Origin of the sequence: Corynebacterium sp. AOP40-4SA-5, assembly GCF_052377355.1 — a bacterium.
GTDB lineage: Bacteria > Actinomycetota > Actinomycetes > Mycobacteriales > Mycobacteriaceae > Corynebacterium.
On sequence record NZ_JBQSWS010000011.1, the window covers coordinates 1 to 57,349 of the forward strand.

Consider the following 57,349-nt stretch of genomic DNA (forward strand, 5'->3'; position numbering starts at 1 on the left):
CCCTTTAGCAACACGACCTAGTTGGGCGTTGGGGCGAACGGTCGCATCAGGAGGTCGGGCGGGGAGGTTGCCGGGACGCTGTGCGACGGAGGCCGGGTCCACTTCTTCCCCCGGCCCCGTGCAACTGGTGGTCCGCGGGGAACCACCACCAACAGCGAGGGGCACGGGGGTGACGGTGGGCAGGGGAGGGTAGTCGTCCTGGCGACATCCCCCGGTCATACTGTGGCTGAAGAGGCGGCTTCCCGCGTCCGAAGTACACAGGAACTCCAGGTACGCTCCGGTCCATGAATTTTTCCGTGAGAGGCGTTGTCGGAATCATCCTGTTTGTCGCGGTCAGCGGCTGGGTGATTGGGCTTCAATACGGTCTTACCGGAACACTTTCCGGAGCGGCAGTAGGACTCGTCCTGGGTGCGGTGTTCGCGTACATGGAGTCACCTCACAATGACTGGCGTCCACGTAACCCACTGTGGGTCATCGCCCCCCTGGTCGGCGGGATTTCCCTGGTGGCGGCAGTGTGGGGGTTACCACTGTCGCTGGGAGCCTTCGCTTTCCTGGCTGCTCTGTTCGCTTCTCCGCGTATGTGGGGGCGCTGGGTGTGGCTCACGCTAGCGAGTATCTGGATGGTGTTCATGGTGGGGTTTGTCGGCCTTGCACTATTGATAGCTTGGTGAACGAGAGGTGGAGCATTGGGCCTGGCTCTCGCCTCTTTCTCTTAACCCCGTGCAAATGTTGGTCTGGCGTGGGAAGACCAACAACTCAGCGGGGTACTGGGAGGGCGGACGCCTACCCGACGCGTGGGGTCACTCGCTCCGAGGCGTCTGCCGTCGGCGCAGTACCCCGGACAGGGCGATGACGGTGACCCCGGCAAGGGGGATCACCAGGAGACCCACGCGCAGGCCCGCGGCGTCCGCCACCACACCGACGAGCGGAGGCGAGGCCACGAAACCGAGCCTCATCAGCCAGGACACGACGGTGAGCCCGGTGCCGGGACGCAGTCCGGGCAGCTCGTCGGCGGTCTGCATCGCCGCCGGGATCAACGTGGCTACGCCGAAACCGGCGGCAGCGAAGCCCAGGATCGTGCCCGGGACCGTGGGGAACGCCAGTGCGAGTCCCATTCCCACCGCCGCCACCGCGCCGCCGAGACGCGCCACGGTGCGATGCCCTAGACGGTCGACCATGCCGTCGCCGAGGATGCGTCCCACGAACTGTGCGGCGACCAACGCCACGAATCCCGCCGCGGCGACCGAACCGGGCGCGCCGAGGGAGGTGATGTACAGCGACGCCCAGGACATGCCAGCGTCCTCGACGAGTGAACCGGCGATGGCGATGATGACCAGCGCGCCCAGCATCACGACAAGGTGGCCGGTCAGCGGACCACGGCGCGCAGCGTCCGGCCCCACGGACTCGTGGGTGGCGTCAGGGGAAGCAGTGTCCGGAGCAGCGTCCGGGCCGGATTCGGTAGCAGGAAGACAGAAGCGCAGCGCGACGACCGCCACCAGGGAGAAGACCACGGCGGACAGGCCGAGATGGATCTGACGGGGCAGGTCCACGGCGATGGCGGCCGCCGCCATCGCCCCGCCGAGTACCGCCCCGAGCGACCAGACCGCGTGGAACGAGTTGATGATCGTGCGGCCGTAGCGGCGCTGGACCTGCAGGCCGTGGTCGTTCTGGGCGACGTCGGTGATGGCGTCCATCGCCCCGCCGACGAGCAGCCCGGTCACGAACATCCAGAGCGTGGGGGACGCCCCGGCGCCGAGCACGCCCAGGGCGGTGCCGATCGTGCCGGCGACCGCGACGCGGGCGGACCCGAACCGTCGGATCAGCGGGGCCGCGGCCAGCCCGGCGAGGATCGCGCCGACGGGGAAGGCGATGACGGCGAGACCGTAGACGGCGTTGCTCATCCCCAGGTCGGCCTTGATCTCCGGGTACCGGGGGATGAGGTTGGCGAACACCGCGCCGTTGGTCAGGAAGAGCGCGGCGACGGCCCGGCGGGCGCGCCGGTCGGTGGGGGTGGGGGACATTGCGGCGAACTCTACAGCGACCTACCCCAGCGAGGACAGGTCCAGGGTTGCCGCGGTGTCGTTGAGCTCGGTGGGGATGGAGTTGTCGCTGACCTGCACCTCGGAGCCGTCCCAGTGGAACGTCGCGGAGGCGGACACCGTCTCGTTGGCGGCGGCAGGCTGGTCGCCCAGGAACTCGTAATTGACCTGCACGGTGCTGTCGTCGATGCGGTCCACCGACTCGATATACCTCGCCAGGATCGGTGCGGGCTCGGTCACCAGCTCACCGTCGGCGAACAGGGCGACGGTCTGGTTGCTGCTGCCGGCCGTACCGTTCGGGTTGTCCTGCGTTCCGTTGCCGCCATTGAGCACTACCCAGGACAGCGGCAGGCACGGGTCCATCTCGTCCTCGGAGACGGTGTAGTGGAAGAACACGTCTGAGTCGCCTGAGCCGTCAGAGTCCTCGCCGGCGAAACGCACCGGCAGCGGGTCGTCGCCGGTGAGAGGGTTGTCACCCGACTTGCCCGAGTCCTCCTCACAGTCCGGTGCGGCGGAGCTCGACGAGGTGGTCTCGGTCTCGGTCTCGGTCGGCGTCTCCGTCGGCGACCCGGTCACCGTCGACGTCGCGGTGTGCACCGCCGTCTCGGTCACGGTCGCCGGGTCGTCCTGCTGTGAGCAGCCCGCCAGGAGCACGGCCGCGGCCGCGGGGACGGCGACGGCGGCCACGAGGGAACGGGCACGGGTACGACCGCGTGAATCCATGGCCGCCAGGGTATCGCGGCCGTCATACCGCGGGCTGAGTCGCCCGCGCGGCCGTGCACCGATGATCAGACCCGGGGCCGATGTGGTCACCGCGGCGTCCGGCATAGTCTCCATAGGGTCAGCAATCATCACCCCTTCAGGAGAAACCCCCGGTGACCACCCCGAACGCACCCACCCGCTACGCCTTCCTGGACGTGCTGCGCGGCGTGGCGCTGTGCGGCATCCTCTTCGTCAACCTGCGTGACCTGCTCTACCGCTGGACGGAGCACGCCGACCTGCACCACCCCGTCCTGCGCTTCTACGACGTGGCGATCCAGGGACGGTTCGTGCCGATCTTCGCCTTCCTCTTCGGCGTCAGCGCCTGGCTGCTGTACAGCTCCTCGGCGCGGCGCACCACCGTACGTTCGGCACGCTGGCTGATGGTGCGGCGCTTCGTCACGCTGCTGCCCCTCGGGCTGCTGAACCTGTTCCTGCTGTACAGCGGCGACATCCTCACCATGTACGCGATCATCGCACTGGTGCTGGTGGTGCCGGCGATGTTCCTGCCCCGCGGCCCGGTGCTCGCCGCCGGGGTGGTCGGCACGCTGGTGGCCTACTGGATGTGGGGCAACAGTCCGCTGATCGCGGCCACGTTGATGGTCGCCGGTTTCGGTGCCGCCCAGTACGGGCTGCCGGGGTGGCTGGAGTCGACGCGACGCCGCGACCGGACGCTCGCCGCGGTCGTGTTCGTGCTCGCCGCCGCCGCGGGCGTCGCGCTCAGTGTCGTGCAGAAGGGCATGCTGGACGCCGCGACGCTGCCGGATCCGGACGTCCTCGACCGGGTGGCGGGTTTCGGTGGGTTGTTCACCGCCGTCGCCATCGTCACCGGGCTGTCGCTGGTCTGGCGCGCGCTCACTGCCCCTTCACTGCGTGCCGCGCTCACCGCCCCCTTCGCCGTGCTGGGACGCACCGCGCTGACGAACTACCTCGGTGCGTCCGCCCTGGCGCAGGTGCTGCTGCACGTGGCGCCGGACGTGGAGCTGACCAACCTGTGGCTGCTGCCGGTGGCCACCGTCGCGATCCTCGTGGTCCAGGTCCTGGCCAGCGCCCTGTGGCTGCGGTACTTCCGTTACGGCCCGGTGGAGTGGTTGTGGCGGTGCGCGACGAGGTGGGAGCCGGTCGCACTGCGCCGAAGTGCAGAACCAGCCACCGACCCGGCCCCGGAACCAATCCCTGCCACCGACGGTCAGGAGCGGGAGGTGCGCTCCTTAAGGTCGCGGGCGTAGAGGTCGGCGGCCCTGATCGCCTGGACGACGTCGGTGGGGGAGTACTCGCCGGGCATCTGCTTGAGCGTCTCGCCGTCGGAGCAGGCCAGCTCGGCGATGCGCAGCAGGTCGGCGTCGTCGGCGTCGCCGAGGTGGATCTCCTCCAGGGTGGTCGGCAGACCCACGGACTGCAGGAAACCGATGTAGCGGTCGGCGTCCGGCTCGGGGGCACCCTCCAGCATCAGCTGCACGCCGATGCCGAAGGCGACCTTCTCACCGTGGGTCATGTGGTGGATGTCGCCGTCCAACGCGGTGAAACCGTTGTGGATGGCGTGGACCGCGGCGAGGCCGCCGTTCTCGAACCCCAGCCCGGAGAGCAGGGTGTTGGCCTCGCAGATGTTCTCCAGCGCGCGGCTGACCACGTGCGCCTCGTTGTCGCGCAGCGCCTGGTGGGCGTAGTCGAAGAGGGTCTCCTCGCACTTCTCCGCCAGGGCCAGGCCGGCCAGGGTGGGCCGGGCGGTGTCGTCCATGCGCCGGGAGTTCGCCCGGTCCACCGCGCGGGCCTCGATGGAGGTGGCCAGGGCGTCGCCGATGCCGGAGCGCAGGGTGCGCACCGGGGCGTTGGCGATGACCCGGGTGTCGACGGCGATGAGGTCGGGGTTGCGGTCGTAGAAGAGGTAGGAGTCGAAGACACCGTCCTCGGTGTAGATCACCGACACCCGGGCGGTCGGGGCGTCGGCGGACACGGCGGTGGGGAACACCGCGACCGGCAGGGAGGCGTGGTCGGCGACCGCGCGGGCGGTGTCGATGGTCTTGCCGCCGCCAAGCCCGATGATCACGTCGTTGCCCCCGGAGCGGGCCTTGTCGGTGATCCGGTCGATCTCCTTGAGGGAGGCCTCGCCGCCGAAGATCTCGTGGGCGGCGTCCAGCCCGTCCCCGGAGAGGGACTCCTGCAGCTTCTCCCCGGCGATGCCCCAGACGACCTCGTCGGCGATGATCAGCGGGGAGGTGCCCAGGGGCCGCAGGTAGCCGGCGGCCCGGTCGATCAGGTCGATGCCCTGGACGTAGCGCGACGGGCTGGTGAACAGTTTGTCTGTCATGGGGACGTTCCTCCTGTGAGGGGTTCGGTTTTCGCCACCACCCTAGGCCCGCTTCCGGTCGCGTGTGGCGGCCGTGACCTTTGGCTACAGTGGCGTGCATGTCCGACTCTCACCCGCAGCAGGTTCCCCTCCGCTCCTTCCGCAACGACCCCGCGGACTTCCTCCCCGAGGCCCTCGGCGGTTTCATCGCCTCCCACCCGGACGCCGAGTGGCACGACAGCGGTTTCGTCGCCCGTTCGTCGGCGGTGGTCACCGACTCCGGCGAGCCGGCCGTGGCCGTGGTCTCCGGTGGCGGCTCCGGCCACGAGCCCATGCACGCCGGTTTCCTCGGCTCCGGCATGCTCGCCGCGGTGTGCCCGGGGCTGCTGTTCACCTCCCCGAACGCCGTGCAGATCGCCGAGGCCACCCGGTGGGCCGACCAGGGTGCGGGCGTGGTGCACGTGGTGAAGAACTACACCGGCGACGTCATGAACTTCACCGTCGCCCGCCAGGCGCTGGACGACGTCGACACCCGCGTCGTCCTCGTCGACGACGACGTCGCCACCGATCTCGCGTCCGGTGCGTCCGACTCGTCGGACGGCCCGGGACGCCGCGGCACCGGCGCGACGATCATCGTGGAGAAGGCCGTCGGTGCCGCCGCGCAGCGCGGCGACGACCTCGACCGTGTCGCCGACATCGGCCAGTGGGTGGCGGACAGCTCCCGCAGCATGGCCGTGGCGCTCGCACCCGGGCACCTGCCGACCAGCGGGCGTGACACCTTCGACCTGCCCGAGGGGAAGATGGAGGTCGGCGTCGGCATCCACGGCGAACGTGGCGTGGACCGCGTGGACGTGGAGACCGCTGACGAAGTCGTCGCCCGGCTGATCGACGGCATCGGCGGCTCGCTCTCGCTGGAGGACGGCTCCGAGGTCGTGTGCCTGGTCAACGGGCTGGGAGGGACCGCCCCGCTGGAGCTGAACCTGGTCTTCGGTGAGGTGCTGCGTCAGCTCGCCGACAAGGGCGTCGTGGTGCGCCGGGCCATGGTCGGCACCTACGTGACCTCGGTGAACATGGCCGGGGTGTCGCTCACGCTGACCTCGGTCGGTGACGCCACCGACCAGCTCGTGGAGCTGCTCGACGCCGCCACGGACGCGCCGGGCTGGCCGCGGGTGCTCGGCGGGCAGGACGCACCGGCGACCTACCGTCCCGCCGTGACCAGTTTCGACGACGACCTGCCGGAGTCCGGGGAGGAGAACCGCTGGCTCAGCGACTTCGTCGCCCGTGTACAGGGATCGGTCGACGACCTCACCGAGCTCGACCGGCTGGCCGGCGACGGCGACTTCGGACAGAACATGGACGCCGCCTTCGGCGGGATCGACCTGCCGCTCCTCGGCCCGGACGCCCGGGTGCTCGAGGCGCTGGGCCACCGCCTGCTCATCCGTGCCGGCGGCACGTCCGGCGCCGTGCTGGGCACCCTGTTCCGCGAGCTCGGCCAGGCGATGGAGGACGCCGACGACCCGGTCGCCGGACTGGCCGCCGGGCTGGACGCCGCCCACCGGGCCATCACCGACCTCGGCGGGGCACGGCAGGGCGACAACACGTTGATCGACGCGCTGGTCCCCGCCGCAGAGGCGGCGGCGTCGGCGGCGTCTGGGAAGGACGGTTCCTCCGACTTCGCCGCCGTGCTGGAGACGTGCCACACGGCAGCGGCCGAGGGCGCGGAGAGCACCCGGGAGATGGTCGCGAAGAAGGGCCGCGCCAGCTACGTCGGCGAAGCCTCCCAGGGGGTCGTGGACCCCGGGGCGATCCTGGTCTCCTGGATCTTCGGGGGCTCCGGGAACGTCAGCGACTACACCTGAGCGGTCAGGAACCGAGGGTCGGCAGGTTCGGGAGCTGCAGGCCCGAGGACCCCAGGTTCTGGTCACCGTTGCTGGAGCCGAAGCTGGACCCGAAGTCACTCGAACCGAAGTCCGTGGACCCCAGGTTCGCATCCCCGAAGGTGGAACCCAGGCCCGAGGACCCCAGGTCCACGGAGATGTCCCCGAACGAGGAACCCAACGGCGGGATGTTGATGACCGGCAGTCCGGCGGTGAACTCCACGTAGAGGTCGCGGATCGGGCCCGACACGATTTCCTGGATCTGGACGATGAACGACATGGGTTCCTCCGTGATGGTCAAGGGTCAAGGTGGTTGGGCAGGGCGTCTGAGCCGCTGCTTGCTCCGAAGATAGCCTGTTCTGGGGTCCGACTCAGGGGTGAATCCGCGAAAACCCACGGAAAGATGTCGTAGATCACCTTTCCGGGGGTAGGGGGCGCTGCGGTGCGGGCGCGACGGTGGCGGAGTAGAGTCGTCGTCGAAGAAGTTGTCAGATCAACTACATGGTTGACCTGCGCGCACACCAAGAAGAAGTAAGGACCTACCCCATGAGCCTCTCCACCACCATCCTGCGCGGCGTCAGCGGCGCGTACTTCCTGCAGTCCGGCATCGGCAAGCTCGGCATGCCCGCCGAAGCCGCCAGCGGTCTGCAGCAGTTCGCCGCCACCGGCGTCCCGCAGGTCTCCAGCCTCGAGCCGGGCGTCTTCGGCAAGGTCGTCTCCTGGTCCGAGATCGGCGTCGCGGCGTCCCTGCTGACCCCCGTGGTCTCCAACCGCGTGGCCGGTCTGGCCCTCGGCGCGATCAACGCCGGCTTCCTGTCGATCTACTTCCGCAACGACCAGATGACCCAGAAGGACGGCATCCGCCCGTCCGAGGCCGGCACCGGCCTGTCGAAGGACCTCTTCATCGCCGCCATCGCCGGCGCCCTGATCGCCGCGCCGAAGAAGACCAAGTAGTCTCGTCGGCGTGACTGAGCCCAACACCCGGATCAAGATCCGCCCGGCCGTCGAGTCGGACATCCCCACGATCACCGCCATCTACAACGACGCCGTGCGCACCACCGTCGCGGTGTGGAACGACGAGGTCGTCGACGAGGACAACCGCCTGGCCTGGTTGCGCAGCTACCAGCAGCCCGGCACCCGGGCCATCGTCGCCGAACAGGACGGCGAGGTGCTGGGCTACGCGACCTACGGGGAGTTCCGCCACTACGACGGATTCCGCCACACCGTGGAGAACTCCATCTACGTCGACGGCACGCGCCGTGCCGGAGGAGTGGGCACCGCCCTGCTGCAGGCGCTGGTGGCCGACGCCCGGGAGGCCGGCAAGCACGTGATGGTGGCCGCGATCGAGGGCGGCAACACCGCCTCGCTGAAACTGCACGCCAAGATCGGCTTCCAGGAGTGCGGCACCGTGCGTCAGGTCGGCACCAAGTTCGACCGGTGGCTCGACATGACGCTGATGCAGATCATCCTCTAGCCGCCTTTTCCTGGCCGCCTTTTTCTTAGCCCCGCACCCGCCAGGACGCCGAGGCGTCCCACTCGGCCACGAGCCGGGCGTACGCGCCGTCGGCGGCGGCGAGTTCGGACGGGGTCCCCTGCTCCACGATGCGCCCGTCGTCGAGGACCACCACCCGGTCGGCGACGGCGAGCGTCGCCGGGCGGTGGGTGACGACCACGGTGGTGTAGTCCGGACGTACCGTGCGGATCGACGAGACCACCGCGGCCTCGTTGTGCGCGTCCAGCGCCGAGGTCGCCTCGTCGACGAGCAGGACGTGGGAGGGTTTCGCCAGTGCGCGGGCGATGCCGACGCGCTGGCGTTCACCGCCGGAGAGCCGGTTGCCCAGCTCGCCGACGGGGGTGTCCCACCCGGTGGGGATCTCCTGCAGCACGCCGCGCAACCCGGCGGCGTCGGCCACCCGGTCCAGTGCGGCGTCGCCGAGGTCCGGGTTCACCGCCAGCAGGTTGTCCCTCACCGTGCCCGCACCCAGCGCGGTCTGCTGGAAGACGACGGAGGCGTTGCCGCGCAGGACGGAGGCGTCGGCATCCCGCCCGTCGAGGGTGACGGTGCCCGCGGCCGGCTCCACCAGCCCGGCGAGGGTGCGCAGCAGGGTGGTCTTGCCCGAGCCGGAGCGTCCGACGACCACGGTGACCGTGCCCGGGGTGAGCTCCAGAGACGCCCCGGACAACCCAGTGGTGCCGTCGGGGAAGCGGACGTCGACGTCCGCCACCCCGATGTGCGGCGCGACCGGGGCGGGGTGTGCCGGCACCACGTCCGGGGCGGTGACGACCTCGACGGCCTCGGTGAGGGTGCGGTCCAGGGAGCGCAGGCCGACTGCCAGCCGCGACACCCCGGTGACCTGCTCGACGACACGCAGCATCACGATCACGGTCACGGCGGCGGACACGGCACCCAACGTGCCGGCGTCGAAGGCCAGCCACACGGTGAGCCCGTAGCCGATGAGCACGGCCTGCAGCACCAGGCTGAACAGGATCTCGCCGGGGACCTGCCAGAACAGCAGGCGCAGGCTCCGGCCGCGCGCGTCGACCAGGGCGTCGTCCACCAGGCGGGCACCGGCGGAGACCTGCCGTGCGGTGCGTAGCGACGGCTGGGCACGGGCGTAGTCGGTGAGCCGGTCGTCGAGGTTCTCGTTCGCGGCGGTGAACTCCTCGTCGGCGCGGGTGACCATGCGGCTGGACGCCAGCAGCGCGAGCATCATCAGCACGCCCCCGGCCACGGTGACCAGGGCCGCCGGGACGGTGAAGAACGCCAGGCCCACGCCGAGGGCGAAGGTGAAGACCACCGCGGTGACCAGCGGGCCGACCAGCAGCACCGGCGCGGACGTGACCTCGTTCGCCCCGGTGGCCAGCAGGCTGCGCAGCCGGGCCGCCTTCGCGGTGGTGATCACCGGCGTCGGCCAGGACAGCACCGCGCCGGGGGCATGCCGTTGGATCGAGTGCATCAACGACAGGCCCACGGCCAGTCCCTTGTGGGCGGCGAGGATGTCGATCCCCCACGCGCCGGCGATGAGCGCGACCATGAGCAGCACCCACGGCCAGGCGTCGGCCGGGGCGCCGCCGAAGAGGTCGTCGAGCAGGGGGTAGAGCACGATCACCGCTCCGGCCTGGATGACCGAGGAGGCGACCGTGAACAGGATGAACAGGCGGAGGTCACGGCCGCCGCCGCTGATGGTGCGGATCTTGGTGAGCATCAGTGGGACTCCTCCCCGGTCATGTTGCCGGTCAGGCCGGCGTTCTCGTGGGCGTCCCACAGTCCGGCGTAGGCGCCGCCGTCGGCGATGAGCTGTTCGTGGCGTCCTGCCTCGACCACACGCCCGTGGTCCATGACCACGATCCGGTCGGCGTCGGCGACGGTGTGCAGCCGGTGGGCGATCATCAGCACCGTCTTCCCGGCGAGCAGGCGGTCGAGCGCGGTGAGGATGGCCCACTCGCTGTCCGGGTCGGCCGAGGCGGTGGCCTCGTCGAGCACGATGACGGGGGTGTCGGCGAGCAGGGCGCGGGCGATGCCGATGCGCTGGCGTTCGCCGCCGGAGAGCCGGTCGGAGTCGACCACGGTGTCGTAGCCGTCGGGCAGGGCGGTGACCGTGTCGTGGATGTTCGCCGCACGGGCGGCGGCGACGACCTGCTCGTCGGTGGCGTCCGGGGCGGTGAGGGCGATGTTGTCGCGGATGCTGGTGTGGATCAGCTGCACGTCCTGCAGCAGGATGGTGACCTTGGCGTAGAGCTCGTCCTGCGTCAGGTCGCGTATGTCGGTGCCGTCGATGCTGACCGAGCCGTCCAACGGGTCCCACAGGCGGGCGAGCAGCGCGCCGACCGTGGACTTTCCGGCGCCGGACGGCCCGACGACGGCGGTGACCGTGCCGGGGTCCAGCGCGAGGGAGAAGTCCGTGAGCACGTCGCGGTCAGGGGTGTAGCCGAACCGGACGCGGTCGAGGACCACGTGGCCGGCCGGTGCGCGGCGGTCGGCCGGGCCGGGCAGTTCCGGGGTGGTCAGCGCCAGGTCGAGGCCGGCGCGGCCGTCGAGGGAGACCAGCAGACCGCCGATGCCGCCGGTGATCGCCACGAGCTGGGCGCCGAAGGACGGGCCGAGCACCAGGAACGGGATGGCGTCGGCCACGCTGACCCAGCCGGGCAGCATCAGCAGCCAGGTGGCCACGACCAGCAGGCCGAGCACGGTGGTGGGACGGTTGATCATCACCGCCATGATCTTGGCCGCACCGGTGTCCTTCTGGAGTTTGTCGACGAAGGCGCCGACGCCGCGCAGGGTGCCGGGCAGGTCGACCACGCTGCTGTCCCCGAAGACCTGGGAGACCTCCCGCTGGGCGATGAAGCTCTGCGCCTGGCCGGTGACCGTGGAGATGTTGCGCTGGGCGATCACCACCCGGTCGCGCTCCTTGCGCTGGATGTTGACCATCACCGTGATGAACGCGGCGATCGGCAGCAGCAGCACCAGACCCAGCCGCCAGTCGACGGTGAAGAGGTAGACCAGTGCGGCCAGGGGTGTGACCACCGCGCCGACGAGGTCGGGTACGGCGTGGGTGACGATGTAGTGCATGCCGGCGACGTCGTCGGCCACGAGCTTGCGGACCTCCGAGGACTGCCGGTGGGTGAACCACCCCAGCGGCAGGCGGGCGAGCTTGTCCATGAGTCGTCGACGCAGCGCGGCGGAGTAGGTGGCGTCGTAGAAGTGCATGGCCAGCATCAGCAGCGTGGTGCCGACCGCGGAGACACCCATCACCACCAGGGCGGTGACCCCGGTGGAGAGCATCTGGTCGCGTCCGGCACCGTCGAGGAACTGGCGGCAGAGCTCGGCGAAGAGGATGAACGGAACGATGCCCAGCACCGACAGCAGGGCCTGGACCACCCCGGCGATGATCATCGGGGTGCGCGCCGGGGCGAGCACACCGGCGGACGGTGTGGGTTCAGACTGATCAGGCTGTTCAGCCTGCCCGCTCTCCTCCGTGTGTTCGGCCTCCGCGCGTTCGGCCTCCATCTCCTCCAGGACCCGCGACTTGCCCATCGCGCGTCCGGCGGCCCAGTAGCCCTGGGCGTGCAGCGTGGCCTTGTTCAGGTTGTGTTCGCGCTGCAGGACGGTCCGGGCGTGGCGGGTGGCGGTCACCTCGCCGGTGACCCAGGCGTACCAGCCGTCCCAGTCACCTCCGGCGCCGCCATTGTCAATTGCCTGCGCCAGCGCGCGGCCCTCGGGCAGTTCGTCGACCCACGCGGCGGTGATGTTCGGGCCCTGCGGCAGTGGCGCCTCGGCGTCGCTGGCATGGTGCTTCTCCAGGTAGACCACCACGGGTATGTCGGCGGGCACGGCGGCGGCGATCTGGGTGATCGCCGGGTAGGACGCCAGGTCGCCGAGCAGGAGGTACCCCTGCGGTGCGGGGTCGAGCAGTTCGAAGTCCTGCTCCCCGAACCGGGTGGCGACGAGGGTGTCGCCGGCGGTGCAGTTCTGCGCCCACCAGGACGCCGGGCCCATGGGGTGGTGGATCACGAAGTCCACGGCCAGGGTGCCGGCGACCGGGTCGGCGGCGGCGAAGGTGTAGCCGCGCTGGAACTGCTTCGACCCGCCGTCCGGGTCGGGGAACCAGGCGCGCATCCACGCGGCCGGTGCCTCGCCGTCCGGCGACAGGATCGTGTCGGACCGGAAGTGGACCCGCACCATGGTGCTGGTGCGCCATTCGGTGCCGGTCACGGTCAGGACGTGGTCCTTGGCGCCGAGCCCACGCAGCACGGCCCCCTGGAAACCTCTGCTCACGGTAAAGCCTCCTTCGGGTGAGATGAGGCTTACCGTACCTTACCGGGAGGGGGTACCGGCACCCCTCGCCTTGGTGAGCAGCAGCAGGCCGACGAGCAGCACCACACCGATGCCCAGGATGCCGAAGCGGTCCTCGCCGGTGATGCCGGTGAACAGGGAGAAGGCGGCCGGGGCCATCCAGCTCACGCTGCGTCCGGTGGTGGCGTACAGGCCGAACATCTGGCCTTCGCGTCCCGGCGGGCAGATCCGGGCCAGGTAGGAGCGCGACGCACTCTGCGCGGGGCCGACGAACAGGCACAGCAGCAGCCCGAAGATCCAGAACATCGCCGGGCCGTCCACGAAGAACAGCACGAAGGCGTCCAGCACCAGCAGGATCAGAGACACCATGATCACCGGTTTCGGCCCGACCTTGTCGTCGAGGTAACCACAGGCCAGGGCGCCGATCGCGGAGACCACGTTCGCACCGACTCCGAACAGCAGCACGTCGGCCGGACTGAGCCCGTAGACCGACACCGCGAGCACGGCGCCGAAGGTGAACACGCCGGCCAGCCCGTCGCGGAAGACCGCCGAGGCGATGAGGAACCACACGGCCGAGCGGTCGGTGCGCCACAGTTCGGCGATGTCGCGGAACAGACCGCGGTAGGACTCCGCCACCGAGGAGGTCTGCGCGGTGGGGTCGGGGGTGTTCTCCGGGACCTTGAACATCACCGGGATCGCCGAGGCCAGGAACCACACGGCGGCGATGACGGCGACGACGCGCACGTTCCAGCCGTCCTCGACCGGGACGTTGAACAGGCCACGGGTGTCGCCGTCGCCGGCGATGAAGCCGAGGTAGCAGAACAGCAGCAGGACGATGCCGCCGAAGTAGCCCATCGACCAGCCGAAGCCGGACACCCGGCCCACGTTGGCGCGGGTGGAGACCTGCGAGAGCATGGCGAAGTAGCTGACCTCGGCGAACTCGAAGGTCACGGAGGCCACGGACATGATCACGATGCCGGCCCAGAAGTAGCCGGGGGCGTCGTCGCCGATGCCGACCAGGCTGAACATCAGGCCCACGGTGACAAGCGTCCACACGGTCACGGAGCGGCGCCGGGTGCCGCGGGCGTCGGCGCGGCGTCCCATCACCGGGGCGACCAGGGCGATCGTGACCCCGCCGACGGCCATCGCCCAGCCGTACCAGGTCGCCGGGCTGGTGCCGTCGCCGAACCCGCCCTCGATGGAGCCGCCGACGGAGTCGGTGAGGTAGACGGAGAAGATGAAGGTCACGAGCACGGCGTTGAAGGCCGCCGACCCCCAGTCCCAGAACGCCCAGGCGAGGGTGGGGCCGCGGTAGATCCCGGTGAGCGCGGCGGTGTCGGTCGCGGTGTCGGTCGCGGTGTCGTGCGCGGTGTCGGGGCCGTGGCCGTCGTCGGGTGTCGTGGTCGCCATGCCAACAGACTATTGCCCAGGTGAACATACCGGGGACGCGGGTGTGGCGGGGTACTCTGTCTGTCGATGAATACACGCAGTCGCAGCACCGCCGCCGGGGCGTACGGGGCCCTGGCCGAGCACGTCTCGGCCACCGTGATCGGACGCTACTCCACGTCCTTCTCGCTGGCCACGCGGTTGCTGCCGGCCGGGGTGCGCGACGACATCCGCAACCTCTACGCCGTGGTGCGCATCGCCGACGAGATCGTGGACGGGGCCGCCGGCGTCGCCGGGGCTGCCGGGGGTACAGAAGGCACAGAGCGCACAGACGTGCGCGGCGTGCTCGACGACTACGAGGACCGCGTGCTCGCCGCGCCGGGCCGGGGGTTCCACACCGACCTGGTGCTGCACGCCTGGGCGTGCACCGCACGGCGCTGCGGGATCGACCCCGAGCACATGCGGGCCTTCTTCTCCTCGATGCGCAGCGACCTGGAGCAGGTGGTGCACGACCGTGACAGCCTGGCCCGCTACATCCACGGTTCCGCCGAGGTCATCGGCCTGATGTGCCTCGACATCTTCCTCGCCCACGCCGGGCCGGTGAGCGGGCGGCAGCGCGCCTGGCTGGAGGACGGTGCCGCCGCGCTCGGCGCGTCCTTCCAGAAGGTCAACTTCCTGCGTGACCTCGCCGACGACCGGGACGTCCTCGGGCGGCTGTACCTGCCGGAACTGCAGGACGGCCCGCTGACCGTCGCGGTGCGCGACCGCATCCTCGACGAGGTGGACGCCGGGATCGCCGAGGGGCGTCTCCGCATCCCCGCCCTGCCGTCGGGCTGCCGCGCCGGGGTGGCGTCCGCCGCCGCGCTCTACGCGGAGCTGTCCGCACGCCTGCGTCGTTCCACCCCGGAGCAGATCGTGGGTACCCGCGTGCGCGTGCCCGCCCCGGTGAAGGCCTCGCTCACCGCCCGCGCTCTCGCCGGGTCCGTCGCCGGGTCCGTCGCCGGCTCGGTCGCCGGCTCGGTGACGGGGGCACGTCGGTGAGCGCGCAACGCGCCGTCGTCGTCGGCGCCGGGGTCGCAGGTCTGGCCACCGCCGGGCTGCTGGCACGTCAGGGCTACCAGGTCACCGTGCTGGAACGCGGAGACACCGTCGGCGGGCGCGCCGGCTCGCTCAGCGTCGACGAGGCGCCGGGGTTCCGGTGGGACACCGGCCCGAGCTGGTACCTCATGCCGGAGGCCTTCGACCGGTTCTTCCACCTGATGGGCACCTCCACCGACGAGCAGCTCGACCTCACCGACCTCACCCCCGGCTACCGCCTGCTTCCGGAGGGCCTGGACCCGGTCGACGTACCGGTGGGGGAGGACGCCGTGGCAGCGCTCTTCGAGTCACTGGAGCCCGGTGCCGGTGAGACGGTGCGCGACTACCTGCACGAGGCGGGGGACACCTACCGCATCGCCGTGGAGCGTTTCCTCTACACCGACTTCTCCTCCCCGGCCCCGTTCCTCGCACCGGGTGTGCTGCGCCGGGCGGGGCGTCTGGCACGGTTGCTGACCGGCACGCTGGAGTCGCTGGTGGACGGACGTTTCGCCGACCGCAGGCTGCGCCAGATCCTGTCGTACCCGGCGGTGTTCCTGTCCTCACGTCCGTCACAGACCCCGGCGCTGTACCAGTTGATGAGCTACACCGACCTGGTGCAGGGTGTGAGGTACCCGGTCGGCGGGTTCACCAGCGTGGTCGGGGCGCTGCACCGGCTGGCCGTGGAACACGGCGCGCAGGTCCGCACAGGCGTGGACGTGACGGCGATCGTCACCGACACCGACCGGGCGAACCCGCTGCGTACGGTGCCCGGGCTCGGACGCCTCGGCGCGGCGGTGTCCTCGGCGCGGGCGCGTGGTGTCACGGTCGCCGGCGGGGAGTTCATCCCCGCCGACGTGGTCGTCAGCGCCGCCGACCTGCACCACACCGAGAACGTCCTGCTGCCGCCGGGGTTGCGCACCTACCCGGAGCCGCGGTGGCGGCGGGCGGACCCGGGGGTCGGTGCGGTGGTGGTGATGCTCGGGGTGCGCGGGGCGCTGCCGGAGCTGGCGCACCACACGCTGATCTTCAGCGAGGACTGGACGCCGGACTTCGCCGCCGTCTTCGACGGGGCTGGTACCGGCAAACCCGACTTCTCGCGCTCGGTGTACGTCTCACGTCCCTCGGCGACGGACCCGGACGTGGCGCCGGAGGGCCACGAGAACCTGTTCATCCTGGTCCCGGTGGCCTGCGACCCGACGATGGACGCCGCCACCGTGGAGGCGGTCGCCGATGCGACGGTGCGTCTCGTCGCCGAGCGCGCCGGCGTCCCGGACCTCGCCGAGCGGGTGGTGGTGCGCCGGACGTTGGGGCCGGCGGACTTCGCCACGCGCTACAACTCCTGGCGCGGCTGGGCGTTGGGTCTGGCGCACACGCTGGCGCAGTCGGCGTTCATGCGCGGCACGAACCGGTCACGGGCGGTGGGGAACCTGTACTACGCCGGCTCCACCACGACACCCGGGGTGGGGGTTCCGATGTGCCTGATCAGCGCGGAGAACGCCGTGCGGCGTCTCACGCGGGACTCGAAGGCGAAACCCCGCCCAACTAGAAGCGGTGCAGCATCACGTGGCACCGGCCGCTGGGGTCGAGACCACCGTTGACCTCGCTGTCCACGTAGCCGAGCTTGGCGTACACGTGGCGCGCGCGGTCGTTGCCGAGGTCCACGGCCAGGGAGACGCCGGGGTAGCCGGCCTGACGCGCGACGCGCAGCAGCTCGGCCATCAGTGCGGTACCGCGACCGTGACCGGAGTACTCCGGGCGCACCGCGATGGCGACCTCGGGGAACTCGTCGGCCACGTAGCCGGCACCCGGGTCGTCGGCGGTGAAGGTGCGCAACCACGCGCCGCCCACCGGCGTCCCCGCGTCTGGACCGGTGTCCGTCTCGAGAATCACCCCGCCCTGTTCCGGGGTCCAGCCGTCGACGTAGGCCTCGATCTCAGCCTCGATGCCGTCGCTGACGGGCTGGCTCTCGTCACCCCACTGGTCGGTGAGGATGTAGAGGGCCCGCAGGAACTCCCGGTCGGCCTCGACGGCCGGACGGTAGCGCAGAGCAGTGGTGTCGTTCATCAGTAGATGAAGACCTCGTCGCCCGGGTTCAGGGCGTCGAAGTAGGTGATCGCGTCCTGGGTGTTCAGACGCACGCAGCCGGCGGACAGGGCGTCCAGCGTGCCCTGGTGGAAGGCGTGGCCGTTGTTGGTGAAGTACACGGCGTAGGGCATCGGCGCGTTGTTGAACTCACGGCTGATCTCGTCCTTCACCTTGTACTGCACGGTGAAGTTGCCGCGCGGGGTGTCCTGCCCGGCCTTGCCGGGGGACATGCTGACCGGCCCGTAGGACGTGTCGCCGTCCCGCTGCAGCCAGGTGCGCTTGCCGTCGATGTCCACGCACACGCGGGCGGACGCCGGGCAGGGCGTGTTGTCGGTGCTGGCGGCACGCTGCTCGGCGGCGGCGCGGGCCTCGCGCTCGGCGGCGGCGGCAGCGGCGGCGCGGTCCGCGGCGTCCTGCTCGTCCTGACGGTCCTGGACCGCACCCGGGGCGACGAGGTCGGCCAGGTCACGCACGCCCTGCTCGTAGGCGTCGCGGAACTGCTCGGGGACCTTGCCGGCCTGCAGCAGGGCGGCGTCGTGCGCGTCGAGGACGCCGTCGCGGACCATGTCGTTGATCTCGTCCGGCCCGGGCAGCTCGATGTCACCGACCGACGGCAGGTTGGCGGCGCTCGGCGCGGCGACGGCGGGGGCGATGCCCGCGCCGCCGATGCCGATCGCGGCGACGGTGGCGACGCCCAGGGCGGCCACGCGACGACGGAAGGTCCGGGCGGTGCCCGTGGGGCGGGTGTGGTGTGCTGGCTCTCTCCGAATGTTCACGGGCGCTATCCTATCCCCTGGCAACGTAGGTGGGCCACTTTTGCCTGGGTGTGTGTTGGGGCGCGTGCCCGTCCGCGTTCACCGAACGGTTACGGGAGTCGCTAGGGAAGTCACAGGTATTCTGGATGTGCCGAGCATGAAAAATCCGGGAAGCCGGTCCAGACTAGGGAGATATGAACGTGCCTGTGTCGAACAATTCCAGCAACACCAGCGGTGGCGCCCACAGTGCCCACAGCGCTCACGGTGCCCACAGCGCCCACAGTGCCCAGCCGGTGAAGGTCCTCGTCGTCGACGACGAGGCGAACATCGCCGACCTGATCAAGGCGAGGCTGGAGTTCCAGGACTTCGAGGTCCGCACCGCCGCCGACGGGGCCACCGCCCGCGAGATCGCCAAGACCTTCCGTCCGGACGCCTTCATCCTCGACGTCATGATGCCGGGGATGGACGGCTTCACCCTGCTCAACAAGTTGCGCGAGGACGGCCACGAGGCCCCCGTGCTCTTCCTCACCGCCAAGGACGGGGTGGACGACCGCATCCACGGACTGACCATCGGTGCCGACGACTACGTCACCAAGCCCTTCGCCCTGGAGGAGGTCATCACCCGCCTGCGGGTCATCCTGCGCCGGGTGCAGCCCGCCGAGGAGGACGACCCCTCGCTGATCAGCTACGCCGACATCACCCTCAACGACGACATGCACGAGGTCACCAAGGCGGGCAAGGTGGTCGACCTGTCGCCCACCGAGTTCAAGCTGCTGCGCTACCTGCTGGTGAACTCCGAGGTCGTGGTGCCGAAGTCGCGGATCCTCGACGCGGTGTGGGAGTACGACTTCGGCGGCGACGGCAACGTGGTGGAGTCCTACGTCTCCTACCTGCGCCGCAAGATCGACACGAAGGACCCCCGCCTGATCCACACCGTGCGCGGTGTGGGCTACGTGCTGCGGCTGCCGCGTAGCTGATGGCGGTGACGGACAGGATCGCCGGGCGTGCCCGGCGTGCGGGACGCACCTACCCCGGTGTCTTTCTGTCCCACTACCCCCTGAGGTTCTCCCTGGTCCTGGTGATCACGGTGCTCACCGCCCTGGGGCTGGCGGTGTCCGGCACGGTGGTGACCGGGATGATGCAGCGCTTCCTCACCGAGCGCGTCGACGAACAGCTGCAGGACAGCGCCGCGTGGGCGGCGAGCATCACCGAGTCGCCGTGCCAGGAGACCTACCAGTCCCACGACCAGCTGGTGATGCAGCGCCCCCCGTCGAAGATGTACTGGGGGCTGCCGGGTGACGCCTGTCAGACCACCGGCCCGAACAGCGTCAATGACTCACTGCCGGACGTCTCGTCGATCACCGAGTCGACGCGTCCGGTGACGGTGCCGGCGGCGGACAACTCCGCCTCCCAGGCGCCGTGGCGCGCCGCGGCGGTGACGAACGAGGACGGCGGGGTGACCGTCTTCGCCCTGCCGATGGACGGCGAGTCGAAGATCATGGACGGGATGACGACGATGCTGATCGTCATCAGCCTGCTGATCCTGGCATCCGTGACCGCCGCCAGCCTCTTCCTGGTCAGACGCGCCCTGCAGCCGCTCTACCAGGTGGAGCAGACCGCCGGACGCATCGCGCGCGGCCACCTCGACCAGCGTGTGCCCAACTGGTCGCCGAAGACCGAGGTCGGCCGGCTGTCGGTGGCGCTCAACCGGATGCTCGCGCAGATCCAGGGGGCGTTCATCGCGGTGAACGACTCCGAACGCCAGGCCCGTGAGGCCGAGTCGTCGATGCGCCGGTTCATCGGGGACGCCTCCCACGAGCTGCGTACCCCGCTGACCAGCGTGCGCGGCTACGCCGACCTCTACCGCTCGGGTGCGACGAACGACCCGGACATGGTCATCGACCGTATCTCCGCGGAGGCCGGTCGGATGAGCCTGCTGGTCGAGGACCTGCTGACGCTGGTGCGTATGGACGAGGGACGTCCCATGCGTGAGGACCCGGTGGACATGCTGGAGATCTGCCTGTTGGCCGCGGAGAACGCGCGCGTGGGATTCCCGGGACGCACCGTGAGCGTGCGCAACGAGGCACGCTCGGTGCCGGTGACGCTGGGCGACAGCGCCCGGCTGCACCAGGTCGTGGGCAACCTGGTGACCAACGCGATGCGCCACGCCGGGGACGACGCCTCGGTCGTGATGCGGCTGAGCCGTCCGGACGACGACCACCTGTCCGTGGAGGTCATCGACGACGGTGAGGGCATCGCCGCCGAGGACGTCCCGCACCTGTTCGAGCGTTTCTACCGTGCCGACGTGTCGCGTTCCCGCCAGTCCGGCGGATCGGGCCTGGGCCTGTCGATCGTGAAGCGTTTGATCGAGCGGCACAACGGCACGATCACCGTGGAGAGCGAGCTGGGCGAGGGGACGACGTTCCGTATCCTGCTGCCGGTGTGGCGCGACGACGGCGACGACGGTGAGGACGACGACGACCTTGAGGACCTTGAGGACGCCGAAGACATCTCGGAGGAAGAACCGGACCAGGAGCCGGGCGGGGCTTCGGGCCGCGACACCTGGGGCGGCTGACACCGGTCGGCCTAAGCGCCGGGAGCCCCGGGTGGAGCGTCCAGTGCCTCGACGACGAGCGTGCCGACGATGCGGTGGTGGGGGATCACCGCGTGACTGACCCGGGCGTCCGGGAACCGGTCCTGCACGGTGACGAACCGCAGCGGGCCGCGGTGGGCGTCCAACCCGGTCAGCGGGTCGTGTGAGCCCAGCGCGAGGGCCCGGTCGCGCGGGACGATCCGGTCGCCACGGGTGATGACCTGGGTGACCGGCACCGTGGAGCCCACGGTGTGCGCCAGCACCTCGCGCAGCACCGGGGAGCCGGCGAGCTGGTCGGCCAACGCCGGGGAGAACGCCCGGTCCAGGCGGTGCAGGACGCGGTGCTCGGGCGGGCGGAACCACGGGCGCGCCACCCCGCGGAAGTCCGCCGCCAACCCCACGACGTGACGCACCGCGTCGGCGTCGAGCCTGCCGGAGGAGGCCAGCGCCAGCAGCCCGCCCTGGGAGTGCCCGACGAGGTCGACGGGACCGTGGGTCTCGACGATATGGGACACCTGTGCGGTGACCTCCTCGAGGGAGTCGTGTAGACCGCCGGTCCCGCGGTGACCGTAGGACACCGACAGCACCGGGCGTCCCGACTCCCGGAGGGCCGGGACGATGCGCTCGAAGTTCCCCCGGCTGCCGGCGGTGCCGTGCACGAGGACGACAGGACGCAGGGCGGTACTGCCGGTGCCGCCGGTGCCGGCGGTGCCGGCAGTGACGTCCGCGCCGGCCGGAGCGTCCGGAGTGTCCTTCCAGGGGTCGACCGCCTGCGGCAGGCGGTCGAGCAGGCGGCACAGCAGCGGGGGACGTGGTGCGGGCATCCCCCTACTCTGCCACCGGGACGGACGACATGGCGGACGGGGCGTGCGCCCCCGTCAGCTACCGCCGCCGGACCGGGGAGCGGTCCCGGGATGTGACCGCGCCGATGATCGAGCCGGTGATCCAGGCCAGCAGCGGTCCGACCACCGCAGTCAGGCCAAGGGCCAGCCACTGGGAGGAGGTCAGGAAACCGGTGTAGAACTCGGAGTGGCCCAGCACCTCGCGCACCGACTGACTGACCCGGGGGAGGACACCGACGACGACTCCGAACACGGTGCCGGGCAGGGCGATGAACAGGGCCTGTGTGGCGGAGAACCTGCGCAGCAGTCCCGGGCCGGCGCCGATCGCCGTGATGGTCGACATGTCACGCCGTGACTCCGTCGCCGCCAGCATCACCACCAGCAGCACCGTGCCCAGGGTGAGCAACCAGCTCAAGGCGACGGGAATGGTGACCCACATCGCCTGTTCTCCGTCTACTGCAGGCGTGTCAACGGTGACGTTGGGGAAGTTCGTCGGCCAGACTCCCATGGTCGTGCCGGCGGCCGCGAGGAGGGACGGCCGGGAATCGAGGAGGAAGACCTCGCCCTGGTACCGCTGTTCGAGGCTCAATGACTCGGCGGTGTCCGGGCTCAGCGCCACCTGGTCGGCTCCGGTGCCACCCGTGAGACCGGGGATGACGACAGCCGGAATCCGCAGCGTGTCATCCGGGGGTCCAGGGTCCTCGTCGGAGTAGCCGGGTGTGTAGCCGTAGTACGGGTCGTACTCGCGCAGGTCGAGGGGGAGCTCATCTCCCTCGAGAAGCTCCGGGTTCGAGACCACGGCCTTACCCTCGGCGAGGGCGTCGACCGCGGCGCTGACGTCATGGTCCTCGACGCCGGAGAAGGTGGAGTACAGGTTCCCGTCGGTGGCCCGGATGTCCGCCCAGTCGTAGAGCGGGTAGAAGCCGCCCGATTTTCTCCTGTCGTCGAAGCTCAGACTCACGCTGAAGGTGCGGCCGTCGACGGTACGGGACCCGATGTCCGCGAGCGGGTGGTGGGACAGCGCGCCCAGGCGTTCCCCGGCCTGGTCGATCTCGGTGGTGTAGAGCGACTCGTTTCCGCCCTGGTACGTCGACATCACCGCCACGTTGTCGCGGTAGTGCGTCTGGACCTGCGTGTTGTAGGACAACGTGAGCGCGGTGGCGGCGAGGAACGTCGTGCCCGCGATGGCGGCGATGGCCGGCACCGTCCGGTGGTTGTTGCGCAGACTGTCGCGCACCGCCAGCCGACCTGCGGTGGGCAGGATGTTCCCGAGCCGGGACAGCAACCACACGCTCAAACCACTGCTGAGCACGACACCGATGCCCGCGACTGCGATACCGAGCGGGACGAGGTTGTCGGAGGCTGCGATCAGGAACACTCCAGGGATCAGGAACAGCGGGCCGATGAGCATCCGCAGCCGGAAGCCTGACATGCGCTGGCTCCCACCGTCGGCCAGGGCCTGCACGGGGTCCTCCTTCCCCGCGCGGATGGCGGGAACCAGTGCCGACGTCACCCCGCAGACCAGGGCGACGACCGCGGTGAGCGCGGCAGCGACCCAGGACCAGTAGAACCCTCCCGTGCCGTAGAGGGATATCAGTGCGGCGCCGACTCCCACGGACATGGCGAGGCCCAGGACCGTGCCGATCAGCCCGACGATGATGCCCTGGGCCAGCATCGTCAGCCGTAGGTCGCGGGGAGAGGCACCGGTGGCGCTCAACAGGCCCATCGCGCGGCGTTGACGTCGCGCGGAGACGGCGAACACGGGGGTGACCACCGCAGAGACCAGCAGGATCCCGAGAGCGAGGAATCCGAGGAACGTCGCTGCCGTGGCGCCGTCGAGGTAACTCGATCCGTGGCTCGCCTGGTTGTCGACGCTCGGCAGGGAGGGGAGCTCCGCGGCGGAGGACATGACCGCGTCCTCGATCTCGTCGGCGCGCTCAGAGTCGTGCGGCATGTACCAGGTCACGTTCATCGCGGACCGGTTGACCGGGACGTCGTCGGCGTTGACGACGGACCCCTGGTGGTCGGCACCGAGGACGACCGTCAGCTCGGCGCCGTCCACGGTGACGGTGTCACCGTCCTCGGCGTCCAGCAGGAAGGCGGCCTGATTGTTGAGGTGTACGGTGCCGGAATCGACCTCGGGGCCGGTGCCGTCCGCAGAGGGGAGCACGGTGACGGCCGTGAGGTCGACCGTCCTGTCCCCCTTGCTGAACTCGGAGTCCTGGAAGATTCCGGCGGACAGTGAGTCCGTGAGGTCGCCGATGGCGCCGCGGAGCTCCCCGCCCTGGGCGTCCACGGTCTCCATGGTCGTGTCCTGCGCCTCCTCCCTCTCGAACTGCAGTGAACTGGCGCTGCTGATCGGGGAGTTCTGGTAATCACGGTCGTAGCCGAGCGCCATCGAGGCGAACCCGACGATCAGGGACACCGGAAGGGCGAACAGCAGGACGGCGACGACGGTGCGCACCTTGTGGGAGGCGAGGTCGCGCCGGGCGAGGCGGAAGGCCACGCCGGCCCGGGCGGTGGGGGAGGATCTGGTGGTGGAGTTGTTCATGGCAATCACTCCACGATCCGGCCGTCGCGCAGGTGCACGGTACGGTCCGCCCAGGCGGCGAAGCGGGGCTCGTGGGTGACGAGCAGGCCGGCGGCGCCGTCATTCACCCGGTCGCGCAGCAGCGACATCACCGACTCCGCGGTGACCGAGTCCAACGCACCGGTGGGCTCGTCGGCGAGGAAGAGGTGACGGTCGCCGATCAGCGCGCGGGCCACGGCCACGCGCTGCTGCTGGCCACCGGAGATCTCGGACGGGAACCGGTCGGCGGTCTGGGCGAGGTTGATCTCCTCCAACGCCGCGACGGCGGCGGCGCGGGCGTCCTTCCGCTTCGTCCCGTTGAGTTCCAGGGGAAGGGAGACGTTCTCCGCCACGGTGAGGGTGGGGATCAGGTTGTAGTCCTGGAAGACGTAGCCCACGTGGGTGCGGCGGACCTCGGCGCGGGCCTGCGGCGAGAGGTGGGAGACGTCCACCCCGGCGACGAGGACGCGTCCGTCGCTGACGGTGTCCAGCGTGCCGGCCACGTTGAGCAGCGTGGACTTGCCGGAACCGGACGGGCCCATCACGGCGACGAGTTCGCCGGGTTCGATGGTCAGGCTGACCTTGTCGAGTGCGGTGACGGTGGTGGGGCCGTCCTGGTGGAACCTGCTGACCTGGTCGAGGTACAGGGCGGCGGCGTTGGTCGTCGCGTCCTGCGACCGGTTGCCGGAGAGGCGCCGGGGGGACAGGGGTGAGGTGTCGTTGGGGCGTGTCATGGCGTCAGTTCTCCTCGGTAGTGGTGGCGGGCGGCAGTGACTCGACCTGGTCGAGCCAGCGGATCTGGGACTCCATGTCGAAGATCCGGCGCTCCAGCTGCAGCCGGTCGGCCGCGGTGGACGGTGGGACCTCCGCCTTGCTCCTCGTGAGCGTGCGGAGTTCGTCGAGGACGGCGAGACGTTGGTTGTGCAGGACGGAGGCGAAGTCCATGCCGTCCGGCAGGCGGCCGGTGGCGGACGCCGCCATCGCGGTCTTGATCACCAGGTCGTCGCGGTCGTTGGGTGGCGGCAGGATGGGGGAGTGCCACCAGGTGGTCAGCTCGGCGCGGCCGGTGTCGGTGACCGCGTAGACCTCGGTGTGCCGTCCGGACTCGCCGGTGTCGGACCCGGTGGGTTCGACGAGGCCGTCGCGGGTGAGGCGTTGGATCGTCTGGTAGACCTGTCCGACATTGACTGGCCAGGTGGCGCGCGTTCGGTCCTCGAAGTCGGACTTCAGCCGCCCGACGCTGCGGGGTTGCTCGGCCAGCAGGCTGAGCAGGGCGAACTTGATGGACATGATGCGTGTTCCCTTGCTGGAATCGGGGTGCTTACTCGGTAAGTTCCATTGAGGTTACCGGGTAAGTTACCGAGTAAGCAAGGGGGCGGGCACCGCCGGTCCACGGCGAGTGCGTTCCCCTGTGCCCCCCGCGCGACCTCAGTCGCGCAGCCCCTCCTCCAGGATCTTCACCACCAGCTCCTGGACCTCCGGGTGCGCGGGCATCTCGTCGTGGCGCACCCGGCTGACCCCCTGGTCCTGCAGGAACGCATTCCACACCCGTGCCGGACCGCCGGGGCCGTCACCCGAGTCCGGCTCCAGGAACGCGGTCTCGTAGGGGACCACGGTGGTGTCGTTGCGGGTGGCCAGGCACGAGTACCGGATCCCCGGGCGGGTCTCCGGCGCGGTCGTCATCGTGTCGATCAGCGGGGAACCCACCACCTGCTGCAGCCCCGCCGGCCCCATCATCTTGCTGATCACCGCCTCTGCCACACGCACGGTCGTCTCGCTGGCGGTGATCACCGAGGCCATCAGTCCGCGGACCGTGGTGCCGTGGTGCGGGGAGGAGAGCGTGACCAGGTGGTGGACCCGGTCGGCGCCACCCATCTCGTTGATCCAGTAGCGGGCGAGCAGCCCGCCCTGGGAGTGACCGACGATGTCGATCTTCTCCGCCCCGGTGGCGGCGAAGACCTGGTCGATGTAGGCGGCGATGTCCTTCGCCGAGGTGATCACGTCCTGCGTGCCGTGCACGCCGTAGTCCGGCGCGAACACCACCCACCCCTTGTCACGCAGCGAGACCACGAGGTTCTGCCACGCGTTCTTCGACGAGATCGTGCCGTGCAGCAGCACCACCGGGTACGGGTGCTCCTCGGTGGGGCGGGCGTGCCAGAGGTCGTCGACGAAACCCACCGTGTACTGGCGCGCGCCGATCGGCAGGGTGGTCGACCCGCCGGGCAGCTGCGGGGTGCGTGGCAGCAGCCGGGAGGGGAACTCCAGGGTGTTGCGCACCCCGTCGGTGAACTGGGAGAGCTGGTTGAGCAACGTCTTTCCCGGCGCCTCGAGGAACTGGCTCTGCTGCGCCTGCTGGGCCTCGTCCTCGGCCTCGGCGATCGCCTTGGCGATGGCCTCGATCTCGTCCTCCATCAGCCCGCGCTGACGTCCGAACCGGTGGTGACGCCGCGTGCCCGCAGTCCCGCACGGATCTTCTCCGCCGCCTCGTCCATCTTGTCGGCGTCGGTGTCGCCCATGCCCAGGGCGTTGGACAGGTCGTAGCCGGACATGTCGGAGGCCGGGAACACGTGGATGTGGGCGTGGGGCACCTCGAAGCCGGCGATGAGGTAGCCGGCGCGCGGCGCGTCGAAGGTGTCCACGATCGCCGCACCCACGTGCTGGGCGACCTCGTTGAGGTGGGCCCACAGCCCGGGCTCCAGGTCGGTCCACCGGTCGACCTCCTCCACCGGCACGACCAGGGTGTGGCCGTAGGCCACGGGCTCGATGGTGAGGAACGCCGCCACGGTCTCGTCACGGTAGACGAACCGGCCGGGGAGGTCGCCGGAGATGATGCTGCTGAATACGGAAGCCATGGCGTCGATCGTAGCGGCTAAACTGGTCAGCCATGCGCACACTCGTCATCGGCAACGGAGCCCGCGAACACGCCCTGGCCTATTCACTGTCCACCGACCCCGAGGTCAGCGAGGTGCACGTCGCACCCGGTAACCCCGGCCTCGCCGGGGTCGCCACGCTGCACCCCGGCCTCAAGGCCGACGACGGGGAGGCCGTCGTCTCCCTCGCCCGGGAGCTCGCCGCGGACCTGGTCGTCGTCGGCCCGGAGATCCCCCTGGTCGCCGGCGTCGGAGACGCCCTGCGTGAGGCCGGTTTCCCGGTCTTCGGCCCCTCGGCCGCCGCCGCCCGTATCGAGGGCTCGAAGGCGTTCGCCAAGGAGATCATGGCGTCCGCCGGCGTGAAGACCGCCCACGCGGAGTCCGTCCTGCCGGGCGCCTCGTCCGACGAGATCGCCGCGGCCGTCGACCGTTTCGGCCCGACGTGGGTCGTGAAGGACGACGGGCTGGCCGGCGGCAAGGGTGTCGTGGTCACCCCCGATCGGGAGGAGGCGCTCGAGCACGTGCGCCACGTCCACGCCGCCGGCAACCCGGTGCTGCTGGAGAGTTTCCTCGACGGGCCGGAGGTGTCGCTGTTCTGTCTGGTGGACGGGGAGACCGTGGTCCCGCTGCTGCCCGCGCAGGACCACAAGCGCGTCGGCGACGACGACGAAGGTCCGAACACCGGCGGCATGGGCGCCTACACACCGCTGCCGTGGCTGCCGCAGGACGGTGTGCAGACCATCGTCGACGAGGTCGTCGCCCCCGTCGCCGCGCAGATGGTGAAGGAGGGCTGCCCGTTCTCCGGCCTGCTCTACGCCGGCCTGGCCTGGGGGGCCGACGGCCCCGCCGTGGTCGAGTTCAACTGCCGCTTCGGCGACCCGGAGACCCAGGCCGTCCTCGACCTGCTGACCACCCCACTCGGCGGCGTGCTCAATGCGGTCGCCACCGGCACCCTCGCCGAGCTGCCCGCCCTGCAGTGGAAGGACGGCTACGCGGTCACCGTCGTGCTCGCCGCGGAGAACTACCCGGGCACCCCGGTCACCGGGGTGGAGATCTCCGGTGCCGCCGCGGGCGACGAGGCGCGCGGCATCCGCGCCGCCGGTGTCGCCGCAGGGCAGGACGGGACGTTGGTCTCCGCCGGTGGCCGCGTCCTGAACGTCATCGGCACCGGTGCGACGCTGGAAGACGCCCGCGCCGCCGCCTACGCCGAACTGGACAAGGTCTCGCTGCCCGGCGGGCACTTCCGCACCGACATCGGCCTCGCCGCGGTCGAGGGGCGCATCGCGGTGCCGGGGCGGTAGCCGGGGCAGTAACCGGGCACTGATCTGTGAGGGACGAGCGGATAGTCTGGACGGATGATCAACAGAACTCTCCGCCGCACCTGCGCGGCCGTCACCACGGCAGGTCTGCTGTTCGGTGCGTCCGCGTGCTCGTCCGACAGTGAGTCCGACTCCGGTGACGCCACGTCGGGCGACCCGGCGGACATGATGCTCACCGACTCCGACACCCCCGCCGGCTGGGAGTGGAGCGACGCGGCCGAGGTCTTCGAGGACGGCAACGACGACGACATGTCCGAACTGCTGGACGCCGCCAACGCCGTGGTCACCGACCCCGAGCAGTGCGCGTCCATCGCCCCGTCCGTGGTCTCGATGCTCGCTCAGCTCTACGACAACCCCGACACCACGGCCGCGGCCGGGTTCCTCCCGCAGGCGGACTCGGACCCCGGTGTGGTCAACGCGATGGTCTCCACCGACCCGGAGAACACCGGGATGGCGTTGCCGGACGACCTGTCGGAGTGCGAGTCCTTCACACAGCGTTCGGAGCTGGAACCGGAGCGCCCGACGGTGAACTTCCGGGCGGACGCCACCGACGCCGAGATCCTCGGCGCCGAGAACGTCCACGTCATCACCGTGGTCAACGACGCGGACTCGGAGCAGGGCGACAACCCGCTCTCGGTGGTCGTCGGCACCGTCGACGGGGTGGCCTTTCGCGTCGACGCCAGCGGCATCGACGAACCCCAGATCCTCATGGACCTCGCCGACCGCCAGGTCGACCGGATCCGCGGCACCGACCCGGACGCGCGGTGACCGATGCCTGAAGGTCATGTGATCCACCGGCTCGCCGACGAACTCACCACCCGCTTCGCCGGACGGCCCGTCAACGTCTCCTCCCCGCAGGGACGGTTCGCCACCGAGGCCGCCGCGCTCGACGGCCGTCTCTTCGCCGGCGCCGAGGCATGGGGGAAGCACCTCTTCCTGCACTTCGGCGACCCCTCCGCGCCGGACGCCCGGATCATCCACATCCACCTCGGCCTGATCGGGACCTTCACCCTGGAACCCTTCGCCGCACCCCGCGGCCAGGTGCGCCTGCGTATCGACGACGGGGACGTCGCCGCCGACCTGCGTGGCCCGCAGCGGTGCGTCGTCGTCGGACCGGCGGAGGAGGACGCCGCGCTGGCGAAGCTCGGCGTCGACCCGTTGCGTCCCGTCGACGGGACGACGCCGGACGCCGTCCTGAACGAGGAGAAGCGCCAGCGCGCGTTCGCGCGCACGCGGCGCTCCTCGAAACCGATCGGCGCGCTGCTGATGGACCAGTCGATGTACGCCGGGGTGGGCAGCATCTACCGCACCGAGGCGTTGTTCCGCGCCGGCATCGACCCCACGCTGCCGGGGTCGTCGCTGACCGGGGGCGAGCTCTCGGACATCTGGGACGACATGGTCGTGCTCATGGACTACGGCCTCGAACACGGCCGGATCGACACGGTGCGTGACGAGCACACCCCGGAGGCGATGGGGCGCGAGCCGCGCAAGGACGACCACGGCGGCGAGGTGTACGTCTACCGTCGCGCCGGCCTGCCGTGCCTGGTGTGCGGCACGCCGGTGGAGCTGGGGGAGATGGCCGCGCGCAAGATCTACTGGTGCCCGGTATGCCAGGCGGGGCGTTGACGGGTCCGATTGAGCTGGATTACTCGCCGTCGACGTCGAAGATGTCGGCGACGTCGGTGAGGATGTGGTCGGCGCCGATCGGACTGACCGAGGTCATCCAGGTCCCCTCGTCGACGTCGACCTTGCGTCCGGCGAAGGCCTTCCAGGTGGCGGTGTCGAGGACGGCATCCGAGATCGCCGCCCATTCGGCGGCCTTCGCGGTGCCCTCCTCGGGTACCGCGACAAGAAGGAGGTCGGCCTCGGCCTGGTCCAGGTTCTCCCGCGAGACCACGTACATCCCGTAGTCCTGACCGGGGTAGCCGGACTCCTGGTTGGCAGGACGGGGCAGGTCGACCATCGCCAGGACCGAGCCGGAGAACGTGTCCTCGCCGTACAGCCTGATCGTGTTCTCGTCCTTGATCCGCACCACGCTGACGTCCGGCACGCCGTCGCCGTCGCCGTCGCTGGCGGCGTCGCGGACGCGCTCGCCGATGCGTCCTGCGCGCTCGCCGATCGCGTCGAGCCGGTCACGTGCCTCCTCGGCCTTTCCGAGGGCCTCGCCGGTGAGCAGGTAGTTCTCCTGCCAGGTGTCGCCGGTGTCCTCGCTGAAGACGGTGGGGGCGATCTCCTCCAGCTGGTCGTAGTACTCGGCGTGCCGGACGTCGGACGACAGGATGAGGTCCGGGTCCAACGCGGCGATCTTCTCCAGCTGCGGTTCGGAGATGTCACCGACCGACTCCACGTCCGCCGCGCGTGCCGCCTGCTCGTCGTCGAGGTAGGACGGAACCAGGTCGGCGCCGATGTCGGAGACGCCGACGACCGTTCCACCGAGGTCCACCGCGTAGTCCAGGAAGGCGTTGTCCAGGGCGATGATGCGCTGCGGGGCCTGTTCGATCTCCGTCGTGCCGCGGAAGTGGTCCACGGTGAGGGGGAAGGCTTCCGAGGAGGCTGCTCGGGTATCTGTGCTGGTGCTGGCGCTGTCGGCGGCGTCAGAGGAACAGGAGGTCAGGGCCAGGCCGGCGATAAGGGCCGGGATCAGGGCTGCGCTGCACGCGCGGATCGTTTTCACGGGTTAAGGATAGCGTCACTTGACTAGCCAACGGCGGTGTTCCCGTAAGAACGCAAGCCGATTCTGTCGGCCGGGAACAACGGACATGACAGAATCGGCCCCAGTTGCTCCGCGAGGGTGTGGTTGCGGCGTCTCTTCCGCACCGCGGGTGTGGGATACTGGTTGCCGTGGCTGACAAAAAGAAGATCTCGAATGTCCTGGCGAACCGCTACGCCTCCGCTGAACTCACCGGCATCTGGAGCCCGGAGGACAAGATCCTCATGGAACGCCGCCTGTGGATCGCGGTGATGAAGGCGCAGAAGAACCTCGGTGTCGACATCGACGGTGCGGCGATCGCCGACTACGAGCGGGTCATCGGCACCATCGACCTGGCGTCCATCGCCGAGCGGGAGAAGGTCACCCGCCACGACGTGAAGGCACGCATCGAGGAGTTCAACGCCCTGGCCGGGCACGAGGACATCCACAAGGGCATGACCAGCCGGGACCTCACCGAGAACGTCGAACAGCTGCAGATCCACCGGTCGCTGACCATCGCCCGCGACAAGGCCATCGCCGTGCTCGCGCAGATCGGACGTCACGCAGGCGCCTACAAGTCCCTGGTCATGGCCGGACGCTCGCACAACGTCGCGGCGCAGGCCACCACGCTGGGCAAGCGCTTCGCCTCCGCCGCCGACGAGCTCATGGTCGGCATCGAGCGCATCGAGAACCTGCTGGACCGTTACCCGCTGCGCGGCGTGAAGGGCCCGATGGGCACCAGCCAGGACATGCTCGACCTGCTCGGCGGGGACGCCGCCAAGCTGGCGGCCCTGGAACGCACCATCGCCGACGAGCTCGGCTTCGCCCGCATCTTCGACTCCGTCGGCCAGGTCTACCCCCGCTCCCTCGACTTCGACGCCCTCTCCGCCCTGGTGGAGCTGGGTGCCTCGATGTCGTCGCTGTCGATGACGATCCGTCTGATGGCCGGCAACGAGACCGTCACGGAGGGCTTCAAGGAGGGGCAGGTCGGATCCTCGGCGATGCCGCACAAGATGAACGCGCGCTCGTGTGAGCGAGTCGGCGGCCTGCAGATTATCCTGCGCGGCTACATGACGATGGCCTCCGACCTCGCCGGCTCGCAGTGGAACGAGGGCGACGTGTTCTGCTCGGTGGTGCGCCGCGTGGCTCTGCCGGACGCCTTCTTCGCCTTCGACGGCATGTGCGAGACCTTCCTCACCGTCCTCGACGAGTTCGGCGCCTTCCCCGCGATGATCGACCGTGAGCTGGAGCGTTACCTGCCGTTCCTGGCCACGACCCGCATCCTCATGGCCGCCGTCCGTGCCGGCGTGGGTCGCGAGACCGCCCACGAGGTCATCAAGGAGAACGCGGTGGCCGTGGCGCTGAACATGCGCGAGAACGGTGGAGACCAGGATCTGGTCCAGCGTCTCGCCGCCGATGCGCGTCTGCCGTTGGACGAGGACGCGTTGGACGCTGCGCTCGCCGACCGGCACGCCTTCATCGGCGCGGCCGAGGACCAGGTCGCCCGCGTTCTTGCCCGGGTCAACGCGCTGGTGTCGGCCCACCCGACCGCCGCGGCGTACCGGCCGGACGAGATCCTCTAGAGCGCGAGAACGTCGAGCAGCAGCCACGCCCCGAAGCCGGTGAGCAGGATCCCGGAGAACGCCGTCACCACGGTGTTCAGGCGGGGCCGCCCGGTGAGCACGCTGCGTGCGAAGACCGCCACGATGAAGTAGACCACCAGCACCTCGGCGATGAAGATGCTCCCGAGCAGCCCGGTCTGTGCCGCGGAATTCCATCCGTCCGGCGTGAGGTACTGGGGCAGGAGGGCGAGCAGCAGCATCATCGCCTTCGGGTTGATGCCGCTGACTCCCATGCCGCGCAGGTACAGGCTCAGGTCGGTGGTACCGGCGGAGGACGCGGGGGACGCCCCGCCCGGGGCGTCCGTCACTGCGCTGCCGCCGGCGCGCAGGCTCAGCAGCGTGCTCACACCCAGGTAGGTGATGTAGCAGGCGCCGACGAGGGTGAGCACGCTGAGGACGTCCGGATGCGAGGACACCAGCGCGCCGACGCCCACGGCGACGACGGCGACGAGCAGGACGTAGCCGCTGGCGAGCCCGAGTACGGGCGGGGCCACCGACTTACCGCGGGGGCCGGCGCTGATGACGTAGGCCCAGTCCGCACCGGGCATCATCGTCAGGAGGGCGGCGGTGGCGGCGAACTGCAGGACTAGTGAGGCTTCCATGTGGTGAAAGCTTATTGCAGGTCGGCTGAAATGTGTTTCGAAGTTTCGGCGTTCAACCGCGCTGCTGTGGGATAATCTTCGGCATGGATGCCGTAGACCGAAAAATTATCTCATTGCTTCAGCAGGACGGGAGGATGAGCGTCACCGACCTCGCCGAGCAGGCGCGGTTGAGTGTGTCGACCTGCCACCGTCGCCTGCGCGACCTGGAGGGCAGCGGGGTGATCCGCGGCTACCACGCCGCGGTCGACCCGGAAGCCCTCGGACTGACCTTCGAGGCGCTGGTCATGGTGACGATGGGGCGGACGGACCAGGCCACGGTCGCCGCCTTCGAGGAGGCCGTCGCGCGCGAACCGGCCATCGTCTCCGTGGAACGGTTGTTCGGGGAGACCGACTTCATCCTGCGTACGCTCACCCGGGACCTCGCCGGCTACCAGGAGCTCTACGACGCGGTGCTCGGCACCCTCCCGGGTGTCGAGCGGTTGAACTCCACCATGGTGATGAAGCGCGTCGTGGACGGGACCAGGGGTCCTACTCCACGGTGACGAGGAGGTCGCCGCCCTCGACCTTCGTCGGCTGGCTCATCACCACGCGGGTGACCTTGCCGGCCACCGGGGCGGTGATCGTGGCCTCCATCTTCATCGCCTCGATCACCGCGACCGCGTCGCCGGCCTCCACCGAGTCGCCGACGGAGGCGTTGACGGTGACCACACCGGCGAAGGGTGCGGCGACGTGGCCGTCGACGCTCGGGTCGGCCTTCTCCGCGGCGGCGGTGACCGACTCCACCGAGCGGTCACGCACCCGCATCGGACGGATCTGCCCGTTGACGGTGCACACCACCTGGCGCATGCCCTTGTCGTCGGGCTCGCCGACGGCGTCGAGGCGCACCACCATCGGCGGATTGTTGTTGATGCGCACCACGGTCTCCTCGCCCTCGACGAGGCCGTAGAGGAACTGGCGGTCGGTGAGGATCGACACGTCACCGAAGGTGCGCTTGTGCTCGGCGAAGCCCTTGGCCTCCTTGGTGAACAGCAGGCGGCTCAGCGCGCCACGGCGCTGGTCGGACGTCCCGGCGTCGAGCAGTGCGGCCTCGTCGTCGGGCACCTCGACGGTGCGTGAGGCGGTGTCGCCGCGTCCCTCCAGCGCGCGGGTACGCAGCGGTTCGGGCCACCCGCCGGGCGGGGTGCCCAGCTCGCCGCGCAGGAAGGCGATCACGGAGGCGGGGATGTCGTAGCGCTGCGGGTCGGCGGCGAAGTCGGCCACCGACACCCCGGCACCGACGAGGTGCAGGGCCAGGTCGCCGACGACCTTGGACGAGGGGGTGACCTTGGTGGGCCGGCCGAGCAGGTCGTTGACCTCGGCGTAGGCGTCCTCGATGAGTTCGAAGCGATCGCCCAGGCCCAGCGCGGTTGCCTGGGTGCGCAGGTTGGACAGCTGACCGCCGGGGATCTCGTGGGTGTACACCCGTCCGGTCGGGCCGGCGAGTCCGGACTCGAAGGGGGCGTAGACCGCGCGCACGGCTTCCCAGTAGGGCTCCAGCGAGTTCACCGCGTCCAGCGAGATGCCGGTGTCGCGCGGGGAGTGGGCCATCGCCGCGACGATCGCCGACAGGGAGGGCTGTGAGGTGGTGCCGGCCATGGAGGCGGCGGCACCGTCGACGGCGTCGACGCCGGCGTGGGCGGCGGCGAGGTAGGTCGCCAGCTGGCCACCGGCGGTGTCGTGGGTGTGGAGGTGCACCGGCAGGTCGAAGTTCTTGCGCAGCGCGGTGACCAGGGTGTGCGCGGCGGTGGGGCGCAGCAGCCCGGCCATGTCCTTGATCGCCAGCACGTGTGCGCCGGAGTCCACGATCTTCTCGGCCAGGCGCAGGTAGTAGTCCAGGGTGTAGAGGTCCTCGGACGGGTCGGCGAGGTCACCGGAGTAGGCCATGGCGACCTCGGCGACGGCGGTGTCCGTGTCCAGGACCGCGTCGATGGCGGTGCGCATCTGGTCGATGTCGTTGAGCGCGTCGAAGATGCGGAAGATGTCCACCCCGCCAGCGGCGGCCTCGGCGACGAAGGAGCGGCACACCGAGTCCGGGTAGGGGGTGTAGCCCACGGTGTTGCGCCCGCGCAGCAGCATCTGGATGTTGGTGTTGGGCATCGCGGCGCGCAGCTTGTCGAGGCGTTCCCAGGGGTCCTCGTGCAGGAACTGCATCGCCACGTCGAAGGTGGCCCCGCCCCAGGCCTCCACACTGAGCAGTTCGGGGGTCAGCTGGGCGACGGCCTCGGCGGCGTCGACCAGCGGGTTGGTGCGCACCCGGGTGGCCAGCAGCGACTGGTGGGCGTCGCGGAAGGTGGTGTCGGTGACACCCAGGGCGTCGGCGTCGCGCAGCTGGCGGGCGAAGCCGGTGGGGCCGAGCTCGAGCAGCCGGTCGCGCGAGCCGGTCGGCAGGGCGATCTCAGAGTCGTTGCCGTTGCCGGTGGCGGTGGTGAGTTCGGGCAGCTTGCGGCGGGGCACGACCTCGGTCGGACGCGGCCCGTTGGGCTGGTTCACGGTGACGTCGGCGAGGTAGTCCAGGAGGCGTCCGGCCTCGTCGTCGGCCGGCGGGGCGGTGAGCAGGTGCGGGTGCTCGGCGATGAAGGACGTGGCGATGCGGTGGTGGCGGAAGTCGTCCTCACGCAGCAGCGCGCGCAGGAAGCCGATGTTGGTGGCCACCCCGGAGACGGTGAACTCCGCCAGGGCGCGCTGGGCGCGTGCCACGGCCTGGGCGAAGTCGGCTCCGCGGCAGGTCATCTTCACCAGCATCGAGTCGAAGTGCGCGGAGATCTCGCCGCCCAGTGAGGCCGCGCCGTCGAGGCGCACCCCGGCGCCGCCCGGGGAGCGGTAGGCGGTGATGGTGCCGGTGTCGGGCCGGAAACCGTTGGACGGGTCCTCGGTGGTGATGCGGCACTGCAGTGCCGCCCCGCGGGTGACGATGTCCTCCTGGCGCAGGCCCAGGTCTTCCAGGGTCGCGCCGGCGGCGATCTGGATCTGGGACTTGACCAGGTCGATCTGGGTGACTTCCTCGGTGACGGTGTGCTCGACCTGGATGCGCGGGTTCATCTCGATGAACACGTGGTTGCCGGCCTCGTCGACGAGGAACTCCACGGTGCCGGCACCGCGGTAGTTGATCGACTCGCAGAAACGTACGGCGTCGGCGCAGATCTTCTCGCGCAGCGCCGGGTCCAGGTGCTGGGCCGGGGCGATCTCGACGACCTTCTGGTGGCGACGCTGCAGCGAGCAGTCACGCTCGTAGAGGTGCACCACGTTGCCGGTGCCGTCGCCGAGGATCTGGACCTCGATGTGCTGCGGGTTGATCACGGCGCGTTCGATGTAGACCCGGGCGTCGCCGAAGGCGGCCTCGGCCTCGCGTGAGGCCTCGGCGGCGCGGTCGGCGAGCTCGTCGGGGGAGCCGACGAAGCGCATGCCGCGTCCTCCACCGCCGGCGACGGCCTTGACGAACAGCGGGTAGGTGCGGCCCTCGGCGAAGGAGACGAGTTCGTCGATGTCGGCGCTGGGTGCGGAGTCGTCGAGGATCGGCAGGCCGGCCTTCTCGGCGGCCTCCACGGCGGCGGACTTGTCGCCGGTGAGGTCGAGGGTCTCGGGGTCCGGGCCGATGAAGGTCAGGCCGGCCTCGGCGGCGCGGCGGGCGAGGGTGGCGTTCTCGGAGAGGAAACCGTAGCCGGGGTAGATCGCGTCGGCGCCGGTGTCGAGGGCGGCGCGGATGACTTCGTCGATGTTGAGGTAGGCCTTGACCGGTGAGTCGTCGGTGCCGATGCGCACCGCTTCGGAGGCGAAGGAGCGGTGGAAGGAGTTCCGGTCCTCGCGGGGGTAGACCGCCACGGTGGTGGCGCCGGTCTCGAATGCGGCGCGGAAGGCACGCACCGCGATCTCGCCGCGGTTGGCGACGAGGATCTTGGAGAACGAGTGCGGGCTGGCGTCGGCGAGGGTCGTGGAGTCGGCCATGTGAGGCGTCCTTTCCGAAGGGGGCTGGTGGGGCAAGTCGGTACTGTGTGGTCAGACCAGACCTAAAGAATACTGGTGATCTACGCCACTGTCGAGAGGGCAGGGGGAGTACGCGACGCGCCCGCGGCGACGGTGGGGACCGTCGGCGCGGGCGCGTGCGGGAGGCGGAGAGCAGGTCAGGCGCGGATGTTCTCCTCGACCGAGCGCTGCTGTTCGCCGTCGTAGGCACTGAGCGGACGGATCAGGGCGTTGGACTCGTTCTGCTCCACGATGTGGGCGGTCCAGCCGACGACCCGGGCCATCACGAAGATGGGCGTGAAGAACGGGATGTCGATGCCGAGCATGTAGTAGGTCGGCCCGGCGGGGAAGTCCAGGTTCGGCAGGATGCCGGTGCGCTTCTCCATCGCGGCCTGCATGTTGTCGTACATCTGGACCCACTTGTCACCGTCGTGGTTCGCGGCGGTGCGGCGCATCGCAGCCTCCATCGACGGCACACGCGAGTCACCCTTCTTGTACACGCGGTGGCCGAAGCCCATGATCTTCTGCTTGTTGTCGGCCTTGTCCAGCACCCACGCCTCGGCCTCCGCGGGGTCGTCGACCTCGAGGAAGTTGTGCATCACGGCCTCGTTCGCCCCACCGTGCAGCGCGCCCTTGAGCGCGCCGATGGCACCGGTGACCGCGGAGTAGACGTCCGCGGTGGTGGAGGTGATCACCCGTCCGGTGAAGGTGGAGGCGTTGAAGGAGTGCTCCGCGTACAGGATCAGCGACTGGTCGAACGCCTTGACGTCGTCCATGTTGTTGGCCGGGGAGTCCGGCCCGTCGCCGAAGCACATGTACAGGAAGTTCGACGCGATCCCACGGGTCCGCGACGGCGGGATGAACTCCAGGCCGCGACGCCGGCGCATGTCGTAGGCGATGATCGCCGGCAGCTTCGCCAGCAGGCTCACCCCGGTGCGGCGCACCGTGTCGGAACTGTTGTCCTCGTTGGTCACGTCCTGCGTGCCCAGCCAGCTCACCGCCGTGCGGACGACGTCCATGGGGTGGGCGGTCTTCGGCAGGGAGGCGATGAGGTCCAGCAGGCCACGGGTGACCGGACGCAGGGCGCGCTCGCGCTGCCCGAACTCCTGGTACTCGCGCCAGGTCGGCAGCTCCTTGTTCCACAGCAGGTAGGCGACGTCCTCGAAGCTGCAGTGCTCCACGAGCTCCTGGACGGGGTAGCCGCGGTACGTCAGGGAGTTGGTCTCCGGGACGACCTTGGACACGGCGGTGTAGTCGACGACCACACCGTTGAGGCCCTTGCGGATCTCCTGGGTGGTGTCTGCGTTCTTCTCGCTCATCGGGAAAGTCCTTTCGGGTGGTGCGGTGGTGGGGTGGTGTCAGGCCTCGTCGGGACGGGTGTAGGTGAACACGTCGTTGTCGAAGGCGTTGTACTCCTCGTAGCGCAGCAGTTCGTACAGGCGGGAGCGGTGCTGCATCCGGTCGACCCAGTCGGCCTGGGTGCCGGTCTCGGCGATGTCGGACAGGGCGGCCTCGACCTGCCCCATCGCGATGCGCAGCGTGGTGACCGGGTAGATCACCGCGTTGTAGCCGATGTCCTGCAACGTCTGTGCGCTGAGCAGCTCGGTCTTGCCGAACTCGGTCATGTTCGCCAGCAGGGGGGTGTCGACCGCGGCGCGGAACTTCTCGAAGTCCGCCGGGGTGTGCAGCGCCTCGGTGAAGATGAGGTCGGCACCGGCGTCGGCGTAGGCCTTCGCCCGCTCGATGGCGGAGTCGATGCCCTCGACACCGGCGGCGTCGGTCCGCGCACAGATCACGAAGGAGTCGTCGCGACGCTCGTTGACCGCGGCGGTGATCCGGCGCAGCATCAGTTCGGTCGGCACGACCTCCTTGCCGTCGAGGTGACCGCAGCGCTTGGGGTTGACCTGGTCCTCCAGGTGGCAGCCGGCGACGCCGGCGTCCTCCAGCTCGCTGACGGTGCGGGCGGCGGACATCGGCTCGCCGAAGCCGGTGTCGGCGTCCACCAGGACGGGCAGGTCGGTGGAGCGGGCGATCTGGCGGGAGCGTCCGGCGACCTCGGTCAGCGTCGTCAGGCCGATGTCCGGCAGCGCCAGGTCAGCGGCGACGACCGCGCCGGAGACGTACACGCCGTCGAGGCCGGCTTCCTGGATCGCACGGGCCACCAGCGGGGAGAACGCCCCGGGGATGCGCTGGATCGTGCCGGACGTCAGCCCCGCCCGGAACTTCTCCCGACGCTCGGTGGGGGTGACGTTGCTCGAGAACAGGCCCGGCACCTAGAACAGCCCCTCGGTGATCTTCGGCGCGCGGGCGAGCACGTCCTCGGAGAAGGTGACGGTGAGCTGGTTGAGGTCACCGGCGCCGAGCTCCAGGGTGTTCGTCGCGGCCTCGAGGAAGCGGTCCTGCTCCTTCTCGTCGACCAGGCCCTCGGCCAGGGTGCGGAACTTGCCGATGTACTGCTCACGGGTGAACGGGTGAGCACCCAGCGGGTGGGCGTCGGCGACGGCCAGCTCGTCCTCCAGGACGCTGCCGTCCTTCAGGGTGATCACGGCCTTCGCACCGAAGGCCTTCTCGGCCGGGTCGGTGGAGTGGTAGCGGCGCGTCCACTCCGGGTCCTCCACGGTGGAGATCTTGTTCCACAGCTCGATGGTCTCGGCGCGGCGCGCGCGCTCCGGGGAGTAGCTGTGCTCGTGGTGCCAGTCGCCGTCCTCCAGCGCCACGGCGAAGATGTACATCACCGAGTGGTCGAGGGTCTCGCGGGAAGCGTCCGGGTCGAACTTCTGCGGGTCGTTCGCACCGGTGCCGATCACGTAGTGGGTGTGGTGGCTGGTGTGCAGGACGATGGACTCGACCTGCGACGGGTCCACGCCCTGCTCGCGCAGCTGCGCGCCCATGCGGCGGGCCAGGTCGATCGGCGCCTGGGACTGGTACTCCGCGGAGTGCTGCTTGGTGTAGGTGTCCAGGATGCCGCGCTTCTCCTCGCCGGCGCCGGGCAGCGGCACGGTGTAGTCGGCGTCCTTGCCGTCCAGCATCCAGGCGATGAAGCCGTCCTCGCCCTCCCAGATGGGGGACGGGGCACCCTCGCCGCGCATCGCACGGTCGACGGACTCGATGGCCATCTTGCCGGCGAAGGCCGGGGCGAAGGCCTTCCAGGAGCTGATCAGGCCCTTGCGGGACTGACGGGTGGCGGTGGTGGTGTGCAGCGCCTGGCCGATGGCCTGGTAGATCGTCTCGGTGTCGAGCTTCAGCAGCGTGCCGATACCCGCGGCCACGGACGGGCCGAGGTGGGCGACGTGGTCGATCTTGTGCTCGTGCAGGCAGATGCCCTTGACCAGGTCGACCTGGATCTCGTAGCCGGTGACGATGCCGCGCACCAGCTCCGCACCGGACAGGCCCTTGTGCTGGGCCGTGGCCAGGATCGGCGGGATGTTGTCCCCCGGGTGGGAGTACTCCGCGGCGAGGAAGGTGTCGTGGAAGTCCAGCTCACGCACCGCGGTGCCGTTGGCCAGGGCCGCCCACTCCGGGGAGTAGGTGCCGGGCACGCCGAAGACGGTGGAGCCGGGGGAGTAGGGGTGGCTCAGCGCCTGGGAGCGCGCGGTCGACGGCGGGCGACGCAGCACGGAGGCCACGGCGACGGAGGCGTTGTCGATGATGCGGTTGACCGCCATGTCGGCGGAGTCCTGCGGGACGGCCACCGGGTCGGCCGCGACTTCGGCGACCTTCCAGGCCAGGTGCTCCTTCTTCGGGAACTCTTCAGCGGAAGGGTGGACGCGGACGGTGTGCTTCTCCACGGGGTGGGGCTCCTAGAGGCTCTCGGTGTGAGACGTGCCGACCGACCCAGGGCGTGCTGTGACTGCCGACACATCGTTTCCGCGTCCACTATGCCATCGGAGTCCGGGGTAAATGTTCTGTTTCGGAAAGGGTGCTCCGCGTGCGTTCCTCCGCCACCCCCGGCGTTGTCCGGTACCTCACCGGATACCGGCGGTGGCGGGGGGAGGGGGCGGATCAGGAGAGGTGGCGTAGGTAGCTGTCCGGGTCGCCGAGGAACCGGCGCCAGCTCTGCACCAGCGCCAGATCGTCGTAGTCGCGGCGGTGCAGGCCGGTCTCGTCGAGTTCGAGGATCATCGCCCCGGGGGCGGACGCCAGCAGCGGCGAGTGGGTCGCCATGATCACCTGGGAACCGCGTTCGAGCAGGTCGGCGATCTGGGCCAGGAGCAGCAGGCACCCGTTGAAGGAGAGCGCGGATTCCGCCTCGTCGAAGACCCAGAGTCCCCGCATCCCCGCGCGTTCGGTGACGAACTCTACGAAGGACTCCCCGTGGCTCTGGAAGTTGAACTGGTCCGGGCGTCCCGAGTCTAGGGAGATGCCGTCGAGATAGGCCAGGTGGCCGTGCATCGTCTCGGCGCGCAGGAAGACCCCGTTCTTCGGTGCGCCGCCCTCACGGATGAGCTTCATGTTCTCCGCGAGCCCGGACTCGGTGCGCTGCGTGTGGTGCATCGAGTTGTGCGTGCCGCCCTCCGGGTTGAGGCCGTACGCCTCGGCGATGGCCTCGACCAGGGTGGATTTACCGGAACCGTTCTCGCCCACCAGGACGGTGAGCTGCGGCAGGTCCAGTCCGTTGTCCAGTACCTCACGTACCGCCGGGATGTCCGCCGGCCAGGCGTTCCTCGGGGCGGGGTTGATCCCGAGCTCCTCGATCCGACGCACGGGCAGCGGGGCGGGACGCTGCGGGTAGTAGACCATGGCCTCCAGCCTAGCGACACGAAACCCCACGGGATTGTCGGTCCAGGCTCCCTGGACCAACAACCGCGAGGGGTTTCAGAGCGCTTCAGGGGGTTTCAGATCACCCCTGGTGCAGGGGGATCGACCCACCGGGGATCGAGTCGAGCAGCCGACGGGTGTACTCCTCCTGCGGGTGGTCGAAGAGGTCGTCGGTCTCGCCGCGCTCCACGATCCTGCCGTGCTGCATCACCAGCGTCTCGTCGGCGATCTGCTTGACCACCGCGAGGTCGTGGGTGATGAACAGGTAGGTCAGGCCCATGTCGCGCTGCAGCTGGTTGAGCAGGTCCAGGACCTGCGACTGCACCAGCACGTCCAGGGCGCTGACCGCCTCGTCGAGGATCAGGGCCTCCGGGCCCAACGCCATGGCGCGGGCGATGGCCACGCGCTGGCGCTGACCGCCGGAGAGTTCGCCGGGGAACCGCGACATCATCGACTGCGGCATCGCCACCAGGTCGAGGAGTTCGCGCACGCGCTTCTCGCGGTCCTTCTTCGACCCCACACCGTGGATCTTCAGCGGCTCGGCGATGGTGTTGAACACCGAGTACATCGGGTCGACCGAACCGTAGGGGTTCTGGAACACCGGCTGGACACGGCGCCGGAACTCCAGTTCGGACCTGCGGTCCAGGTCGGTGACGTCCGTGCCGTCGAAGGTGACGGTGCCGGAGGTGGGCTTGAGCAGCCCGAGCACCATCTGGGCCACGGTGGACTTGCCGGAGCCGGACTCACCGACCAGCGCCAGGGTGCGTCCGCGGCGCAGGAAGAAGTTGATGTCGTCCGCGGCGGTGAAGTCCTCCTTGCGCCACGGCTTGTCGCCGGGCACCTGGAAGACCTTGCTGAGCTTGTCGACGGTGATCAGCGGGTTCTCGTCCTTCGTTCCGGACGCATCGGCGCCGTCTGCGCCGCCTCTGGCGTCGGACGGCTCGGCGACCTGCACCTCGCTGCGGCGCGCACCGATCGACGGTGCCGCGGCGACGAGCTTGCGGGTGTAGGGGTGGTGCGGGTCCTGCAGGATCTCCAGTGCCGGACCGGACTCCACCACGTGGCCCTGGCTCATCACCACGATGCGGTCGGCACGCTCGGCGGCCAGGCCCAGGTCGTGGGTGATCAGCAGCACGGCGGTGCCGAGCTCCTCGGTCAGACCCTGCAGGTGGTCGAGGATCTGGCGCTGCACGGTCACGTCCAGGGCGGACGTGGGCTCGTCTGCGATCAGCAGGGACGGACGCGCCGCCAGACCGCAGGCGATCAGCGCGCGCTGGCGCATGCCGCCGGAGTACTGGTGCGGGTACTGGCTGATGCGCCGTTCGGCGTCGTCCAGCCCGGCCTCGCCGAGCAGCTCCACGGCGCGGGTGTGCGCGGCGGAACCGGTGGCGATGTTATTGGCCTTCAGCGCCTCCTTGACGTGGTGGCCGATGGTCCACACCGGGTTGAGGTTGCTCATCGGGTCCTGGGGGACCAGGCCGATGTGGTCGCCGCGCAGTTCGGTGAAGCGTTTCGGGCTGGCGTGGGTGATGTCCTCGCCCTCGAAGGTGATGGTGCCGGCGGTGACGTGCCCGTCTCCGGGCATCAGGCCCATGATGCTCATGGCGCTGGTGGACTTGCCGGAGCCGGACGCGCCGACCACGGCCACGGTCTCACCGGGGAAGATGTCCAGGTCGAAGCCGAAGACGGTGGGTTTCGGGTCCTTGGTGCTGCCGAAGGCGATGTCGACACCGCGCATGGACAGCAGGGGTTGGTCGCTCATCGGGTGCGCTCCTTCGGGTCGAGGGCGTCTTTGAGGGTGTCGCCCAGCAGGATGAAACCGAGGACGGTGATCGCGAGGGCACCGGCCGGGTAGAACAGGATCTCCGGGGACAGACGCAGGACGTCCTGCGCGGTCGAGATGTCGTTGCCCCAGGACACGGTGTCCGGCGGCAGGCCGACGCCGAGGTAGGACAACGTCGCCTCGGCGACGATGTAGATGCCCAGGTTGGTGGTCATCATCACGATGATCGGGGCGAGGCAGTTCGGCAGGATGTGGCGCACGAGGATCGCGCCGCGGGTCAGGCCCAGGGCGCGGGACGCCTGCACGTACTCGTTGTTCTTGGCCTGCAGCACCGCGCCGCGGACCATGCGGGCCATCTGCGGCCAACCGAAGGCGGAGAGCACCAGCACCACGGTCCACACGTTGCGCACCTCGAAGAGCTGCATCAGCACGATGGCGGCGAGCAGCAGCGGCACGGCGAAGAAGATGTCGGTCAGGCGCGACAGCACGGCGTCGATCCAGCCGCCGAAGTAGCCGGCGAGGGCGCCGACCACCACGCCGAGAAGGGCGACGATGAGGGTGGTCACCAGGCCGGTGACCACGGACGCCTGGGCACCGTAGATGGTGCGGGCGAAGACGTCGTAGCCCTGCTGGGTGAAGCCGAAGGGGTGCCCCTCACGCGCGGGTTCGAGGGAGTCCTCGAGGTTGGCGGTCATCGGGTCGGTGGAGGTGAACAGCCCGGGGAAGACGGTGACGAGCAGGACGGCGAGGATGATCACCGTGGAGATCCAGAACATCGGACGGCGCCTCAGGTTGCGCCAGGCCGTGCCCCAGAAGCCCGCCGGGGCGTCCTCCGGGAGGAGCTGGTCCCGGGTCAGGACGTCCTCCGTGGCGACCTCGGCGACCCAGCGTTCATTGCGGTTGTGGATGTCAGGCATATCGGATCCTCGGGTCGAGCAGGGCGTAGAGCAGGTCGATGATCAGGTTGGCCACCACGAAGATGACCACCAGGATCGTCACGACACTGACCACGGTGGGGGCCTCACCGATGCTGACGGACTGGAAGATCAGTCCGCCGACACCGTGGATGTTGAAGATGCCCTCGGTGACGATCGCCCCGCCCATCAGGACGGCGAGGTCGGCTCCGAGGAAGGTCACGACGGGGACCAGCGAGTTGCGCAGGACGTGGTCACGCACGACGACGCCGCGGGAGAGCCCGCGGGCCGAGGCGGTGCGCACGAAGTCGGCGCGCAGGTTCTGCGCCACCTCGGAGCGGGTCAACCGCAGGACGTAGGCGAAGGACACCATGCCCAGCACGATCGCCGGCAGCAGCAGACGGCTGAACGAGCCGTCCGAACCCACGGTCGGTGGGACCACGCCCCACTTGATGCCGAAGAGGAACTGTCCGACGAAGCCGATGACGAAGGTCGGCACGGCGATGATGAACAGGGACACGACCAGCAGGGTCGAGTCGAACCAGGAGCCCTTGCGCAGTCCGGCGATCAGGCCGAAGACGATGCCCATGACCGCCTCGATGACCAGGGCCATCAGTGCCAGCCGGATGGTGATCGGGAAGGTCTCGGCGAGGACCTCGGTGACGGCACGTCCGGAGAACGTGGTGCCCATGTCACCGGTGAAGAAGCCGCCGATGAAGAGGAAGTACTGGACCAGGAAGGGCTTGTCCAGGTTGTAGTCGGCGCGGATCTGGTCGAGGACGGCCGGTTCGGCGGCCTTGTCGCCGGCCAGCGCGAGCACCGGGTCGCCCGGCATGAGGAAGACCATCGCGTAGATGAGGAACGTGGCCCCGAAGAAGACGGGGATGAGCTGGAGCAGGCGTTTACCGAGGTACCACCACACGGTCACTCACCGTCCTTCGTGATGTCGGTGTAGACGGGCATTCCCTGCCAGTTCGTCTGCACGCCGTGCAGGTCAGGGTTCCACGCCGTGGTCGCGGAGTAGTACCAGAGCGGGATCTGGGGGAGGTCCTGCATGAGGACGGCCTGCGCCTGGTCGTAGTAGGGCTGGGCCGCGGTGGAGTCCGGGGAGGCGGACGCCTTGGCCAGCAGGTCGTCGAACTCCGGGTCGGAGTAGTCGCCGTCGTTCGAGCTGCCACCGGTGCGGTAGTTCGAGACGAGGAAGGACGAGATCGACGGGTAGTCGGCGTTCCAGCCGGCACGGAAAGCGGTGCCGACGGTGCGGTTCACGATCGCGTCGCGCTGGGCCTGGAAGGTGGGGTAGGCCTTGCCGGACGCCTTGATGCCCAGCACCTGCCGGATGCTGTTGGTCACGCCCTCGACCCACTGCTGGTGGCCGCGGTCGGCGTTGTAGGCGATCTGGAAGGTGTCGCCGCTGTAGGGGTTGATCTCGTTGGCCTGCTCCCAGAGTTCCCTCGCCTTCTCCGGCTGGTAGGTCAGGACCTCCTTGCCGGGGATGTCGGCGATGCCGCCCTCCAGGGTCGGGGCACCGAAGTCCTCGGCAACCTGGCGGCCGTCGAAGAAGAGCTTCTCGATGATCAGATCCCGGTCGATCGCCATGGAGATCGCCGCACGCCGCAGCCGGCCCTCCTCGTCGGTCTGGAAACCGGGGAGGTACTCGGGGATGGTGAAGTTCTGGATGGCGGCGTAGGGCGCGTCGTCGTTGCTGTCCGGGAAGTCCGCCCGGTAGCTGGGCATCGCCCGGGGACCGACGTTCTCACGCATGTGGTCCAGGTCGCCGGACTGCAGGTCGGCGTAGGCGGTGGCCACGTCGGAGTAGTGCTTGAAGGCGATGCCGGGGTTCTTCGCCTTGTTCTCCCCGGCGTAGGTCTCGTTGGCCTTCAGGGTGATGGACACGTTGTGCTGCCAGGCGCCGTCCCCGTCGAACTCGTAGGGCCCGTTGCCGATGGGGTGGTTGCCGAAGGCGTCCATGTCCTCGAAGGCCACCTGCGGCAGCGGGGCGAAGGCGATGTAGCCGAGCTGGGTGGGGAAGGAGGCGTCCGGTGCGGAGAGGTCGATGGTGAACTCGTGGTCGTTGACCTCGGTGAGCCCGGACATCTCCGTGGTGCTGGAGCCTTCCGCGGCAAGCTCGTCGTAGCCCTCGATGGCTGAGAAGAAGTCCGCGCCCAGCTGGGCGTTGGAGGAGTCCGCGCCGAAGTTCCAGGCGTCGATGAAACTGGCGGCGGTGACGGGTTCACCGTTGGAGAACTCCCAGCCGTCCTTCAGGGTCACGTGGAAGCTGGAGGAGTCCTCGTTGGGGTCGATCTCCTCGGCCACGGCGTTGTAGGGTTCGCCTTCCGGGCTGTAGGCGACGAGGCCGGTGTACATCATGCGTAGCACCTCACCGCCGTTGTTCTCGTTGGTGTTGGTCGTGAGCAGCGGATTCTGTGGTTCGCCGCCGAAGAACGTGATGTAGTCGGACGGGATGTCGTCCCGGTCCGGCACACACGCCGTCGTGGTGAGCACTAAAGCGAGCCCGGTGAGGGTCGCCGCCAGTGCCCGACGGGGTCGGATTCTCATGGATGGCACTTTCGTGAGGTGTACAGGAAACGTCAAGAAATGAATTCTAGTGAAACTGTGGCGTCTCGCATGGTGAAACAAAAATTTGTCACCTCCGGACCCACCCCGCCGCGGGCGCCACGGGGGCGCGTGGAGATTGACGGGGACGGGGGCTAGACTCTGCAGGCCATGCGACCTGACTTGTCCGACTACACCCACTTCTCCGCGGGGAAGGTCCGTGAGATCTACGAGATCGACGAGGACACCCTGCTCATGGTGGCCACCGACCGGATCTCCGCCTTCGACTTCGTGCTGGACACCCCCATCCCGGACAAGGGCCGGGTCCTCACCGCGATGAGCGACTTCTTCTTCGGACGGATCGACTTCCCGAACCACCTCGCCGGCGCCGCCGACGACGAGCGCATCCCGCAGAAGTCCCTGGGCCGCGCCCAGGTCTGCCGCAAGCTGGAGATGCTGCCCTTCGAGTGTGTGGTCCGTGGCTACCTCACCGGTTCAGGCCTGGCTGAATACAAGGACAACGGCACGGTCTGCGGAGTGGAACTGCCCGAGGGGCTGACCGAGGCGTCGAAGCTCCCCGAGCCGATCTTCACCCCCGCGACGAAGGCGGAGCTCGGCGACCACGACGAGAACGTCTCCTTCGACGTCGTCGTGGAGAGCCTCGGACGCGAGCGCGCCGAGGAGCTGCGCGACGCCTCGATCGAGATCTACACCCAGGCGTCCGGCATCGCCGCGGAGCACGGCATCATCCTGGCGGACACGAAGTTCGAGTTCGGTCTGGACGCCGCGGGCAACCTGGTGCTCGGTGACGAGGTCCTCACACCCGACTCCTCGCGCTACTGGCCGGCGGACACCTACGAGGAGGGCAAGGTCCAGCCCAGCTTCGACAAGCAGTACGTGCGCAACTGGCTCACCGGGCCGAAGTCCGGGTGGGACCGCAACGCCGGCACCCCGCCGCCGGAGCTGCCCGGCCCGGTCATCGAGGCCACCCGCGAACGCTACGTGGACGCCTACGAGCGCATCTCGGGGGAGCGCTTCGCCGACTGGATCGGCACCTGCACCGACCGCTGAGTGAACGGCGTCGGGTGGGGCGTCTACCATCGTGTCCCATGGATGTGAACCCACCGGTAGCCAAGAAGAAGCCCGTCACCCGTAGCTTCCACGGCCGTGATGTCGTCGACGACTACGAGTGGCTGCGCGACAAGGACAATTCCGAGGTCCTGGCGCACCTCACCGCCGAGAACGCGTACACCGACGCCCGTACCGCCCACCTCAAGCCCCTGGAGGACGCGGTCTTCGAGGAGGTGAAGTCGCGGATCCAGGAGACCGACCTCTCCGTCCCGGTGCGGTCGGGGCAGTGGTGGTACTTCTCGCGTACGGAGGAGGGCAAGAGCTACGCCACGATGTGCCGCATCCCGGTGGACACCACCGACGCGGACGCGGCGTGGACGCCGCCGGAGATCGTGGCGGGGGAACCCGCCGCCCGCGAGGAGGTCCTGCTGGACTGCAACGTCCTGGCCGAGGGCGAGGAGTTCTTCAGCCTCGGCGCGGCGAGCATCACGCTCGACGGCACGCTGCTGGCGTACTCCACGGACACCGTCGGCGACGAGCGCTTCACCCTGCGGGTGAAGGACCTGGTCAACGGCGTCCTGCTGGACGACGTCCTGGAGGGCGTCGCCTACGGCGCGACGTGGGTGGGCGACGACCACCTCTTCTACCAGCGCGTGGACGACGCCTGGCGTCCCCACGAGATCTGGCGTCACCGTATCGGCACCCCCGAGAGCGAGGACGTGTGCGTCTTCCGCGAGGACGACGAGGCGTACTGGACCGGTGTCGGCGTGACCCGTTCGGAGCGCTTCCTGCTGGTCTCCACCGCCTCGAAGACCACCTCGGAGACGTGGTACCTCGACGTCTCGGAGGCCACGGGCGACCCCGAGGGCGAGCTGACCTGCATCCGTCCCCGCGAGAAGGACGTGCAGTACGACGTCGACCACGTGGTCGTCGGCGGCGAGGACGCCTGGCTGGTCGTGCGTGAGGAGCTCGAGGGTCTGCCCAACGGCGAGGTCGGACACCACCCGCTGGGGACCATCGACAGCTTCGACGGGGCGTCCTACGAGGTTGTCGTCGCCCACCGCGACGACGTGCGCGTCGAGGGAGTGGACTGCTTCGCCGACCACCTCGTGCTCGCCACCCGCGAGAACGCCATCGAGAAGCTGGCGCTGATGGACGTCTCCGACGCCGCCGGCGGCTGGGGCACCTTCGAGCCCATCGGGTTCGACGAGGAGATCTACTCCGCCGGCACCGTCGGCAACTCCGAGTGGGAGTCGCCGGTGCTGCGCATCAGTTACACCAGTTACGTCACCCCGGCGCAGGTGTGGGAGATCGACCTGCGCACCGGTGAGCGCACGCTGCGCCGCGAGCAGACGGTGCTCGGCGACTTCGACCGCTCCCGCTACACCGCCACGCGCCGCTGGGTGGATGCCCCGGACGGGGCGCGCATCCCCGTCTCCCTGGTGCACCGCACCGACGTCTCCCTCGACACGGGCAACCCGGTGCTGCTGTACGGCTACGGCTCCTACGAGGCCAGCATGGACCCGTACTTCTCGGTGTTCCGCCTGTCGATGCTCGACCGCGGCGTGGTCTACGCCGTCGCCCACGTCCGCGGGGGCGGGGAGATGGGACGCACCTGGTACGAGCAGGGCAAGGAGCTGAACAAGACCAACACCTTCACCGACTTCATCGCGGTGGCGGACGATCTCATCGCCGCCGGCATCACCACGCCGCAGCAGATGGTCGCCGAGGGCGGGTCCGCCGGTGGGCTGCTGATGGGCGCGGTGGCGAACATGGCACCGGACCGCTTCGCCGGTATCGAGGCCGTGGTCCCCTTCGTCGACCCCCTGACCAGCATCCTCATGCCGGAACTGCCGTTGACGGTCACGGAGTGGGAGGAGTGGGGCGACCCGTACCACGATCCGCAGGTGTACGACTACATGGCGACCTACTCGCCGTACGAGAACGTGACCGCGCAGGCCTACCCGCCGATCCTGGCGATCAGCGGGCTCAACGACACCCGCGTGCTCTACGTCGAGCCCACGAAGTGGATCGCGAAGCTGCGCGAGGTCGCCGGCGAGGTCGACGGCGAAACCGGTGACTTCCTGCTGAAGACCGACATGACCTCCGGTCACGGGGGAGTGTCGGGGCGCTACGAGAAGTGGCACCAGTCCGCCTTCGAGACCGCCTGGGAGCTCGACCGGATGGGTGCCACGGAGCTGCTGGACTGATCAGGTTTCCTGACCTGCTGTTCCGAGGGGGACCCCGCGCCCGCCGGTTCGCGATGTCCGGGCCACCCGGTATGGTGGTGCCTTGTTCCCCACCTACAGCTAGCAGCAAGGAAACAAGAGGAAACCCAGTGGCACGTGTCGTAGTCAATGTCATGCCCAAGGCCGAGATCCTGGATCCCCAGGGACAGGCCGTCGTTCGTGCCCTGGGACGCATCGGCGTCTCAGGCGTCGAGGATGTCCGTCAGGGCAAGCGTTTCGAGCTGGAGGTGGACGGCTCCGTCTCCGCCGAGGAGTTGGACCGCATCGCCTCCACCCTGCTCGCCAACACGGTGATCGAGGACTACGAGGTCGTATCCGCTGAGGTCACCGAGTGAGCGCGCGCATCGGGGTCATCACCTTCCCCGGCACCCTGGACGACGTGGACGCCGCCCGCGCGGTGCGCATCGCTGGTGCCGAGGCCGTGGAGCTGTGGCACGCGGACGCCGACCTGAAGGACGTCGATGCCGTCGTCGTCCCCGGCGGGTTCTCCTACGGTGACTACCTGCGTTCCGGGGCGATCGCCGCCCAGGCGCCGGTGGTGCGCTCGGTGGTCGAGAAGGCCGCCGCCGGCATGCCGGTGCTGGGCATCTGCAACGGCTTCCAGATCCTCACCGAGTCCGGGCTGCTGCCCGGGGCGCTGACCCGTAACCAGGGCCTGCACTTCCACTGCACCGACGCCGAGCTCGAGGTCGTCAACGCCGACACGGCGTGGACGTCTTCGCTGGACGCCGGGCAGCGCATCATCATCCCGTCGAAGCACGGGGAGGGCCGTTTCCAGGCCTCGGCGAACACCGTCGCCGAGCTCGAGGCGGAGGGCCGGGTGGTCTTCCGCTACACCGACAACTACAATGGTTCGGTCAACGGCATCGCCGGGATCAGCTCCGCCGACGGGCGGGTCGTGGGCCTGATGCCGCACCCGGAGCACGCCGTGGAGACCCTGACCGGGCCGTCGTTGGACGGCCTGGAGATGTTCCTGTCCGCCGTCGGCACCGTGGCAGCCTGAGGAGATACAGCACATGACTGACTTGAACGACACCGTCGCCCAGGCGTCCGCCACCCCGGACCTGGACCAGCCGTGGGCAGAACTGGGCCTGAAGCCCGACGAGTACCAGCGCATCCGTGACATCCTCGGCAGGCGTCCCACCGACGCCGAGCTGGCGATGTATTCGGTGATGTGGTCGGAGCACTGCTCCTACAAGTCCTCCAAGGCGCACCTGCGCTACTTCGGTGAGACCACCACCGAGGAGATGAAGTCGAAGATGCTCGCCGGCATCGGCGAGAACGCCGGCGTCATCGACATCGGCGACGGCAACGCCGTGACCTTCAAGGTCGAGTCCCACAACCACCCGTCCTACGTGGAGCCCTACCAGGGCGCGGCCACCGGTGTCGGCGGCATCGTCCGCGACATCATGGCCATGGGCGCCCGCCCGGTCGCGGTGATGGACCAGCTGCGCTTCGGCGCGGCGGACGCCCCGGACACCCAGCGGGTGCTGCCCGGCGTCGTCGCCGGCGTCGGCGGGTACGGCAACAGCCTGGGGCTGCCCAACCTCGGCGGCGAGACGGTCTTCGATGCGTCCTACGCGGGTAACCCGCTGGTCAACGCGCTGTGCGTGGGTACGCTCAAGAGTGACGACCTGAAGCTCGCCTTCGCCTCCGGCGTCGGCAACCGGGTCATCCTCTTCGGCTCGCGTACCGGGCTGGACGGCATCGGCGGCGTGTCCGTCCTGGCGTCCGACACCTTCGAGGAGGGTGCCGAGCGCAAGCTGCCGGCCGTGCAGGTCGGCGACCCCTTCGCCGAGAAGGTGCTCATCGAGTGCTGCCTCGACCTGTACAACGCCGGCGTGGTCGTCGGTATCCAGGACCTCGGCGGCGCGGGCCTGTCCTGCGCCACCGCCGAGCTCGCCGCCGCCGGCGACGGTGGCATGCACGTGAACCTGGACAAGGTGCACCTGCGTGCCGAGGGCATGACCGCCGCGGAGATCCTCTCCTCGGAGTCGCAGGAACGCATGATGGCCGTGGTCACCCCGGACAACGTGGACGCGTTCATGGCCGTGTGCGAGAAGTGGGAGGTCATCGCCTCCGACCTCGGTGAGGTCACCGACGGCGACCACCTGGTCATCGAGCACCGTGGCGAGATCGTCGTCGACGCCGACGCCGCCACCATGGCCGACGAGGGCCCGGTCTACGACCGCCCCGTCGCCCGCCCGGACTTCCAGGACGCGCTCACCGTCGAGCCCGGCCTGGCCCGTCCGACCTCGGTCGACGAGCTGCGCCGCACCGTGCTGGACCTGGCGGCGTCGCCCGCCCTGTGCTCGCGCGCCTTCATCACCGAGCAGTACGACCGCTACGTGCGCGGCAACACCGTGCTCGCGAAGGACGCCGACGCCGGAGTGCTGCGCATCGACGAGGAGACCGGCCGCGGCATCGCCGTGGCCACCGACGCGTCCGGTCGCTACACCAAGCTCGACCCGAACACCGGTGCCCGCCTGGCCTTGGCCGAGGCGTTCCGCAACGTCTCGGTCACCGGCGCGACCCCGGTGGCGGTGTCGAACTGCCTGAACTTCGGCTCCCCGGAGGACGCCGGCGTGATGTGGCAGTTCCGCGAGGCCGTCCACGGCCTGGCCGACGGTTGTGCCGAGCTGGCGGTGCCGGTCACCGGCGGCAACGTGAGCTTCTACAACCAGACCGGTTCCGAGGCGATCCTGCCCACCCCGGTGATCGCCGTGCTCGGCACCATCGACGACGTCGCCACCCGCATCCCCACCCGCCCGACCGGTGGCGACCACGTGCTGCTGCTCGCCGGCGCGGAGACCTCCGACGAACTCGGTGGCTCGATCTGGCAGCAGGTCGCCCACTCCACCCTGGCCGGAATGCCGCCGACGGTGGACCTGGGTGCCGAGCAGAAGCTCGGTACGGCCATGGGTCAGTTGCGGGGCGCCGTCGCCTCGGCCCACGACCTTTCCGAGGGCGGCCTGTCCCAGGCGGTCGTGGAGTACGCGGTGCAGTCCGGCGCGTCTGTCTCCGTGGACCCGCTGGCCGCGCTGGCGTCCGACGCGACCACCGGTGAGGCTGTCGCCGACGTGTTCACCGGGCTGTTCTCCGAGACCGCCACGCGCGTGCTCGTCGCCGTGGACGCCTCCGACCCCTCGGCCGTGGACAAGGTCGAGGCTGTGTTCGCCGACAACGGTGTGCCGGTCAGCCGCATCGGTTCCAGCGTCTCCGTGGAGGATTCGCAGGACGCCACGATCGCCGTGACCACCGCCGGCGCGGAGTTCTCGCTGCCGGTCACCGAGGCGAAGGCTGCCTGGGAGGGCACGCTGCCGTCCCTGTTCAGCCACGCCGTGGGAGCGAACTCCGTGGTGGAGTAGCTCGGCACCGCCAGGTTCTGAGACCCGCCGTGGGGAAATCTCCCCACGGCGGGTTCTTTTTATATGTGTTGTTGATAACCTTCCACTGACTTCACTGGGTGCCAGCATGGCATCCTACGTTTCACGAGGGAAGAATTCTCATGGCACACTATGACATCTACCAGTCCCTGGGGCTGGACCGGAGCGCTCCCACGGGGGAGCTGGACCGGGTTCTCGCCGACCGGATGGCCGCGACACCGCAGGACGATGCTGCGGCGCTCGACGAGCTGACCACCGCACGCGCGGTCGTCGGCAACGATACCCGGCGCTCGCTGTACGACCAGAGGCTCGGCGACCCGAACGCCGAGGACATCGACGTGGCGTCGCTGAAGGAGCTCGCTGCGCTCGACGTCGGACCTCCGGCGGGACAGCAGGGAGAGCAGGGGCAGCAGGGGCAGGCAGGCCAGTTCGCCCGCAACGCCGGCGACAAGGCGGGTGCCGCCGGCCGTCAGGTCCAGGACTCGTTCCGCCAGTCCAAGGGCCTGGCCATCGGCATCACCGCGGTGGTCACCGCCGTGGTCGTCCTGCTGGTCGGCTGGGGACTCGGCGCGTTGACGGGCGGGGACTCCGGGCAGCAGGACGATCCGGACGCCATCGCGCTGGTGGACGACATGCTCGACCACTCGGACTCCGACGAGCTCCGTACCTGGTTGCGGGAGAATACTACCTACCAGTACCGGGATGAGCTGATGCAGGCGATGAACGTCGGGGAGGGCCGCAGCAGTTCGTTCAGCGGTATGGACTCGCTGTTCTCAGGTGGCGGCCTTCACGCGCAGACCTCGATCAATCCGGAGCACATGGCGGTTCTGGGTGGTGGAGCTGACTTCGAGTCCTTCGTCGATGACGGGTTCTCCGAGGAAGAGGCCAAATCACGCCGGATCGTCGGGATCGCGGACAGCTCGGGCGACTACAAGGGAATGGTCGCGATCATCGAGCAGGGCGGGGATCTCAAGATCTTCAACGTCATCAACGCATCCAATTTCCGCTAGTCGACGCGCCCCACTCGAAGAAAGAGAAACCACTCATGGCACATTATGACCTCTACCAGTCACTCGGGCTCTCCCGGCAGTCCTCGCCGGCGGAACTCGGCACGGAGCTCGACGGTCGACTGGCGCAGGTGCCCGCAGACGATGCGGGACTCCAGGACCAGCTCTCCACCGCACGCGCGATCCTCGGCGACGAGACCCGGCGCTCCCTCTACGACCAGCGGCTCGACGATCCGTCGGCACCGGAGATCGACGTGGTCTCCCTCCGCGAGCTGGCCGCGCTCAACACCGGCGACGCGACAGCGCCTGCCGGCGCGACGTCCGGCGCAGCGTCCGGTGGGGCAGGACAGTTCCAACAGCACGCGGGCCAGTTCGCCCGCACCGCCGGCGGCAAGGCGTCCGCTGCAGGCCACCAGGTCCAGGACTCCTTCAAGCAGTCCAATATCCTGGCGATCGGCATCACCGCCGTGGTCACCGCGGTTGTCGTGGGCCTGGCGGGGTGGGCGTTGGGCCTGTTCGGCGGGGGTGACCCCTACAAGGCCTCGAAGTCGGTAGTCGACGACATGCTCTCGCAGGAGGGCGAGGAGGACCTGCGCGACTGGGTCACGGAGAATTCGGTCTCCCAGTCCCGCGACGAGGTAATGAACAGTTTCGGGCTCGAGGACGGTCAGTCCTTCGTCGGGCTCGACTCCTACTTTGGAGGCAGTGACTTCCGGGCAGGGGACACCGTGATCACCATCGACCAGCTCAAGCTGAACATCATGGAGGATCCGGAAGAGCTCTATGAGGGCATCGAGGAGGAAGGGTTTACCCGGGAAGAGGTAGACAGCATGAACGTGGTGGGTGTCGTGGACGGAGACGATGAGACCCGTGGAAACGTGATGCTGCTCGAGATAGACGGCGACTACCAGGTCATGGGAGTCGACTACTTCGTCTGATCAGTTCATCGGGTACTGGCTCTCGTCGCGCAGCGGGTCCACCAGGGGCATGGGCCGGTACTTGGTACGCAGTTCGCGCAGCGTGGCGGCGTGCTGGGACAGTCGCTTGTCCTCCGGCGTGGTGGGGGTGAACTGCCGGGCGGCCAGGGGGTTGCCGTCGATGTCGGTGGCGATGTACGTCATCGAGGCGTGGATGCCGACGGGGAGGTTGCCGGTGCCCTCACGCGGGTCGCCGGCGCGCAGGTGCACCGAGACCGACATGCTGCGCACGTCCGTGCGGATCACGCGGGCCTCGACCTCCACGAGGTCGCCGATGTGCACGGGACGGTAGAAGCGGAAACCGCCGGCGTAGACCGCCACGGTGCGCTCCCCGGTCCAGGCCGAGGTGCAGGCGGACGCCGCCTCGTCGATCCACTCCATCGCCGTGCCACCGTGGACGTTGCCGCCCCAGTTCACGTCGGTGGGCTTGGCCATGAAGCGGTGCGTCATCCGCGGGGCGGTGGTGGCGGCAGGGTCGGAGGAGTAGCTCTGCTTGAGCATCTCCTCCTCGATGGCCTTGCGCAGCTGCACGCGCGACAGGGCCGCCTCCTGCACCCGCAGGCCGGCCTCGGAGCCCGGCTCGAAGTGCGGCACGGGCATGGACTTCCGGTTCTCGTCCATGGCGACGAAGATGACCAGGCAGTCGCAGGCGCGGGTGAACACGCCCTCACGCGGGTCGGCGGAGAGCACCTCGTTGACGATGTGCATCGAGGAGCGTCCGGTGTAGACGATGCGTGAGCGCACCTCGACGATGTGGCCCGAGGGGATCGGCCGGGTGAAGTGGATGTGCCCCACGTAGGCGGTCACGCAGTACGCGCCGGACCAGCCGACGGCGCAGGCGTAGGCCCCCTTGTCGATCCACTCCAGGACACGACCGCCGTGGACGCCCCGTGCCCCCTGCATGAGGACGTCGGTCGGCGCAGCCATGAAGCGCAGCGTCGTCTCCGGCTGCAGCGCCCGTTCCTGCTCGTCTGCCCCTGTAACTGCCACAATCTGCCTTTCGTCTCACTGGTGAACACCGCCATACTACAGTCCCCGCCAGTGCCGCATTCCATCCCCGTGCACTCCCCGTATCATCGGGGGCATGTCACCGAGGCCGACGAAGACGACAGACCCCGCAGCGCTGCGCTCCGCGATGGTGGAGGTGTGGCCGTGGGCACGTGACCCGCAGGACGTCCCGCGCCCGTCGCGCAGCGTCGTCGCCGCCGCCGTGCGGCTGAGCGTCGCCCAGCTCGAGCAGGACGCCCCGGGGCACAGTGTCGAGGTCAGGGTGCCGCCGTTCGCGGCGGCGCAGTGCGTCGAGGGGTCGGTGCACCGGCGGGGGACGCCGCCGAACGTGGTGCAGTGCGATGCGCTCACCTGGCTGCGTCTGGCCGGCGGTCTCATCGACCTGGACGGTGCCGTGGCCGCGGGCGCGGAGGTGTCCGGGGCTCACGCGGGTGACGTATCGCACTGGCTGCCGGTCGTCCGGGGTGTCTGAGTAC

The 57,349-nt window shown here is 69.5% G+C and carries 49 protein-coding genes; 22 read left to right on the plus strand and 27 right to left on the minus strand.

The window, feature by feature from the left end:
- Positions 1-284 precede the first annotated feature (284 nt).
- Positions 285-671 carry a hypothetical protein gene (locus ACT3S3_RS08280; protein WP_441578901.1) on the plus strand — a complete coding sequence of 129 codons (387 nt, stop codon included), beginning with the start codon at positions 285-287 and terminating at the stop codon, positions 669-671.
- 129 nt (positions 672-800) lie between these two features.
- On the opposite strand, the gene ACT3S3_RS08285 is transcribed toward ACT3S3_RS08280, so the two are convergent.
- Together ACT3S3_RS08285 and ACT3S3_RS08290 are read right to left on the minus strand one after the other, a co-directional pair.
- The gene (locus ACT3S3_RS08285) at positions 801-2,021 is read right to left on the minus strand and encodes an MFS transporter (RefSeq protein ID WP_301444256.1); all 1,221 of its coding nucleotides are present in this window, start codon (positions 2,019-2,021) and stop codon (positions 801-803) included.
- Between the two features lie 21 nt (positions 2,022-2,042).
- On the minus strand, positions 2,043-2,762 hold the full coding sequence (locus ACT3S3_RS08290; RefSeq protein ID WP_301444257.1) for an LppP/LprE family lipoprotein: 720 nt from the start codon (positions 2,760-2,762) through the stop codon (positions 2,043-2,045).
- A 152-nt stretch (positions 2,763-2,914) separates the two neighbouring features.
- Between ACT3S3_RS08290 and ACT3S3_RS08295 the strand changes: the two genes are divergently transcribed.
- Positions 2,915-4,027 carry a DUF418 domain-containing protein gene (locus ACT3S3_RS08295; RefSeq protein ID WP_301442814.1) on the plus strand — a complete coding sequence of 371 codons (1,113 nt, stop codon included), beginning with the start codon at positions 2,915-2,917 and terminating at the stop codon, positions 4,025-4,027.
- On the opposite strand, the gene ACT3S3_RS08300 is transcribed toward ACT3S3_RS08295, so the two are convergent.
- Entirely contained in the window at positions 3,988-5,106 is a 1,119-nt protein-coding gene (locus ACT3S3_RS08300) for a glycerol dehydrogenase (protein ID WP_301442815.1), read from the minus strand. The two genes, ACT3S3_RS08295 and ACT3S3_RS08300, sit on opposite strands and share 40 nt — an antisense overlap.
- A 98-nt stretch (positions 5,107-5,204) precedes the next feature.
- On the opposite strand from ACT3S3_RS08300, the gene ACT3S3_RS08305 reads away from it, so the two are divergent.
- Positions 5,205-6,944, plus strand: coding sequence for a dihydroxyacetone kinase family protein (locus ACT3S3_RS08305; RefSeq protein ID WP_441578902.1), 1,740 nt, complete (start codon positions 5,205-5,207; stop codon positions 6,942-6,944).
- A gap of 4 nt (positions 6,945-6,948) precedes the next feature.
- Here the strand turns inward: ACT3S3_RS08305 and ACT3S3_RS08310 are convergent, their stop codons facing one another.
- Positions 6,949-7,242: a hypothetical protein gene (locus tag ACT3S3_RS08310; RefSeq protein WP_301442817.1), complete on the minus strand. Its 294-nt coding sequence runs from the start codon at positions 7,240-7,242 to the stop codon at positions 6,949-6,951.
- A gap of 266 nt (positions 7,243-7,508) precedes the next feature.
- Here ACT3S3_RS08310 and ACT3S3_RS08315 point away from each other — a divergent pair, with 266 nt between their 5' ends.
- Together ACT3S3_RS08315 and ACT3S3_RS08320 are read left to right on the plus strand one after the other, a co-directional pair.
- Positions 7,509-7,916 (plus strand): hypothetical protein, encoded by a 408-nt coding sequence (locus ACT3S3_RS08315; protein ID WP_301442818.1) that lies wholly within the window; start codon positions 7,509-7,511, stop codon positions 7,914-7,916.
- Between the two features lie 10 nt (positions 7,917-7,926).
- On the plus strand, positions 7,927-8,436 hold the full coding sequence (locus tag ACT3S3_RS08320; RefSeq protein WP_301442819.1) for a GNAT family N-acetyltransferase: 510 nt from the start codon (positions 7,927-7,929) through the stop codon (positions 8,434-8,436).
- A 25-nt stretch (positions 8,437-8,461) separates the two neighbouring features.
- Here ACT3S3_RS08320 and ACT3S3_RS08325 read toward each other — a convergent pair whose 3' ends face one another.
- From ACT3S3_RS08325 to ACT3S3_RS08335, 3 genes are read right to left on the minus strand one after another with little or no spacing between them, the layout of a single operon-like run.
- Entirely contained in the window at positions 8,462-10,168 is a 1,707-nt protein-coding gene (locus ACT3S3_RS08325) for an ABC transporter ATP-binding protein (RefSeq protein WP_301442820.1), read from the minus strand.
- Positions 10,168-12,738 (minus strand): ABC transporter ATP-binding protein/permease, encoded by a 2,571-nt coding sequence (locus ACT3S3_RS08330; protein WP_301442821.1) that lies wholly within the window; start codon positions 12,736-12,738, stop codon positions 10,168-10,170. Before ACT3S3_RS08330 ends, ACT3S3_RS08325 begins: the two co-directional genes overlap by 1 nt.
- Before the next feature lie 39 nt (positions 12,739-12,777).
- Positions 12,778-14,166: an MFS transporter gene (locus ACT3S3_RS08335; RefSeq protein WP_301442822.1), complete on the minus strand. Its 1,389-nt coding sequence runs from the start codon at positions 14,164-14,166 to the stop codon at positions 12,778-12,780.
- 66 nt (positions 14,167-14,232) lie between these two features.
- Between ACT3S3_RS08335 and ACT3S3_RS08340 the strand changes: the two genes are divergently transcribed.
- Together ACT3S3_RS08340 and crtI are read left to right on the plus strand one after the other, a co-directional pair.
- On the plus strand, positions 14,233-15,183 hold the full coding sequence (locus tag ACT3S3_RS08340; protein ID WP_441578903.1) for a phytoene/squalene synthase family protein: 951 nt from the start codon (positions 14,233-14,235) through the stop codon (positions 15,181-15,183).
- Complete coding sequence (gene crtI / locus ACT3S3_RS08345) at positions 15,180-16,817, plus strand: phytoene desaturase family protein (RefSeq protein WP_441578904.1); 1,638 nt, start codon at positions 15,180-15,182, stop codon at positions 16,815-16,817. Before ACT3S3_RS08340 ends, crtI begins: the two co-directional genes overlap by 4 nt.
- Here the strand turns inward: crtI and ACT3S3_RS08350 are convergent.
- Together ACT3S3_RS08350 and ACT3S3_RS08355 are read right to left on the minus strand one after the other, a co-directional pair.
- A complete protein-coding gene (locus tag ACT3S3_RS08350; RefSeq protein WP_301442124.1) occupies positions 16,762-17,283 on the minus strand; it encodes a GNAT family N-acetyltransferase in 522 nt (173 codons plus the stop codon). The two genes, crtI and ACT3S3_RS08350, sit on opposite strands and share 56 nt — an antisense overlap.
- Complete coding sequence (locus tag ACT3S3_RS08355; protein WP_441578905.1) at positions 17,283-18,080, minus strand: L,D-transpeptidase; 798 nt, start codon at positions 18,078-18,080, stop codon at positions 17,283-17,285. The genes ACT3S3_RS08350 and ACT3S3_RS08355 overlap by 1 nt, the downstream gene beginning before the upstream one ends.
- A gap of 272 nt (positions 18,081-18,352) precedes the next feature.
- Here ACT3S3_RS08355 and ACT3S3_RS08360 point away from each other — a divergent pair, with 272 nt between their 5' ends.
- Both ACT3S3_RS08360 and ACT3S3_RS08365 read left to right on the plus strand, forming a co-directional pair.
- Positions 18,353-19,036, plus strand: a complete 684-nt coding sequence (locus ACT3S3_RS08360) for a response regulator transcription factor (protein WP_441578913.1) — start codon at positions 18,353-18,355, stop codon at positions 19,034-19,036.
- 5 nt (positions 19,037-19,041) lie between these two features.
- Positions 19,042-20,634 (plus strand): sensor histidine kinase, encoded by a 1,593-nt coding sequence (locus ACT3S3_RS08365; RefSeq protein ID WP_441578906.1) that lies wholly within the window; start codon positions 19,042-19,044, stop codon positions 20,632-20,634.
- 11 nt (positions 20,635-20,645) lie between these two features.
- Here the strand turns inward: ACT3S3_RS08365 and ACT3S3_RS08370 are convergent, their stop codons facing one another.
- From ACT3S3_RS08370 to ACT3S3_RS08395, 6 genes are all read right to left on the minus strand, one after another.
- On the minus strand, positions 20,646-21,476 hold the full coding sequence (locus tag ACT3S3_RS08370; RefSeq protein ID WP_301442128.1) for an esterase/lipase family protein: 831 nt from the start codon (positions 21,474-21,476) through the stop codon (positions 20,646-20,648).
- A gap of 58 nt (positions 21,477-21,534) precedes the next feature.
- On the minus strand, positions 21,535-24,045 hold the full coding sequence (locus ACT3S3_RS08375) for an FtsX-like permease family protein (RefSeq protein ID WP_444626675.1): 2,511 nt from the start codon (positions 24,043-24,045) through the stop codon (positions 21,535-21,537).
- Between the two features lie 5 nt (positions 24,046-24,050).
- Entirely contained in the window at positions 24,051-24,797 is a 747-nt protein-coding gene (locus tag ACT3S3_RS08380) for an ABC transporter ATP-binding protein (RefSeq protein ID WP_301442130.1), read from the minus strand.
- A 4-nt stretch (positions 24,798-24,801) separates the two neighbouring features.
- The gene (locus ACT3S3_RS08385; RefSeq protein ID WP_301442131.1) at positions 24,802-25,353 is read right to left on the minus strand and encodes a helix-turn-helix transcriptional regulator; all 552 of its coding nucleotides are present in this window, start codon (positions 25,351-25,353) and stop codon (positions 24,802-24,804) included.
- Between the two features lie 138 nt (positions 25,354-25,491).
- Positions 25,492-26,475 (minus strand): esterase/lipase family protein, encoded by a 984-nt coding sequence (locus tag ACT3S3_RS08390; RefSeq protein WP_301442132.1) that lies wholly within the window; start codon positions 26,473-26,475, stop codon positions 25,492-25,494.
- Positions 26,475-26,915, minus strand: coding sequence for an HIT family protein (locus ACT3S3_RS08395; RefSeq protein ID WP_301442133.1), 441 nt, complete (start codon positions 26,913-26,915; stop codon positions 26,475-26,477). The genes ACT3S3_RS08390 and ACT3S3_RS08395 overlap by 1 nt, the downstream gene beginning before the upstream one ends.
- Before the next feature lie 32 nt (positions 26,916-26,947).
- On the opposite strand from ACT3S3_RS08395, the gene purD reads away from it, so the two are divergent.
- The 3 genes from purD to ACT3S3_RS08410 are packed head-to-tail and all read left to right on the plus strand — an operon-like array spanning position 26,948 to position 29,878.
- Positions 26,948-28,234, plus strand: a complete 1,287-nt coding sequence (gene purD, locus ACT3S3_RS08400; RefSeq protein ID WP_301442134.1) for a phosphoribosylamine--glycine ligase — start codon at positions 26,948-26,950, stop codon at positions 28,232-28,234.
- 54 nt (positions 28,235-28,288) lie between these two features.
- On the plus strand, positions 28,289-29,020 hold the full coding sequence (locus ACT3S3_RS08405) for a hypothetical protein (RefSeq protein ID WP_301442135.1): 732 nt from the start codon (positions 28,289-28,291) through the stop codon (positions 29,018-29,020).
- 3 nt (positions 29,021-29,023) lie between these two features.
- A complete protein-coding gene (locus ACT3S3_RS08410; RefSeq protein ID WP_301442136.1) occupies positions 29,024-29,878 on the plus strand; it encodes an Fpg/Nei family DNA glycosylase in 855 nt (284 codons plus the stop codon).
- Between the two features lie 19 nt (positions 29,879-29,897).
- Here ACT3S3_RS08410 and ACT3S3_RS08415 read toward each other — a convergent pair whose 3' ends face one another.
- On the minus strand, positions 29,898-30,926 hold the full coding sequence (locus ACT3S3_RS08415) for an ABC transporter substrate-binding protein (protein WP_301442137.1): 1,029 nt from the start codon (positions 30,924-30,926) through the stop codon (positions 29,898-29,900).
- Positions 30,927-31,093: 167 nt separating this feature from the next.
- Between ACT3S3_RS08415 and purB the strand changes: the two genes are divergently transcribed.
- Positions 31,094-32,524: an adenylosuccinate lyase gene (purB, locus tag ACT3S3_RS08420; RefSeq protein WP_301442138.1), complete on the plus strand. Its 1,431-nt coding sequence runs from the start codon at positions 31,094-31,096 to the stop codon at positions 32,522-32,524.
- On the opposite strand, the gene ACT3S3_RS08425 is transcribed toward purB, so the two are convergent.
- Positions 32,521-33,165: a LysE family translocator gene (locus ACT3S3_RS08425; RefSeq protein WP_301442139.1), complete on the minus strand. Its 645-nt coding sequence runs from the start codon at positions 33,163-33,165 to the stop codon at positions 32,521-32,523. The genes purB and ACT3S3_RS08425 overlap by 4 nt on opposite strands.
- Positions 33,166-33,248: 83 nt before the next feature.
- On the opposite strand from ACT3S3_RS08425, the gene ACT3S3_RS08430 reads away from it, so the two are divergent.
- Positions 33,249-33,707: an Lrp/AsnC family transcriptional regulator gene (locus ACT3S3_RS08430; protein WP_301442140.1), complete on the plus strand. Its 459-nt coding sequence runs from the start codon at positions 33,249-33,251 to the stop codon at positions 33,705-33,707.
- Here the strand turns inward: ACT3S3_RS08430 and ACT3S3_RS08435 are convergent.
- The 9 genes from ACT3S3_RS08435 to ACT3S3_RS08475 form a co-directional block, all read right to left on the minus strand.
- Complete coding sequence (locus ACT3S3_RS08435; protein ID WP_301442141.1) at positions 33,694-37,146, minus strand: pyruvate carboxylase; 3,453 nt, start codon at positions 37,144-37,146, stop codon at positions 33,694-33,696. The two genes, ACT3S3_RS08430 and ACT3S3_RS08435, sit on opposite strands and share 14 nt — an antisense overlap.
- A 176-nt stretch (positions 37,147-37,322) precedes the next feature.
- Positions 37,323-38,483 (minus strand): bifunctional 2-methylcitrate synthase/citrate synthase, encoded by a 1,161-nt coding sequence (locus tag ACT3S3_RS08440; protein ID WP_301442970.1) that lies wholly within the window; start codon positions 38,481-38,483, stop codon positions 37,323-37,325.
- A gap of 39 nt (positions 38,484-38,522) precedes the next feature.
- The gene (gene prpB, locus ACT3S3_RS08445; protein WP_301442971.1) at positions 38,523-39,437 is read right to left on the minus strand and encodes a methylisocitrate lyase; all 915 of its coding nucleotides are present in this window, start codon (positions 39,435-39,437) and stop codon (positions 38,523-38,525) included.
- Entirely contained in the window at positions 39,438-40,952 is a 1,515-nt protein-coding gene (prpD, locus tag ACT3S3_RS08450; protein WP_301442972.1) for a 2-methylcitrate dehydratase PrpD, read from the minus strand.
- Between the two features lie 214 nt (positions 40,953-41,166).
- Positions 41,167-41,904, minus strand: coding sequence for an AAA family ATPase (locus ACT3S3_RS08455; protein ID WP_301442973.1), 738 nt, complete (start codon positions 41,902-41,904; stop codon positions 41,167-41,169).
- Between the two features lie 100 nt (positions 41,905-42,004).
- Positions 42,005-43,684, minus strand: a complete 1,680-nt coding sequence (locus ACT3S3_RS08460) for a dipeptide ABC transporter ATP-binding protein (protein WP_444626677.1) — start codon at positions 43,682-43,684, stop codon at positions 42,005-42,007.
- Positions 43,681-44,622 (minus strand): ABC transporter permease, encoded by a 942-nt coding sequence (locus ACT3S3_RS08465; protein ID WP_301442975.1) that lies wholly within the window; start codon positions 44,620-44,622, stop codon positions 43,681-43,683. Before ACT3S3_RS08465 ends, ACT3S3_RS08460 begins: the two co-directional genes overlap by 4 nt.
- Positions 44,615-45,541 (minus strand): ABC transporter permease, encoded by a 927-nt coding sequence (locus ACT3S3_RS08470; protein ID WP_301442978.1) that lies wholly within the window; start codon positions 45,539-45,541, stop codon positions 44,615-44,617. The genes ACT3S3_RS08465 and ACT3S3_RS08470 overlap by 8 nt, the downstream gene beginning before the upstream one ends.
- 2 nt (positions 45,542-45,543) lie before the next feature.
- Positions 45,544-47,178, minus strand: a complete 1,635-nt coding sequence (locus tag ACT3S3_RS08475) for a peptide ABC transporter substrate-binding protein (protein ID WP_444626679.1) — start codon at positions 47,176-47,178, stop codon at positions 45,544-45,546.
- Between the two features lie 168 nt (positions 47,179-47,346).
- On the opposite strand from ACT3S3_RS08475, the gene ACT3S3_RS08480 reads away from it, so the two are divergent.
- From ACT3S3_RS08480 to ACT3S3_RS08510, 7 genes are all read left to right on the plus strand, one after another.
- Positions 47,347-48,246 carry a phosphoribosylaminoimidazolesuccinocarboxamide synthase gene (locus ACT3S3_RS08480; RefSeq protein ID WP_441579870.1) on the plus strand — a complete coding sequence of 300 codons (900 nt, stop codon included), beginning with the start codon at positions 47,347-47,349 and terminating at the stop codon, positions 48,244-48,246.
- 38 nt (positions 48,247-48,284) lie between these two features.
- On the plus strand, positions 48,285-50,456 hold the full coding sequence (locus ACT3S3_RS08485; protein WP_301443772.1) for a S9 family peptidase: 2,172 nt from the start codon (positions 48,285-48,287) through the stop codon (positions 50,454-50,456).
- A gap of 128 nt (positions 50,457-50,584) precedes the next feature.
- A complete protein-coding gene (gene purS, locus ACT3S3_RS08490; protein WP_301443773.1) occupies positions 50,585-50,830 on the plus strand; it encodes a phosphoribosylformylglycinamidine synthase subunit PurS in 246 nt (81 codons plus the stop codon).
- Positions 50,827-51,498: a phosphoribosylformylglycinamidine synthase subunit PurQ gene (gene purQ, locus ACT3S3_RS08495; protein ID WP_301443774.1), complete on the plus strand. Its 672-nt coding sequence runs from the start codon at positions 50,827-50,829 to the stop codon at positions 51,496-51,498. Before purS ends, purQ begins: the two co-directional genes overlap by 4 nt.
- A 13-nt stretch (positions 51,499-51,511) precedes the next feature.
- Positions 51,512-53,863 carry a phosphoribosylformylglycinamidine synthase subunit PurL gene (gene purL, locus ACT3S3_RS08500; RefSeq protein ID WP_441588207.1) on the plus strand — a complete coding sequence of 784 codons (2,352 nt, stop codon included), beginning with the start codon at positions 51,512-51,514 and terminating at the stop codon, positions 53,861-53,863.
- A 140-nt stretch (positions 53,864-54,003) separates the two neighbouring features.
- The gene (locus tag ACT3S3_RS08505; protein ID WP_301443711.1) at positions 54,004-54,891 is read left to right on the plus strand and encodes a hypothetical protein; all 888 of its coding nucleotides are present in this window, start codon (positions 54,004-54,006) and stop codon (positions 54,889-54,891) included.
- 35 nt (positions 54,892-54,926) lie between these two features.
- A complete protein-coding gene (locus ACT3S3_RS08510; RefSeq protein WP_301443712.1) occupies positions 54,927-55,826 on the plus strand; it encodes a hypothetical protein in 900 nt (299 codons plus the stop codon).
- On the opposite strand, the gene ACT3S3_RS08515 is transcribed toward ACT3S3_RS08510, so the two are convergent.
- Entirely contained in the window at positions 55,827-56,792 is a 966-nt protein-coding gene (locus ACT3S3_RS08515) for an acyl-CoA thioesterase (protein WP_301443714.1), read from the minus strand. It lies immediately after the preceding gene.
- 157 nt (positions 56,793-56,949) lie between these two features.
- On the opposite strand from ACT3S3_RS08515, the gene ACT3S3_RS08520 reads away from it, so the two are divergent.
- Positions 56,950-57,345, plus strand: a complete 396-nt coding sequence (locus ACT3S3_RS08520; protein ID WP_301443713.1) for a sterol carrier family protein — start codon at positions 56,950-56,952, stop codon at positions 57,343-57,345.
- Positions 57,346-57,349 lie beyond the last annotated feature (4 nt).

Bases quoted from the DNA above. Each gene is read 5' to 3' on its own strand.
- ACT3S3_RS08315 (WP_301442818.1), top strand. From the start codon at position 7,509: ATGAGCCTCTCCACCACCATCCTGCGCGGCGTCAGCGGCGCGTACTTC.
- ACT3S3_RS08480 (WP_441579870.1), top strand. From the start codon at position 47,347: ATGCGACCTGACTTGTCCGACTACACCCACTTCTCCGCGGGGAAGGTC.
- purD (WP_301442134.1), top strand. From the start codon at position 26,948: ATGCGCACACTCGTCATCGGCAACGGAGCCCGCGAACACGCCCTGGCC.
- ACT3S3_RS08440 (WP_301442970.1), bottom strand. From the start codon at position 38,483: ATGAGCGAGAAGAACGCAGACACCACCCAGGAGATCCGCAAGGGCCTC.
- ACT3S3_RS08410 (WP_301442136.1), top strand. From the start codon at position 29,024: ATGCCTGAAGGTCATGTGATCCACCGGCTCGCCGACGAACTCACCACC.
- ACT3S3_RS08280 (WP_441578901.1), top strand. From the start codon at position 285: ATGAATTTTTCCGTGAGAGGCGTTGTCGGAATCATCCTGTTTGTCGCG.
- ACT3S3_RS08485 (WP_301443772.1), top strand. From the start codon at position 48,285: ATGGATGTGAACCCACCGGTAGCCAAGAAGAAGCCCGTCACCCGTAGC.
- ACT3S3_RS08300 (WP_301442815.1), bottom strand. From the start codon at position 5,106: ATGACAGACAAACTGTTCACCAGCCCGTCGCGCTACGTCCAGGGCATC.
- ACT3S3_RS08325 (WP_301442820.1), bottom strand. From the start codon at position 10,168: ATGCTCACCAAGATCCGCACCATCAGCGGCGGCGGCCGTGACCTCCGC.
- ACT3S3_RS08305 (WP_441578902.1), top strand. From the start codon at position 5,205: ATGTCCGACTCTCACCCGCAGCAGGTTCCCCTCCGCTCCTTCCGCAAC.
- ACT3S3_RS08350 (WP_301442124.1), bottom strand. From the start codon at position 17,283: ATGAACGACACCACTGCTCTGCGCTACCGTCCGGCCGTCGAGGCCGAC.
- ACT3S3_RS08380 (WP_301442130.1), bottom strand. From the start codon at position 24,797: ATGACACGCCCCAACGACACCTCACCCCTGTCCCCCCGGCGCCTCTCC.
- purL (WP_441588207.1), top strand. From the start codon at position 51,512: ATGACTGACTTGAACGACACCGTCGCCCAGGCGTCCGCCACCCCGGAC.
- ACT3S3_RS08520 (WP_301443713.1), top strand. From the start codon at position 56,950: ATGTCACCGAGGCCGACGAAGACGACAGACCCCGCAGCGCTGCGCTCC.
- ACT3S3_RS08435 (WP_301442141.1), bottom strand. From the start codon at position 37,146: ATGGCCGACTCCACGACCCTCGCCGACGCCAGCCCGCACTCGTTCTCC.
- ACT3S3_RS08475 (WP_444626679.1), bottom strand. From the start codon at position 47,178: ATGAGAATCCGACCCCGTCGGGCACTGGCGGCGACCCTCACCGGGCTC.
- ACT3S3_RS08455 (WP_301442973.1), bottom strand. From the start codon at position 41,904: ATGGTCTACTACCCGCAGCGTCCCGCCCCGCTGCCCGTGCGTCGGATC.
- ACT3S3_RS08405 (WP_301442135.1), top strand. From the start codon at position 28,289: ATGATCAACAGAACTCTCCGCCGCACCTGCGCGGCCGTCACCACGGCA.
- ACT3S3_RS08290 (WP_301444257.1), bottom strand. From the start codon at position 2,762: ATGGATTCACGCGGTCGTACCCGTGCCCGTTCCCTCGTGGCCGCCGTC.
- ACT3S3_RS08510 (WP_301443712.1), top strand. From the start codon at position 54,927: ATGGCACATTATGACCTCTACCAGTCACTCGGGCTCTCCCGGCAGTCC.
- ACT3S3_RS08395 (WP_301442133.1), bottom strand. From the start codon at position 26,915: ATGGCTTCCGTATTCAGCAGCATCATCTCCGGCGACCTCCCCGGCCGG.
- ACT3S3_RS08460 (WP_444626677.1), bottom strand. From the start codon at position 43,684: ATGAGCGACCAACCCCTGCTGTCCATGCGCGGTGTCGACATCGCCTTC.
- ACT3S3_RS08515 (WP_301443714.1), bottom strand. From the start codon at position 56,792: ATGGCTGCGCCGACCGACGTCCTCATGCAGGGGGCACGGGGCGTCCAC.
- ACT3S3_RS08310 (WP_301442817.1), bottom strand. From the start codon at position 7,242: ATGTCGTTCATCGTCCAGATCCAGGAAATCGTGTCGGGCCCGATCCGC.
- ACT3S3_RS08335 (WP_301442822.1), bottom strand. From the start codon at position 14,166: ATGGCGACCACGACACCCGACGACGGCCACGGCCCCGACACCGCGCAC.
- ACT3S3_RS08505 (WP_301443711.1), top strand. From the start codon at position 54,004: ATGGCACACTATGACATCTACCAGTCCCTGGGGCTGGACCGGAGCGCT.
- ACT3S3_RS08390 (WP_301442132.1), bottom strand. From the start codon at position 26,475: ATGGAGGACGAGATCGAGGCCATCGCCAAGGCGATCGCCGAGGCCGAG.
- ACT3S3_RS08375 (WP_444626675.1), bottom strand. From the start codon at position 24,045: ATGAACAACTCCACCACCAGATCCTCCCCCACCGCCCGGGCCGGCGTG.
- ACT3S3_RS08465 (WP_301442975.1), bottom strand. From the start codon at position 44,622: ATGCCTGACATCCACAACCGCAATGAACGCTGGGTCGCCGAGGTCGCC.
- ACT3S3_RS08425 (WP_301442139.1), bottom strand. From the start codon at position 33,165: ATGGAAGCCTCACTAGTCCTGCAGTTCGCCGCCACCGCCGCCCTCCTG.
- ACT3S3_RS08385 (WP_301442131.1), bottom strand. From the start codon at position 25,353: ATGTCCATCAAGTTCGCCCTGCTCAGCCTGCTGGCCGAGCAACCCCGC.
- ACT3S3_RS08370 (WP_301442128.1), bottom strand. From the start codon at position 21,476: ATGCCCGCACCACGTCCCCCGCTGCTGTGCCGCCTGCTCGACCGCCTG.
- ACT3S3_RS08340 (WP_441578903.1), top strand. From the start codon at position 14,233: ATGAATACACGCAGTCGCAGCACCGCCGCCGGGGCGTACGGGGCCCTG.
- ACT3S3_RS08430 (WP_301442140.1), top strand. From the start codon at position 33,249: ATGGATGCCGTAGACCGAAAAATTATCTCATTGCTTCAGCAGGACGGG.
- ACT3S3_RS08285 (WP_301444256.1), bottom strand. From the start codon at position 2,021: ATGTCCCCCACCCCCACCGACCGGCGCGCCCGCCGGGCCGTCGCCGCG.